This is a genomic window from Desulfobacterales bacterium, from assembly GCA_030066985.1.
Classification (GTDB): Bacteria; Desulfobacterota; Desulfobacteria; order Desulfobacterales; family JAHEIW01; genus JAHEIW01.
The window spans coordinates 1-57,671 of sequence record JASJAN010000032.1 but is presented as its reverse complement, the minus strand read 5'-3'; the positions used below and the strand labels follow the sequence as shown (position 1 = coordinate 57,671).

General features: G+C 50.4%; 46 protein-coding genes (1 of these 46 running past the window's edge). 24 read left to right on the top strand and 22 right to left on the bottom strand.

What is annotated here, in order from left to right; all coding sequences use genetic code 11:
* The 4 genes from QNJ26_16260 to QNJ26_16245 all read right to left on the bottom strand — a co-directional run.
* Positions 1 to 2,094: the 5' portion of an ABC transporter ATP-binding protein gene (locus QNJ26_16260; protein ID MDJ0987096.1), read on the bottom strand. It extends 12 nt beyond the left edge of the window; only the first 2,094 of its 2,106 coding nucleotides appear in the window; it begins with the start codon at positions 2,092 to 2,094; its stop codon lies off the left edge, out of view.
* Positions 2,095 to 2,108: 14 nt separating this feature from the next.
* Positions 2,109 to 3,005, bottom strand: coding sequence for an ABC transporter permease (locus QNJ26_16255; GenBank protein ID MDJ0987095.1), 897 nt, complete (start codon positions 3,003 to 3,005; stop codon positions 2,109 to 2,111).
* Positions 3,006 to 3,135: 130 nt separating this feature from the next.
* Positions 3,136 to 4,071 carry an ABC transporter permease gene (locus tag QNJ26_16250; GenBank protein ID MDJ0987094.1) on the bottom strand — a complete coding sequence of 312 codons (936 nt, stop codon included), beginning with the start codon at positions 4,069 to 4,071 and terminating at the stop codon, positions 3,136 to 3,138.
* A 252-nt stretch (positions 4,072 to 4,323) separates the two neighbouring features.
* The gene (locus QNJ26_16245) at positions 4,324 to 5,991 is read right to left on the bottom strand and encodes an ABC transporter substrate-binding protein (GenBank protein ID MDJ0987093.1); all 1,668 of its coding nucleotides are present in this window, start codon (positions 5,989 to 5,991) and stop codon (positions 4,324 to 4,326) included.
* A 647-nt stretch (positions 5,992 to 6,638) separates the two neighbouring features.
* Between QNJ26_16245 and QNJ26_16240 the strand changes: the two genes are divergently transcribed.
* A complete protein-coding gene (locus tag QNJ26_16240; GenBank protein MDJ0987092.1) occupies positions 6,639 to 7,214 on the top strand; it encodes a hypothetical protein in 576 nt (191 codons plus the stop codon).
* 52 nt (positions 7,215 to 7,266) lie between these two features.
* On the opposite strand, the gene QNJ26_16235 is transcribed toward QNJ26_16240, so the two are convergent.
* Both QNJ26_16235 and QNJ26_16230 read right to left on the bottom strand, forming a co-directional pair.
* Positions 7,267 to 8,718, bottom strand: a complete 1,452-nt coding sequence (locus QNJ26_16235) for a trimethylamine methyltransferase family protein (protein ID MDJ0987091.1) — start codon at positions 8,716 to 8,718, stop codon at positions 7,267 to 7,269.
* Between the two features lie 143 nt (positions 8,719 to 8,861).
* Complete coding sequence (locus QNJ26_16230) at positions 8,862 to 10,205, bottom strand: MmgE/PrpD family protein (protein ID MDJ0987090.1); 1,344 nt, start codon at positions 10,203 to 10,205, stop codon at positions 8,862 to 8,864.
* 453 nt (positions 10,206 to 10,658) lie between these two features.
* Here QNJ26_16230 and QNJ26_16225 point away from each other — a divergent pair, with 453 nt between their 5' ends.
* Positions 10,659 to 11,372 (top strand): SDR family NAD(P)-dependent oxidoreductase, encoded by a 714-nt coding sequence (locus QNJ26_16225; GenBank protein MDJ0987089.1) that lies wholly within the window; start codon positions 10,659 to 10,661, stop codon positions 11,370 to 11,372.
* A gap of 39 nt (positions 11,373 to 11,411) precedes the next feature.
* Here the strand turns inward: QNJ26_16225 and QNJ26_16220 are convergent, their stop codons facing one another.
* On the bottom strand, positions 11,412 to 12,665 hold the full coding sequence (locus QNJ26_16220; protein ID MDJ0987088.1) for an MFS transporter: 1,254 nt from the start codon (positions 12,663 to 12,665) through the stop codon (positions 11,412 to 11,414).
* A 483-nt stretch (positions 12,666 to 13,148) separates the two neighbouring features.
* Between QNJ26_16220 and tdh the strand changes: the two genes are divergently transcribed.
* Positions 13,149 to 14,195, top strand: a complete 1,047-nt coding sequence (tdh, locus tag QNJ26_16215; GenBank protein MDJ0987087.1) for an L-threonine 3-dehydrogenase — start codon at positions 13,149 to 13,151, stop codon at positions 14,193 to 14,195.
* Positions 14,196 to 14,393: 198 nt separating this feature from the next.
* Positions 14,394 to 15,581: a glycine C-acetyltransferase gene (locus tag QNJ26_16210; GenBank protein MDJ0987086.1), complete on the top strand. Its 1,188-nt coding sequence runs from the start codon at positions 14,394 to 14,396 to the stop codon at positions 15,579 to 15,581.
* A 59-nt stretch (positions 15,582 to 15,640) separates the two neighbouring features.
* On the opposite strand, the gene QNJ26_16205 is transcribed toward QNJ26_16210, so the two are convergent.
* Positions 15,641 to 18,061 carry an FAD-dependent oxidoreductase gene (locus tag QNJ26_16205; protein ID MDJ0987085.1) on the bottom strand — a complete coding sequence of 807 codons (2,421 nt, stop codon included), beginning with the start codon at positions 18,059 to 18,061 and terminating at the stop codon, positions 15,641 to 15,643.
* A 615-nt stretch (positions 18,062 to 18,676) separates the two neighbouring features.
* On the opposite strand from QNJ26_16205, the gene QNJ26_16200 reads away from it, so the two are divergent.
* The 12 genes from QNJ26_16200 to QNJ26_16145 all read left to right on the top strand — a co-directional run bounded on the left by QNJ26_16200 (position 18,677) and on the right by QNJ26_16145 (position 32,075).
* Positions 18,677 to 19,489, top strand: a complete 813-nt coding sequence (locus QNJ26_16200; GenBank protein ID MDJ0987084.1) for a hypothetical protein — start codon at positions 18,677 to 18,679, stop codon at positions 19,487 to 19,489.
* Between the two features lie 139 nt (positions 19,490 to 19,628).
* Positions 19,629 to 20,954, top strand: a complete 1,326-nt coding sequence (locus QNJ26_16195; protein ID MDJ0987083.1) for an aspartate aminotransferase family protein — start codon at positions 19,629 to 19,631, stop codon at positions 20,952 to 20,954.
* A 45-nt stretch (positions 20,955 to 20,999) separates the two neighbouring features.
* Positions 21,000 to 22,835 (top strand): aldehyde ferredoxin oxidoreductase family protein, encoded by a 1,836-nt coding sequence (locus tag QNJ26_16190; protein ID MDJ0987082.1) that lies wholly within the window; start codon positions 21,000 to 21,002, stop codon positions 22,833 to 22,835.
* Between the two features lie 11 nt (positions 22,836 to 22,846).
* Entirely contained in the window at positions 22,847 to 23,080 is a 234-nt protein-coding gene (locus QNJ26_16185) for a MoaD/ThiS family protein (protein MDJ0987081.1), read from the top strand.
* A 628-nt stretch (positions 23,081 to 23,708) separates the two neighbouring features.
* Positions 23,709 to 24,020: a (2Fe-2S)-binding protein gene (locus QNJ26_16180; GenBank protein ID MDJ0987080.1), complete on the top strand. Its 312-nt coding sequence runs from the start codon at positions 23,709 to 23,711 to the stop codon at positions 24,018 to 24,020.
* A 3-nt stretch (positions 24,021 to 24,023) separates the two neighbouring features.
* A complete protein-coding gene (locus tag QNJ26_16175; GenBank protein MDJ0987079.1) occupies positions 24,024 to 25,481 on the top strand; it encodes an FAD-dependent oxidoreductase in 1,458 nt (485 codons plus the stop codon).
* On the top strand, positions 25,482 to 26,639 hold the full coding sequence (locus tag QNJ26_16170) for an FAD-binding oxidoreductase (protein ID MDJ0987078.1): 1,158 nt from the start codon (positions 25,482 to 25,484) through the stop codon (positions 26,637 to 26,639). It abuts the gene before it with no gap.
* A 24-nt stretch (positions 26,640 to 26,663) separates the two neighbouring features.
* Positions 26,664 to 27,326 (top strand): cobalamin-dependent protein, encoded by a 663-nt coding sequence (locus QNJ26_16165; GenBank protein ID MDJ0987077.1) that lies wholly within the window; start codon positions 26,664 to 26,666, stop codon positions 27,324 to 27,326.
* A 13-nt stretch (positions 27,327 to 27,339) separates the two neighbouring features.
* On the top strand, positions 27,340 to 28,821 hold the full coding sequence (locus QNJ26_16160) for a trimethylamine methyltransferase family protein (protein MDJ0987076.1): 1,482 nt from the start codon (positions 27,340 to 27,342) through the stop codon (positions 28,819 to 28,821).
* 344 nt (positions 28,822 to 29,165) lie between these two features.
* Positions 29,166 to 29,981 carry a 3-keto-5-aminohexanoate cleavage protein gene (locus QNJ26_16155; GenBank protein MDJ0987075.1) on the top strand — a complete coding sequence of 272 codons (816 nt, stop codon included), beginning with the start codon at positions 29,166 to 29,168 and terminating at the stop codon, positions 29,979 to 29,981.
* A gap of 105 nt (positions 29,982 to 30,086) precedes the next feature.
* Positions 30,087 to 31,328 (top strand): FAD-binding oxidoreductase, encoded by a 1,242-nt coding sequence (locus tag QNJ26_16150; GenBank protein ID MDJ0987074.1) that lies wholly within the window; start codon positions 30,087 to 30,089, stop codon positions 31,326 to 31,328.
* Between the two features lie 159 nt (positions 31,329 to 31,487).
* Positions 31,488 to 32,075, top strand: a complete 588-nt coding sequence (locus QNJ26_16145; GenBank protein MDJ0987073.1) for an SRPBCC domain-containing protein — start codon at positions 31,488 to 31,490, stop codon at positions 32,073 to 32,075.
* Between the two features lie 41 nt (positions 32,076 to 32,116).
* Here QNJ26_16145 and QNJ26_16140 read toward each other — a convergent pair whose 3' ends face one another.
* Positions 32,117 to 32,605: a pyridoxamine 5'-phosphate oxidase family protein gene (locus QNJ26_16140; GenBank protein ID MDJ0987072.1), complete on the bottom strand. Its 489-nt coding sequence runs from the start codon at positions 32,603 to 32,605 to the stop codon at positions 32,117 to 32,119.
* Between the two features lie 635 nt (positions 32,606 to 33,240).
* On the opposite strand from QNJ26_16140, the gene QNJ26_16135 reads away from it, so the two are divergent.
* The 3 genes from QNJ26_16135 (at position 33,241) to QNJ26_16125 (ending at position 36,423) form a co-directional block, all read left to right on the top strand.
* Positions 33,241 to 33,882 (top strand): CBS domain-containing protein, encoded by a 642-nt coding sequence (locus tag QNJ26_16135; GenBank protein ID MDJ0987071.1) that lies wholly within the window; start codon positions 33,241 to 33,243, stop codon positions 33,880 to 33,882.
* 153 nt (positions 33,883 to 34,035) lie between these two features.
* On the top strand, positions 34,036 to 36,138 hold the full coding sequence (locus QNJ26_16130; GenBank protein MDJ0987070.1) for a SpoIIE family protein phosphatase: 2,103 nt from the start codon (positions 34,036 to 34,038) through the stop codon (positions 36,136 to 36,138).
* 36 nt (positions 36,139 to 36,174) lie between these two features.
* Positions 36,175 to 36,423 carry a hypothetical protein gene (locus tag QNJ26_16125; protein MDJ0987069.1) on the top strand — a complete coding sequence of 83 codons (249 nt, stop codon included), beginning with the start codon at positions 36,175 to 36,177 and terminating at the stop codon, positions 36,421 to 36,423.
* 202 nt (positions 36,424 to 36,625) lie between these two features.
* On the opposite strand, the gene QNJ26_16120 is transcribed toward QNJ26_16125, so the two are convergent.
* From QNJ26_16120 to QNJ26_16110, 3 genes are all read right to left on the bottom strand, one after another.
* A complete protein-coding gene (locus QNJ26_16120; GenBank protein ID MDJ0987068.1) occupies positions 36,626 to 37,414 on the bottom strand; it encodes an aspartate/glutamate racemase family protein in 789 nt (262 codons plus the stop codon).
* 281 nt (positions 37,415 to 37,695) lie between these two features.
* A complete protein-coding gene (locus tag QNJ26_16115; protein ID MDJ0987067.1) occupies positions 37,696 to 38,808 on the bottom strand; it encodes a mandelate racemase/muconate lactonizing enzyme family protein in 1,113 nt (370 codons plus the stop codon).
* 14 nt (positions 38,809 to 38,822) lie between these two features.
* Entirely contained in the window at positions 38,823 to 39,995 is a 1,173-nt protein-coding gene (locus tag QNJ26_16110; protein ID MDJ0987066.1) for an iron-containing alcohol dehydrogenase, read from the bottom strand.
* Positions 39,996 to 40,295: 300 nt separating this feature from the next.
* On the opposite strand from QNJ26_16110, the gene QNJ26_16105 reads away from it, so the two are divergent.
* Positions 40,296 to 41,228: a DMT family transporter gene (locus tag QNJ26_16105; protein ID MDJ0987065.1), complete on the top strand. Its 933-nt coding sequence runs from the start codon at positions 40,296 to 40,298 to the stop codon at positions 41,226 to 41,228.
* Positions 41,229 to 41,534: 306 nt separating this feature from the next.
* On the opposite strand, the gene QNJ26_16100 is transcribed toward QNJ26_16105, so the two are convergent.
* Positions 41,535 to 41,777 (bottom strand): hypothetical protein, encoded by a 243-nt coding sequence (locus QNJ26_16100; GenBank protein ID MDJ0987064.1) that lies wholly within the window; start codon positions 41,775 to 41,777, stop codon positions 41,535 to 41,537.
* Between the two features lie 212 nt (positions 41,778 to 41,989).
* Between QNJ26_16100 and QNJ26_16095 the strand changes: the two genes are divergently transcribed.
* Both QNJ26_16095 and QNJ26_16090 read left to right on the top strand, forming a co-directional pair.
* Positions 41,990 to 42,559, top strand: a complete 570-nt coding sequence (locus QNJ26_16095; protein ID MDJ0987063.1) for a hypothetical protein — start codon at positions 41,990 to 41,992, stop codon at positions 42,557 to 42,559.
* 210 nt (positions 42,560 to 42,769) lie between these two features.
* The gene (locus QNJ26_16090) at positions 42,770 to 43,294 is read left to right on the top strand and encodes a hypothetical protein (GenBank protein ID MDJ0987062.1); all 525 of its coding nucleotides are present in this window, start codon (positions 42,770 to 42,772) and stop codon (positions 43,292 to 43,294) included.
* Positions 43,295 to 43,443: 149 nt separating this feature from the next.
* Here QNJ26_16090 and QNJ26_16085 read toward each other — a convergent pair whose 3' ends face one another.
* Positions 43,444 to 45,792: a mechanosensitive ion channel family protein gene (locus QNJ26_16085; GenBank protein MDJ0987061.1), complete on the bottom strand. Its 2,349-nt coding sequence runs from the start codon at positions 45,790 to 45,792 to the stop codon at positions 43,444 to 43,446.
* Between the two features lie 155 nt (positions 45,793 to 45,947).
* Here QNJ26_16085 and QNJ26_16080 point away from each other — a divergent pair, with 155 nt between their 5' ends.
* On the top strand, positions 45,948 to 46,325 hold the full coding sequence (locus QNJ26_16080) for a cyclophilin-like fold protein (protein ID MDJ0987060.1): 378 nt from the start codon (positions 45,948 to 45,950) through the stop codon (positions 46,323 to 46,325).
* A 366-nt stretch (positions 46,326 to 46,691) separates the two neighbouring features.
* Here the strand turns inward: QNJ26_16080 and chrA are convergent, their stop codons facing one another.
* The gene (gene chrA / locus QNJ26_16075; GenBank protein MDJ0987059.1) at positions 46,692 to 48,065 is read right to left on the bottom strand and encodes a chromate efflux transporter; all 1,374 of its coding nucleotides are present in this window, start codon (positions 48,063 to 48,065) and stop codon (positions 46,692 to 46,694) included.
* A gap of 81 nt (positions 48,066 to 48,146) precedes the next feature.
* On the bottom strand, positions 48,147 to 48,599 hold the full coding sequence (locus QNJ26_16070; GenBank protein ID MDJ0987058.1) for a DUF302 domain-containing protein: 453 nt from the start codon (positions 48,597 to 48,599) through the stop codon (positions 48,147 to 48,149).
* Positions 48,600 to 48,850: 251 nt separating this feature from the next.
* Between QNJ26_16070 and QNJ26_16065 the strand changes: the two genes are divergently transcribed.
* Complete coding sequence (locus QNJ26_16065; protein MDJ0987057.1) at positions 48,851 to 49,408, top strand: NlpC/P60 family protein; 558 nt, start codon at positions 48,851 to 48,853, stop codon at positions 49,406 to 49,408.
* A gap of 192 nt (positions 49,409 to 49,600) precedes the next feature.
* Here the strand turns inward: QNJ26_16065 and QNJ26_16060 are convergent, their stop codons facing one another.
* The 6 genes from QNJ26_16060 to QNJ26_16035 all read right to left on the bottom strand — a co-directional run.
* A complete protein-coding gene (locus tag QNJ26_16060) occupies positions 49,601 to 51,502 on the bottom strand; it encodes a M48 family metallopeptidase (protein MDJ0987056.1) in 1,902 nt (633 codons plus the stop codon).
* 243 nt (positions 51,503 to 51,745) lie between these two features.
* Complete coding sequence (locus QNJ26_16055; protein ID MDJ0987055.1) at positions 51,746 to 52,336, bottom strand: LemA family protein; 591 nt, start codon at positions 52,334 to 52,336, stop codon at positions 51,746 to 51,748.
* 255 nt (positions 52,337 to 52,591) lie between these two features.
* On the bottom strand, positions 52,592 to 53,194 hold the full coding sequence (locus tag QNJ26_16050; GenBank protein MDJ0987054.1) for a PilZ domain-containing protein: 603 nt from the start codon (positions 53,192 to 53,194) through the stop codon (positions 52,592 to 52,594).
* A gap of 42 nt (positions 53,195 to 53,236) precedes the next feature.
* Positions 53,237 to 54,004 carry a phenylalanine--tRNA ligase beta subunit-related protein gene (locus tag QNJ26_16045; GenBank protein MDJ0987053.1) on the bottom strand — a complete coding sequence of 256 codons (768 nt, stop codon included), beginning with the start codon at positions 54,002 to 54,004 and terminating at the stop codon, positions 53,237 to 53,239.
* Positions 54,005 to 54,025: 21 nt separating this feature from the next.
* Positions 54,026 to 55,459 carry a sigma-54 dependent transcriptional regulator gene (locus QNJ26_16040; GenBank protein MDJ0987052.1) on the bottom strand — a complete coding sequence of 478 codons (1,434 nt, stop codon included), beginning with the start codon at positions 55,457 to 55,459 and terminating at the stop codon, positions 54,026 to 54,028.
* A 23-nt stretch (positions 55,460 to 55,482) separates the two neighbouring features.
* The coding region (locus QNJ26_16035) for a 7TM diverse intracellular signaling domain-containing protein (protein ID MDJ0987051.1) at positions 55,483 to 57,671 on the bottom strand (2,189 nt) is incomplete at its 5' end.

Genomic DNA, 57,671 nt, shown 5'->3' with positions numbered 1-57,671 from the left:
GTGGATCCGTTCGGAGTCATCCGGCACATGGATGACGGGCTCCACCTTTTTCAACTCTTCAATTGGAATATGACATTTGATGACGTGCCGATCCGTCACAACTTGCTCCGGCGGCGGATCATTATCACAAATATCGCCGATTTTCCGATGGCAGCGGGTGCAAAAAGGGCAGCCCTTGGGCGGATTCATGGCGCTGGGCAGGTTTCCCTCCAGTACGATCTCACGCTTGGTCACTTCAGGATCGGCTATCGGCACCGCCGATAACAGTGCCTCAGTATACGGGGAATAGGGTGGCGCGAAAATCTCCTCCGTAGTGCCTCTTTCAAGTATATGACCAAGATACATAACGACAATGCGATCCGACAGGTAGCGCACGACACTCAGATCATGGCTGATGAAAAGCAGCGTGGTTTTTTGTTCGCGCTGAATTTCCATCAGCAGTTCGGTTACAGCCGCCGCCACTGAAACGTCCAGGGCAGAAACCGGCTCATCGGCGATGACCATACTTGGGTTTCCGGCAAATGCCCGGGCGATACCGATACGCTGCTTCTGACCGCCCGACAGCTGCCGGGGTTTTCGGAAATAAAAATCCCTGGGCAGTTTGACCGTATCCAGCAGGGTCATGACGCGATCAAAAATTTTCTTTTTATCCTTCTCGACGCCAAATTTCTTGATCACCCGTGATATCTGGCCACCAATGCTGTGGCTGGGGTTCAAGGTGTCAAACGGATTTTGAAATACCATCTGCAGCGAACCGATCTGTTTTGCGCTGCGGTCCCGAACGGCTATTTCCGAAAGATCTTTGTCTCTGTGACGCACCTCGCCGTCAGTACCTTTCTCCAAACCCATCAGCACTTTGGCAAATGTTGATTTACCGCAGCCGGATTCGCCGACGATGGCGACGGTTTCACCCTCCCTGGCAGTAAAGTTCAACTCCTCATTTGCCTTGACATAACGAACGCGCTTGCCGCTAATCAGGGCCCGCAGCGAGCTGTCACGAACCTCGTAGTACTTCTTCATGTGATCGACTTCAAGCACCCGTTTACCGAGTTCAAGCGCTTCTTTGGCTTCACCACCCGGCGCCTCTAAGTGATGATCGATTTCCTTATAGCGTAAGCATCGCACGCGGTGGTCGGCGGCGCTATCGACAACATGCTCCATGGAGATATGTTCCTGGTCACACAACCCGGGCTTAAAATGATCACAGCGCGGATGGTAATAACAGCCCTGGGGCCGTTCGAAAGGCAGTGGGAGCTGGCCGCGAATCGGTTTCAACGGAGCAGCATTCTTGTCAGCTGTCGGCAGCGGAATGCATGCAAAAAGCCCATGGGTATATGGATGCCTTGGCCAGGTAAACAGCGAGTCAATGGTTCCTTCTTCGACGACTTCACCGGAATACATCACGAATACCCGATCACAGGTTTCCAGAATGAGCCCCAGGTTATGGGAGATATAGATCTGCGAAGTGCCGAACTTCTTGCTGATATCGGCCACCAGTTTGACGATGCCGGCCTCTACGGTAACATCCAGCGCGGTAGTGGGCTCATCCAGCAGTAACAGCGATGGGTTCGACAGAAGGCCCATGGCGATAACAACGCGTTGCTGCTGGCCACCCGATAGTTGATGCGGATATGAGTCCATAATCCGTTCGGGATCCGGCAGCTTGACATCCGCCAGCATCTGCACCGATCTTTGCCGCGCTTCATCCTTGGAAATATTTTCATGCGCCAGCGGCACCTCCATCAGCTGGGTGCTGATCTTGAGGCTTGGATTCAAAGAGGCAAAGGGCTCCTGATAAATCATCGCAATTTCTGATCCGCGAATACGGCGCAGCTCAGATTCCGACATCTGGTTTAGATCGCGGCCTTTAAAGGTGATACTGCCGCTTTTGATACCGCCGTTACCGCCCATGTACTGCATGACTGCCATGGCGACGGTGGATTTGCCGCAGCCCGATTCGCCGACAATGCCGATGGTTTCACCGGGCAGTACCGTCAGCGAAAAATCCACCACCGCCGGGATTTCTCCTGCCCGGGTATAGTAAGAGATGCTAAGGTCTTTGCAGATCAGTACCGGAGCTTGATCGTCATTCATAAATATTTTACCTCCTAATCACGCAAAGAGATTTCCCGCAGGCCGTCCGCCAGGAGATTAAACCCCAAAATCAAAGAGGAAATGGCGATACAGGGAAACAGCGTCATGTGTGGAAAGGCCATGGCCATCTGTCGGGTTTCATTTACCATGCCGCCCCAATCCGGGTCCGGTGGCGGCAGACCCAGGCCCAGAAAACCGAGCACACCGATGGTGATAATAACGTAACCCAGTCGCAGGCACGCATCGACGATCAGCGGGCCGCGTGCATTCGGTAGAATTTCGACCAGCATCACCTTCCAATCGGATTCGCCTCTGGTTTGCGCTGCTGCGACATAGTCACGATTGCGCAGATCCAGCACCAGGCCGCGCACAATACGCATGATTCCCGGTGAAGATGCAAACGTGATGGCAATAATGATATTAATCCCGGATGCGCCGATGACGGCAATGATGATAATATACAACACCAGCACCGGAAAGGAGAGAATGATATCAGCCAGGCGAGACAAAACATCATCTACCCAGCCGCGGCGATATCCGGCTAATAGCCCCATCAGAATACCCACCGTGTAAGCGGAAAGGGTTGCCAAGGGCGAATAGATTAATACCGTGCGCGAACCCCAGATAATACGGGATAAAATATCGCGACCAATATGATCGGTACCGAGCCAGAATGTGCCGCCTTTGGCCGCCACTACCCCCGGTTTGGCAAACGGCTGAATAGACGAGTTGGGGTCAAAGGGCGCCAGCGCCGGTGCCAGGATCGCCACCACTACCCAGAATAAAACGAGCAATGCTCCCGCCATGCCGACCCAGCTCTCCCGCAAGAGCCTAAAAGATTTCAGTGCTCGCCACAAAGCCGCACCGTATCCGGCAGAAGGCATTTGAGTTGTTGTTGCAGTCGTATTCATCATTTGTCTCCTTAGTGCTTCGACTCGTCATTACATGGACACATAAAAATTAACCCATCTAACACAATCGCTTGCTCAGCACTAAGCCCTGAGTAAGTAAATACGTCACCGTATTTACGCATTGATGGGCTTAGCTAAATCGGATGCGAGGATTGAGGAATGTGTAGCCAATATCGGCCAGGGTTTGGGTGGCCACCGCGACAAAAACCGCCACCATGGCGCACGCTTCCAGAAGGGCAATATCGTTGTTCAGAGAAGCCTCCAGAATCAGCGCACCAAATCCCTTGTAGGCAAAGAAGAATTCAACCACAATAACTCCGGACAGCAGCCAGTTGATTTGCAGCATGATGACCGTAAACGGCGCAATCAGAGCGTTACGCAATGCATGCTTGATAATCACCGATTTGTACGGCAACCCTTTTAGCACCGCTGTCCTTATGTACTGTGAGGTCATGACTTCCGCCATGGATGCCCGGGTCATGCGGGCGACATAGCCAAAATCATAGACCACCAGCACCATGACCGGCAGAACCAGCTGTCGCCAATCGAACCCGCCCGACATACTGCTGGTGCCCGGCAGCCATTTGAGACCGAAGACAAAAAGGGCCGAGAAAAATACCGCACTGGCAAATTCCGGTACGGAAGTGGTTAGAATCCCAAACACCGAAATGGTTCTATCCAGCATTGACCCCTCTCTCATTCCCGATAAAACACCTAACGTCAATGATAGCGGGATCATAATCGCAAACGTCCAGAATCCCAGTATAGCGGTGTTCCATAGCCGCGGCAGCATCACATCAGCGACTGGGCCTTTAAAGCGGATGGACTCCCCCAGGTTGCCGGTCGCAAAGTTGCCCAGCCACTTCACATAACGCAGCATGGCGGGCTGATTGTACCCGTGCTGCTCGCGCCACAGCTCGCGCTGCTCTTCGTTTGAAAATTGGCCCAGCACCCGCGCCGCGGGATCGCCCGTAAGTCCTGTCTCCAGCAGTATAAAAAGAATCAGCGAAACGACAATCATGGTAAAAATCATGAACCCAAAGCGTTTCAACACCAAGGTGACCATTTTTACCCCTCCTGATGCAATCCGGACCCAATTGAAAAAAAATTCAATTGGGAGTTATTCGTTATTTGTTATTGGTTAATGGCTTAAGAGCGATCATACAGCAGTTTAATATCAGGCCATCTTCAAGTCCGAACAACCATTAACCCTTAACGCCGCATTGAGCGATTTGCACTCTGTGCGGATTCTAATTTTCTGGGTGGAAAATAGGCCGGGGAGCGCCGCAGCACTCCCCATGCCCAAACGCACGCTTTTTTAGGCCAGAGAGACCTTATGAAAGCGATAATAGCGGGTCGGATGCATTTCAAAACCGACGACATTATCCCGGACCGCTGTGAATACGGCTCGGAAGAACGGCTGAACCATGATGGCGTCATCCTGCAAAATTTTCTGAACCTTCTCCATTTTGGCCCGCCGTTTTTCAACATCCAAGGTCGATTCCGCTTCGGTCAAAGCGGCATCCCACTTGGGGTTGGCATAGCTGGATTCATTCCAGGGCACACCGGTGCGGTAGGCCAGACCCAGCACCATTACGGCCAGCGGACGGTGGGTCCATGAGGTCAGGCTCAAGGGCGCCTTTGTCCAAATATCCCAGTATTTTGCCGATGGCATCACATTCATTTTAATGTTGATGCCGGCCTTGGCGGCGTCCTCCTTAAGCACGGCCACCGAATCCTGCTCCCAGACGCCGTCGGTATTTCCCACGGCGCATTCTAAATCGATGCCATTGGGGAAGCCCGCCTCGGCCAGCAGTTTTTTGGCGCCGGCGATGTCCTGCTTGAAGGCAGGCAGGGCAAAGTATTCGGGGTGTATCTTGGCAACATGATGGTGCTCGCCAATGATCCCCAAGCCACGGTGGGCGATGTCGAGCTGTCTCTTTGCATCGCAGGTTAACTGGACCGCTCGGCGCACGCGAGGATCGGTAAAGGGTTTCTCGGTGACCTTCATGCGAATGACCCCGGTCTGGGTCGATGGGATCGAGACAACCTTGATTCCCGGGATACTTTTGGCTGCATCCAGGGTTGTCAGATCAATATTGTAAATTCCGTCAACCTGTCTTGAAGCGATAGCCGCCAGATAGGCGCCGGCATCTTCGCCGAGGTCAACAAATCGAATTTCATCCAGAAAGACTTCACCGCCCCAATAGGGTTCTTTGCGTTTTTTCAAGACCGCCAGCTCACCGACCTTGAATGCACTCAGGGTGTAAGGACCTGTGCCAACCGGGTTCTTGGAGAGGTCTCCGCCTTCTTTTTCAAAATTGCGATGCACAATTCCGGTGGGATAGTTGTAAAGGTTTTCAGGAATTGACAGCACCGGCGATTTCAGGTTGATTTGGACCGTATGATTGTCAACTTTCTGAACCGCGTTTTTGATCATACGCTTGACCGGATTGCCTTTTTGATCTACCTCTCCGCTTTCTTCGAGCATGGCATCGAAAAGGCCCAGGTTGGATGATCCGGTTTTGGGGTCAAGCCAGCGGGTAAAATTAAATACGACGTCATCGGCATTGAAGTCATCGCCATTTGACCACTTAACCCCCTTACGTAAATTGAAGGTCCAGGTTTTCAAATCGTCAGATGCCTTCCAGCTTTCAGCCAAATAGGGTCGCGTAATGTTATCCGGCCCGGTCAAAACCATGTACTCGATAATATGGCGCGCAACCACGGATTTCTGGGTCCATGAATAGGTCGCCGGGTCGGCCATTTCCTGGACCTGCATGCCAAATGTTAAAACACCTCCCTTTTTCTGCTTGGCAGCAAACACTTTGCTCGGCCATGTTATTCCGGCCAATTGACTCGCTGCACCCACAGACATCCCCAGCAACGTGGCATATCTCAAAAATTGACGCCGCGTGATTTTGCCCTTGTCCATATCGATCTTAAAATCGTGAATGGCAGGGTGAACTGTTTCAATGTCTTTCATTACATCCTCCTTTCATGACGTGCATAGGTTGGAAAACGATGAGCAAGGTATTCAAATCCAGTCGATACGATTTTTCTTATGATATAAATAGGATAAAGGAACGATTGCGTGCCCAAAGCACTATTGAAGTTCGGATTTTGGCCGTTTTTAAGTTATGGTGAATTATTATTTGCTTTTCAGCTTGATAACAATTCCAACTTTTGGAGGTGCTTTTTAACTCTGGGGAGATGGTAAAATCGAAAATAAATAAATTATATTCAAAAAATAAATATTTTCCACCATAGAGAATCATCTTAGTACTGTCAAGGTCTAATCTGCCGACAGTCATGCTTGGGAATATATTGCTTATAATGGTGGTGCGACAAGCTCTGAGATATTAAATGGATGCCGTTGACATGATTTTCATGAATTTTCAGATGTTTATCGCCGTAAAATTAAAAGCTGGCTCTAAATGCCTGTAGCCTAATTTTTAGATCGTTCATGGGGGATCTGGTGCAGATGCCACGCTGCCAATTGTGTTTTTGGTAATTTAGTATTATGCTGAGACTAAATATAATCAATATCCTATATCTCGCAGAGCTGCTGCAATTTCTGATTCTGCTGAGGCACCAAAATATCTAACATATCTACGATATGAGATCGCCTTCATGCAAAAATCGCCGCTAATGAAAACGATTGCGCTTGCCGCTATCATTTTTTGTCTTGGCGCTTCCCATGCACCTGATCGCCATAGCTGTTTCCCCAATGCCTGCGGGGGCAAGGGCCAGTATTGCCAAGCGCCGTCACTTAAAATCTGGCACCAATTTTGTGAAAGTACCGGCATGACCGTTAGACCGGCTTCCGGTGTTTACAGCGGAACGTGCTTTCATGAAGCGCCGAATAGAGATCCCTATTACCCGCATCATGGTGTCGTTTTGATCGATAACGTAAATGGCAAGCATCATTTTGGCGGCGAGTTTTCATTTTTTGCAAAAGAAAACCCTTATAAAAATGTAGATGTCATGGCCGCAAAAATGATGATGCCTTGGTTTTATGGGGATGATCATGAAATTATGTGGCATGAAAATTATGCGCGGATCTTGCTCAATTCTGAGCGGGATACCTACGGAAACGTAAATTATTTTTTTAAAAACAACTATGAGGATGATGACATCCTGCTGCTGATCGGTTATTGGAAAGGCGCAGGCTACCGTGTTTTTTGTGAGTTAAAGATGAATGAGTAGCGTCCAGCCCATCCAGGCCGCCCTCCCATAGCGGATCTAGGGGTGCAGAGGGCTACAGGAAGATATTAAAATCGCTTCGAATATCCTTCTCGATATCGGGATCGATTTTGGGATCCACAGGCTTATCGAGGATGACGCGCGCCATGGCCCGCGCCCGCTCGCGAGCTGAAAGACGGCCGTTTTCGATCCATGCTTCCCGCCCGGCCTTGTCGCTGACCCCGTTGCCCTGAAAATACTCAGAGCGCAAATGCTGAAAGGTATGGTCGGACAACAGGTAGTTGCCACCCGGGCCCACGTCGCGGATGGCTTCAAAGGCCAGGTGGTCCGCGCCCGTTGAAATACCCTCCAGGATTTTACAGGCCTGGCCAATGATCTCGTCATCGATCACATACTGTTCGTAAGCGATACACTGCATCGATTCCAGCATACCGGCAGCGTGGTGGATCCAGTTATTTCCGCCCATGGCCGCCAAACCGGTAGTGAAGCCTTTTTCCCAGCCGGCCTGGGCGTCAGGGATTTTGGCGTCAGAACAACCTGAGGTGGCGTAATTGGGCACATCGATTCTTTGACTGAGCTGATGGATTGCCGTTTGCATCATACCGCATTCAACCGCACCTCCCTGGTACCCCATGGTGTGCATTTCCGCCAGAGCTGGCAGTCCACCATAAAGCACGGGAGCGCCCGGCCGGGTCAGCTGATGCACGGTAATCCCGGCCATTACCTCGGCGTGGGTTTGCAGTAAGGTGCCAGCCATGGTCATCGGTGCAGTGGAGCCGCTCATGGGTGCACTGGTAACGGTCGTAAGCACATTGAGTTCTGCAGCGGTGCGCACGTTAGCAGTGGACTGGGTGCAAAACTTCAACGGACTGATAATCATGCAGGCGGCGATCGAAAAGAGCGGTCTGGCATCAAGCGCATCTTTTCCGCCGGCGATTCTGGTGACCATACGGTAGGTATCCCGCAGGCCCTGTTCGCAGCTGCACCCGAACATAATATGCTTGCGGGTGCCCATCATAGCGGCAAAAGCGATGTTAATATCATAATCCTCATGAGGTACATCGTTGGGTGCGCAACAGTTCTGAAAAAAATGGATGTGTTTCATTTCCTCCACGATGCGCGCCACATTGTGGATGTCCTGAAGCACGCTCTGTCGCACTTCGCCGGTATCCAGGTCCAGGACTTTCACTGTGGTGCCTCCGGTTCCAGCATAGACGCGGTCCTTGCCCAGATGAAGATCGTTTTTGTCGTCCCGGCTGTATAAAATAATCTCTCCCGGGGCTTGAGCCACCATTTCCTCGACCAGCCGCGGTGGGAAAAAAATCCGCATGGCCGCCGGATCTACCCTGCAGCCGGCGCGCTTTACCAGCTCGAGCATCTCGTCCTGACCGCTTTCATATGCCATGCCGACCTCTTCTATCAGGCGCAAAGCCTCACTGTGAATCAGCTCCACCTGTTCGGAATTAAGCGGTTTATAGATGCCGCCTGTCATGCCGCCACTTTTCATTTGACCTCCTTCAGGCATCTCGGCAAGATCAATTTCAGCTATCAAGTACAAAAGTCAGGCTCATCTTGCCTCTATGCCGTCTTTTATTCGATTTTCATCCAGAAAGATTAATATCACCAGCACCTAAATTGCCCGTGTCATGTTTAGCGGGTTTTAGCTGTGGCCAGATCCACCAGGCGGGCCGCGCTGGGCGCCTGCTCCAGATGCCAAACCAACTCCTGTAGCGCCCGTGCGCTACCGCGGTCCAGAACCGGTTCCGTCACCATTTGGAATTTTTCAATAAGGTCCTGATCGGTGGGCCGATCAGCCGGAACGCCCCAGCGGGCATCCACCACACCGGAGTCGAAAATGCGACCGTCAGTGGTTGTAATTTGTACCCGGGCCTGGCGATTGGCAGGGTATCCCTTTTGGATCTTTGAATCTTCCACCGGATCAATCTTGGCCATGAAAGCCAGGATTTGCGGATCAGCAATCGTCGGAGGCGTCACTTCCTGGGGTCCGACCTTTCCTTTGAGTATCGCGCAAGCCAGGCCGTATGCCAGATTATACTGCGCCTCCTCAGTATCGCGTGGTGCTGCGCAGGAAAGCTGGGTGGCATCCCGGAAAGAGTGTACTTTGATCCGGTCAATCTGCTCCGATGCAAGACCGTGATCTCTAATCAATGCCAAGGCACCGGCAATTGGCGGGTGCACCCAAAAACAACACGCGTAGGGTTTGTGATACAAGTCCATTATGAGCCAGTCTTTGCCAAGCCCAGCCGTCAGCTCGGGTCCAGGCCCGTCGGCAAAGATAGGCTGGACGCCGGAAAATCCCCTGCCGGCCATCAAGATAGAACTCATGGCGACCATGGCCCCCCAGCCGATGCTATCCTTGGTCATCGCGGCCACCTCGATACCCTTCATCATCGGCGCGATGGGCGCGAAATATTCGGCGATTCCCATCGCAGACCGGAGTTGTTCGTGATCCAAGCCCAGCATCTTGCCGCCGGCCGCCGCTCCGCCGATGGCACCCCAGCTGCCGGTAGAATGGTAGGTGGTATAGGTGGCATGGCGAATGATTGCGGCCCGGATGGCCAGCTCGTAGCCGGCTACCAATGCCACCAGAAAGTCCCGACCATCCGCTCCAGTTGCCAGTTCCGACGAAGCCAGGAGCACCGGAAGCAGTGCTGCACCGGGGTGCCCTTTGGCCAGGTTGTAGCCGTCGTCCATATCCAGGCCATTGGCGGCAATCCCGTTGGCCAGGGCCGCACCAACAGCAGACACCTTCTTTCCGGTAGACAGCACCGTACAGGCCTCTTCCGGATTGTGAGCAGCCAATTGATCCTGTACAAATGCATGGGTGATCTGCGAGGCAGGTATTTTGCCGCCTGCAACGAGAACGCCCAGGTTATCCAAAAGTGCCCTTTTGCTTTGATGTTGAATGGCTTCCGGCAGGTCGTGCCATTTTGTGTCCAGCAGAAATTCGATGACGCGCTCGTTGCGGTCCATATAACGCTCCTCCCGGTCCTAAGGTCTCAATAGCGTATGCAGCAGTGATGGTTTTTTATAATATGCGCGCTTTAGCCGGGCAGGATGGGGCTGCAAGCTGTGCACGCGTTGTCCTATGCATTGCATTGGCAATGAGCGGTGGCAACAGGGCAACGGCAGGTTATTACTTCAATAACAATAAAGTTGGAATAGATTATATCGGAGCAAATTTGCCTGTCAATAAAGAGATCGGTCTTGCGAATAAAAAAGTTTTTAACCTATGTCCAAATCTTTAGCCCACCTTAAATTCTTCTTAATCTCTACTGAATGTGCCTTGAACACCATTATAAAGCGCACTATTGTAAAATATTGAAGATATGCATTTGAAGGATGCACATTAGAATATGGCAATTCCCTTAGCAGATAGCAAAAGTTTCACTTCCCCCTTTAACTTTAATAAATGAAAGTATCGATATGAAAACCCGCATTGCATTAATTACCGGTGTGGGCAGAGGGCTGGGCTTCGAGCTGACTCGAGAATATTGCCGATTGGGTTGGCGTGTCTTTGGCGTCTTTCGTAATGAAGCTGACGGTCCACGGCTAGCATCGACATTCGGCGAGGCTTTCGTTCCCATCCTGGCAGATCTTCACGATGATTCGGCTGTAAAAAAGATCCGATCTAGCCTCGAGAAGCAAACCGATTACCTATCTCTTCTGATTAATAACGCTGGAATTGCAGGCACGGGTCATTCCATTGAAGAGGCGTCGTGCAGCGAGATTAAAGAATTATTTGAAGTGCACTGCTGCGGAGCGATTCGATGTCTGCAGGCAGCCCTTCCTTTTCTGACAAAAGCTGAGCTTCCAACGGTCGTCAACGTGAGCAGTCGGGTGGGGTCTATTTACAAAGTGTCATCCGGTGATTTTGATCATCTTCCGCTTTCTTATAGTATTCGGATAGCAAAGGCGGCCCAGAATATGCTAAGTGCTACCATCTATCGGGAACTCAGAGAAAGCGGTATCGCTGTGTTTGCGATCCACCCCGGAAGAATCCAAACACGGATGGGCAGCCCGGATGCCGATTTGACCGCAGAGCAGGCAGCGAAGATATTTGTCGGCTGGTTACCAAAAATCAGGCAGGAACGAGACTTCGGGTATTTCGAGGCTGGCGCAGAAGAGCTGCCGTTTTAGCAAGGTCACATCGGCGATAACCGCAGCTCATGTGTGAGGTTATATACCTTCATCTGCTTCGGCATCTGTCCGGGGATCCAGCACCATCGCCATTGATGACGTGTTTTTCATGGGCGCAAAATTAACCTGCTCCGCCGGCTGAATAATTGTGACCCTTTCCTTGTATTTTAAATAAAGGGAAACCAAGGCAAATGTCCCGGTGACCAGCGACCAGTATACAAACAATCCGTAAGGTGTGTCTAATAGCGTCATGGTGATAGATGCCAGTACAGGGCCGAAAATGGCGCCAATGCTAAAACAGAGCAAAAGTGCCGAACTGATGGACACCGCGTCTTTGCCCTCAAAGACATCATTTGCGCGGGCGACTGCCAGCGGATAGACGGCAAATATCAGGCCGCCGAAAATGGCCATTTTAAAAAGAAGCCAGGCGTAAGAAATTCCGCTGTTCATCACCATGCTTAGACTGAGCAATGCCACAAAGCCTGTGATAATGCTCAAAACGAGTGTGCGGTCGAATCGGTCCGAGATAATGCCGATCATCCATTGCACAGCAAAACCACCGATGACCGTTGTTGACATGAACCATGACAATTGAAAAACTGATAAACCGATTTTCGTTCCGAAAACTGGGGCCATCGAAAAAAATGCGCTGTTGACCAGACCGGCCGCAAAACACCCCAGCATCCCGAGAGGGACTTTATGAAAAAGCGCCCGGAAAGTGTATCGCGTGGGCTGTGGTAATTCAGGGTGCACGGATCGCGTTGTAGACACTGGGATTAGGCTTAAGGAGAAAAGAAGCGCTGCAATCCAAAACAATTGCTGGCCGCTGTCATTCCCCAAGTTGAGCAATTGCTGTCCGATTCCGATTCCCATATAGGCTAAGGTCATATAGATGGAAAAGACACGTCCCCGGGTCTGGCTCTGGCTGCATTCGTTCAACCAGCTCTCAACAACCATAAATAAACCGAAAATGGTAATCCCGTTAATAAATCTAAGCATCGCCCAAAAAATAGCGGACATATAAAGCCCGTGCAGGATAATGATGATGGTGGTGGCAGCCGCAAATACGGCAAAGGATCGGATGTGTCCTACCCGCTGAATGAGGCGATGGCATAAAAAATAACCTGTCATCAAACCCAGAAAGTAACATGCCAGCGTAATGCCAATTGTCAGGGTTGAAAATCCTTCCTGGGTCATGCGCAGGCTAAGCTGGGTGCTCAATACCGCACTGCCCATCAAAAAAAACAGGGCGGATGCAAAGAGGGCCCCGAAGGCAAGAAGTGTTGATACCATGCGGTTTATCTTTCTCTATGATTGCCATAAGACCTTATCGGCAATATTGATAAAGCCGCATGGTATTAATGTGTTTGATCTTAAAAATCAACTAAAAAAGCAACCATTACGAACCCGGCTGGTTCTTCATGGTGTGGTTTTTCCAACACTGCTTGACCCTTGTTTTCTACACCGCAGGAGTGCTATGGTTGATACATCATATAGATTTAAAGGCACCTTAAAATTAGATAGTGTAGACTATATTTTTAATTTGAAACGCTCAATTTAGGGTCCTAATTTGAGCGCTTGTCGAGGTTGCCGCAGCTACACGGCAGATGCCGTTTCGCTATAGTTTTCTATGCGGGACGGCATCTAACACAGTAGATGCGGTAAGATCGGCAAGCCCGCAGGGTTTCAAAATGAAAATATTTAATTTGACAGGATTCCTTTTAGAAAAATAGCTTTATTTTTATTTTGAAACGCTCAATTTAGGCGGAGGTAAATATGGCTGCCCAAATGGACGCTCTGGTAAAGTCAAAGTCCGAACCGGGGCTCTGGCTGGAAAAAGTGCCCGTTCCGGAGATCGGCATCAACGATGTGCTCGTAAAGATCCACAAAACCGCGATCTGCGGCACGGATGTGCACATTTATAACTGGAACGAATGGGCCCAAAAGACCATTCCGGTGCCCATGCCGGTGGGCCATGAATTTGTGGGTTGGGTGGCTGAGGTCGGTGACAACGTTCATGATTTTAAGCCTGGTGATCTGGTTTCCGGTGAGGGGCATCTGGTTTGCGGTCGATGCCGCAACTGTCTGGCGGGCCGACGCCATTTGTGCATGCGCACCAGCGGTGTCGGGGTCAACCGCCCCGGCGCCTATGCCGAATATTTAAGCATCCCGGTCACCAATCTCTGGTATTGCGACACTGTCATTCCAACCGACATCCTCACCTGTTTTGATCCGCTGGGCAATGCCACTCACACCGCGCTTTCTTTTGATGTGCTCGGGGAAGATGTTCTCATTACCGGTGCCGGCCCCATCGGCTGCATGGCAGCTGCTATTGCCAAACATGCCGGCGCCCGCTATGTGGTGGTGACCGATGTGATTCCCTACCGGTTGAAACTGGCCAAACAAATGGGCGCCACCCTGGCACTGGATGTGCGCAAACAAACGATTGAAGATGCCCAGCAGAAACTGGGAATGAAGGAGGGCTTTGATGTCGGTATGGAGATGTCGGGCAATCCGGATGCGCTGCGGTCGATGTTGGCCAATATGTGCCACGGCGCCAAGGTTGCCATACTGGGGCTTTTGCCTGCGGATACTCTCATTGACTGGGACCTGATCATTTTCAACGGTCTGACCCTTAAAGGGATTTACGGCCGCGAGATGTATGAAACCTGGTATAAAATGACCGCCATGATCCAAACGGGCCTGGATATCAGCCAGGTGATCACCCACCGCTTTGATTATACCGAATATGAAAAAGCCTTTAAGGTGATGCGTTCGGGCAAGTCGGGTAAGGTGATCTTAAATTGGTCAAATGAAGAGTGACTAGAGTGAACTAAAGTAGGAAGTGACTAAAGTTATGGTGTCGCTGCACTCCATCATTTTATTAAAACGGATAGAATTCCTTAACTTTAGTCACTTTAGCTCACTTTAGGCATTTTAGGCACTTGCTTACTCAACCCTTGAAGCAAATATGAAATGGTGAACGGTTTAAATCCTTAATAATATATAAGGAGAGGCAGTATGTATGGGAATATGAAGGAGCATTTGATCAACGAGCTGGCGCAGATTCGTGACAGCGGCCTGTACAAAGACGAACGCGTCATTGCCGGGCGTCAGGGCGCCAACGTGCAGCTGGCTGATGGCCGGCAGGTGATCAACCTGTGTGCTAATAATTATCTGGGCTTATCGGGCACCCAGGAACTTGTGGATGCTTCCAAAGCAGGCTTAGAGCAGTGGGGCTATGGTTTGTCCTCAGTGCGTTTTATCTGCGGCACCCAGCAACTGCACAAACAGCTGGAGCAAAAAGTATCTGAATTTCTGGGCACCGATGACACGATCCTGTATTCTTCGTGTTTTGATGCCAATGCCGGTCTTTTTGAAACCCTGCTGGGCCCCGAGGACGCGGTTATTTCCGATGAGCTCAATCATGCCAGCATTATCGACGGCATCCGGTTGTGTAAAGCCGCCCGCTACCGTTATAAAAACAACGATATGACCGATCTGGAGGCCAAGCTCAAAGAAGCACAGGATGCCCGTTTTCGTTTAATTGCCACCGACGGGTCCTTTTCAATGGATGGCATCGTTGCGGATTTGAAAGGGGTCTGCGATCTGGCTGACCGTTACGACGCGCTGGTGATGGTGGACGATTCGCACTCGACCGGTTTTATCGGCAAGACCGGCCGCGGCACCCCCGAATACCACGGCGTCATGGAGCGGGTGGATATCATCACCTCGACATTCGGCAAGGCGCTAGGCGGGGCCTCGGGAGGATTTACTTCCGGACGCCAAGAAATTATCGATATGCTGCGGCAGCGCTCGCGGCCCTATCTTTTTTCCAATACCCTGGCCCCCGGCGTGGCCGCCGCGGTCTTTAAAGCCCTGGAAACGCTGAGCGCTTCAACGGAACTGCGCGATCGGCTGGAGCGTAACACCACCTATTTTCGAGAGGGGATGACCAAAGCCGGGTTCAAGATTAACCCGGGAGGTCATCCGATCGTACCGATTATGCTGGGGGATGCCAAAGTGGCGGTGCAAATGGCCGATGCCATGCTGGCTGAAGGTGTTTACGTAATCGCTTTTTCGTATCCGGTGGTGCCCAAAGGCAAGGCCCGCATCCGGGTTCAGATTTCCGCCGCCCTGACCACCGCCGAATTGGATACGGCCATCGCAGCGTTCACTAAAATAGGGCAACAATTAGGGGTCATCTAAAGCCAAGCTATCCCCCAAAATGTAGTTTCCCGGCGGAGGCGCGAGCAACGAGCCGAGACTTAGCCTTTCAGGCGCTCGTTTTCAGGATCGTAATACGGCTTCTGAACCACTTCGGCCGAATACCGCTCACCAAGGATCAATACCTCAAATCTGGTTCCGGGCTTGGAAAGATTTGATTTCACATAGGCCATCGCCAGACTTTTTTGCACCGTATGCCCGTAACCGCCCGATGTGATCCTGCCGACAATTTCGTTTTCGTGAAAAACCGGCTCATCTCCAATGGCATCCGCATCGTCAGCATCTACGGTCATCAACACCAGCTGTTCGGCAATACCTTTATCTTTTTGCTCAATTAACGCCTGCCTTCCCAGGAAGTTACCCTTATCAAAATTGACAAATCGTTCCAGACCGGCTTCCAAAGGGGTGCGTTCTGAACTCAACTCTCCTCCAAGGGTGCAATACCCTTTTTCAAGTCGAAGAGACATCATGGACCTCAGACCAAAATCCGCGATGCCGTGTGCCTCTCCGGCCCGCATCAGGGCATCATATATTTCGCGCTGATGTTCAACGGGATGGTAAAGCTCCCAGCCTAGCTCTCCGGTAAATCCGATTCGCATCGCCATCACTGGAGAGAAGTTTATAAAGATCTTCTGCATGGTGGCAAAAGGGAACGACTTGGTGCTTAAATCCGCATCGGTGAGTTGCGACAATACCTCTCTTGAGTTAGGACCGGCGATAACAAGTGTTCCGTATCGATATGTCATATTCTCGATGGTCACACTGCCGTCTGTTGGCATGAGCCCCATCATCCAGTCAAGGTCATGCCGTTCGGCTGCAGCGGCGGCAACGACAAAAAACCTTTCTTCGGCTATTTTTGTGACCGTGACATCGCATTTTGTAAAGCCCTTTTTATTGAGCATGCAGGAAACCGCAATCTTTCCGGTTTTAACGGGAACCTTGTTGGCGCAGATGTAATTCAGGAAAGATTCCGCGCCGGGGCCGGATACCTCGAATTTGGCAAAACCACTCAGATCGAGGACACCCACCTGCTCCCGTACCACTCCGCACTCCTTGCCCACAGGATCATGCCAATTGGTTCGTTTGAAACTGTTTTCATCGACCGGGTCCATACCTTCGGGGGCAAACCAGGCCGGCCGTTCCCATCCATAAGTCTGGCTGAAACAGGCACCTTTGTCTTTTAAAGTGTCGTACACCGGTGTGGTTTTGGCCTTTCTGGCGGCAAACCGGATTTCATCCGGATACTCAATGGCGTACATCATCCGGTAGGATTCCATTATTTTTTCATGGGCCCAGTACCGGTTGGCATAATCTCCGTAGCGGCGCCCATCAGCTGCGGAAAGATCTATGCTGGGTTCACCCTCGATAACCCATTCAGCCGTGTGCAGACCATAGGCGGCGCACTGGGTGATGCCGAAGCAATGCCCGCAATTGAGATAAAAGTTCCGCACCCCAAAGGCGGGTCCCAGCAAAGGTCCGCCATCCGGAGTGTAGGTGATGGGCCCATTGACCTCCTCTTTGACGCCGCAGTCGCTCATGGCTGGCACACGTTCTATGGCCCCCTTTATAATCGATGCGATCCGATCGAGATCCGGTGTCAGAGCTTGGGAAGCATAATCCATGGGCACACCATCCGGATACCATGATTTGGGTTCCTCTTCATAGGGTCCGATCAGAAGCCCCATTGCCTCCTGGCGCATATAGTAGGACGTATCGGGGTCACGGAGCAGGGGCAGCTGCCTGCCGGATTCAACCAGCTCCGGAACGTCGTCAAACAGAATATGTTGATGCTCCATTGCAATCACAGGCAGGTAAAGCCCGACCATGGCACCTATGATGGGTGTCCACAAACCGGCTGCATTGACGATGATCTCGCAGGTGATGTCGCCTTTTTCCGTATGAACCACCCATTCCCCGGAGGGTGTCTGAGATATATCCATGACCGGATTGAATGTATATATTTCAGCGCCCCGCTGGCGCGCGCCTTTCGCCAGTGCATGGGTGACACTGGCCGGATCCACGTGGCCGTCATTAGGGTGAAATAGACCGCCGACAATACCGCTCGTCTGGATGAGTGGATAGATTTTTTTCATCTCTTCGGGGCCGACCAGCGCCGATTCGATACCCAGCATTTTATCTTTTCCGGCCACATGTTTGTATTCCGAAAAACGATCTTCACGGAGAGCGATGCGCAAACTGCCGGTGGTATGCCAGTCAACCGGCTGCCCGGTCTCCTCTTCCAGCGTTTGATAGAGCCGTACCGCGTAATCGTTAATTTTAGTTGAATTGAAAGAGCGGTGATAATGTGGCACATTGCCCGCAGCCATCCATGTAGATCCCGATGTCAGTTCATTTTTTTCAACCAGTATCACATCGGACCATCCCAGTTTTGTCAGGTGGTATAAGGTGCTGCAGCCGGCAATGCCTCCCCCAATGACGACGACGCGCGCGTGGTTTTTCATCTCTTTACCTCCTTGTGAAGTTCTTGTTAACCTCGATGGTTGTCTACATTTTTGTTTAGCAGAACTTTTTTCTCAGAATGAGCCCTCCATTGGCAAGCAAGCATCGAACAGTAAACAAGTTTATTTATAGGGGTCGTGAAACCATATGCAGCCATAAAAGTGCCTGAAGGGTAAGAGAGCACTATTGATTTCAATTTTTACGGTCATAACGGGAATGAATCAATATCACAGCATTATTAGCCGCAAATAAATCTTGACAACGGTCTCGGTATCCGCCACCGTGTTGATTTAACAGAGTATATATGAGCGGGCAGCAAAAGTACCGGTATGGTTCATTTGTCAAACCATAAAATCAGAAAACATTCAATATCATTAATATAGAATTGATTCATAAATGGGTTAATATGGTTTCAATCAATACAAACCCTGCAGCTATGATACGGCGGGTCAAGATGGACCATAGAAGCTTTAACAGATACCCGGAAAAAAGTCTATCGGATTCAAACCCTTTATGGCGGAGATAAAAGAGAGATTCGAGCGAGCTGCAATTTTTAGTGGCCTGTTTTCTGATAAGGATCGCCCAAACCTGTAGCAAGGCCAATAAAGGAGAAAATCATGCAAAATGATAGGTCCGGCAAGCCCAAGGGGAACGACCTGGTAATCAATGAACAAAACATTCCCTATGAAATGGATAGCGGCCTGGGAGAACGCGCCCGTATTGGGTTGATCGTGTTGTCGAGTGACCAAACGATCGAATATGAAATGCGTCAGATGCTCGATCTTCCGGGTGTATCATTGTATGGAAATCGACTGTACTGCTCACCAACAATCACCCCGCAGACCCTCAAGGATATGGAGAACGAGATCCCGAAAGCCACTCGCCTCCTGATACCCGGGCTGCCCCTGGACGTGATTGCCTATGGATGTACCTCTGGCTCAATGCTCATCGGTATCGAAAATGTGCATGCCCGAATTCATGAAGTGCGCCCTGAAGTCACCTGTACGGTGCCCCTGCAGGCCGCCATAGCTGCATTCCAGGCCCTATCGTCCAGCAGCATCGCTCTTATCACCCCCTACACGGATGAAATTAATCAACGTATGCGCGGATTTATCCAGGACAGCGGTTTTGCGGTCCCGATTATGGGGTCATGGAATGAGCCTCTGGATGACAATGTGGGCCGCATTACACCTGAATCAATCGAGGCGCTGATTCTAAAACTGGGTCGGCCCGATTATGTTGATACGGTGTTCATCTCCTGCACCAATGTGCGGGCGCTTGGCATTATTAAAACTGTTGAAGAAAAATTGGACAAACCGGTTTTCTCGAGCAATCTGGCCCTGGGCTGGCACTGCTTGCGTCTTGCAGCCGTAAATCAGCATCTACCCCAGTTTGGTCGCTTATTTGAAAAAACCTTAGATCAAGCTTAAAGATGCAGAAAATAATATGCAGGTCAAAAAGCACATTCGGTTGCTGTAAGAAGCATTAAAGCAAATTCGGTAAGATTTTCATCAATAAGACCCTGTCGATTTCGTCAAAAAAAATATTTTGCAGGAGATCAAAGGAAACATGAGCTCATCAAAAAGCTATGTCTTTGGACGCGCCCCGGAAGGTACACTTCCAAAAGTTCACAAAGCAGAAGGTCTGTGGATCGAAGATGACACTGGAAAGCGCTATCTGAATGCCAGCGGCGGTGCTGCTGTAACCAATGTGGGGCACGGCCGCCGTGAAATTGCTGAAGCTCTCCATCAGCAGGTTCTGCAGCATGATTACATCCATCCGACCGCATTTGTATCGCCGGTGGTTGAGGATCTGGCGGCAGCGCTCGCACGCCGCGCACCGACGGGAATCGAACGTTTTTACTTTCTTTCGAGTGGCGGCGAGGCGGTTGAAGCGTCTATCAAGATGGCCCGGCAGATACATCTTGCAAAAGGGCGGCCTCAAAGAATCCGGCTTATTTCTCGCTGGAAATCATATCATGGATTGAGTTTGGGCGCTCTATCTGCCATGGGGCGCACCGCCTTCCGCGAGCCATTTGAACCCCTTCTGAGCGAGGTCGTCCATATACCGCCGCCGTATTGTATGCGTTGTTCTTATGGCCTGGACTATCCCGGCTGCCAGCTGCGATGTGCGCTGGCGCTGGATGAAACCATCCAGAATATTGGATCCAATGTCGTTTCGGCTTTTATCGGCGAAACGATCAGCGGCGCAACACTGGGCGTATATGCGCCCCCCCCGGAGTATTGGAAAATCATCCGCGAGATATGTGATGCATATCAGGTGTTATTGATTCATGATGAAGTCATGTGCGGTTTGGGTCGCACCGGTCGCTGGTTTGCCAGCGAACATTACGACATCTGCCCGGACATCGTCACATTAGGTAAAGGGCTCGGTGGCGGTGCGATTGCCCTATCCGCAGTTGGCGTTCAAGCGGAGCATTTCGATGCCTTACAATCGGCGGACGGATTCGTACACGGTGGCACCTATTCGCATCACCCGGTAGCTGCTGCCGTCGGCCTGGCCACCCTAAATATTTTGGAACAAGAAAACTTGGTCGAGCGCGCCGATCAAATCGGCAATGTGCTTGGTAAAAAACTAAAGGACGCTTTATGCGGTCACGATCATGTTGCTGATGTACGCGGTCTGGGAATGTTCTGGGGGCTAGAGCTGGTTGAAGACAAAGCTACGCTGCAACCGTTTAAGCGTGAAACGCAAACGGCAGAGCGCATCTGGCACAATGTATTTCAAAAGGGCGTCATCGTATACAAGGCCTTCGGCCTGGCCGGCAATGATGGTGATGCCATCGTCATAGCACCGGCTTTTACGATCAGCGAAAAAGACATTGACTTTTTAGTGGAATCGCTTGCCCAGGGCATCGCAGAGACCATCAAGTAATCAAGATGTCTCAGTAATTTTAATGCAAAATAAGGAGGATATGCAATGAACGGGTGGATGGGAAAAATTCTCAGGGTTAACCTAAGCAGCGGTGACATCAATGCAGAAGCACCAGATCCGAAAGTCGCCAGGGATTTTATCGGCGGCAGGGGTTTGGCCATCTATTACATGCTCAAGGAAGTGGATCCCAATTGTGATGCTTTGGGAAAAGAAAACAAATTGATCATGACCACCGGCCCTCTAACGGGTACCAAAGCGCCGACCGGTGGACGCTATATGGTTACCACCAAGTCTCCTTTGACAAACGCCATAACCTGTTCCAATTCCGGCGGCAACTTTCCTGCAGAACTCAAAAAGGCCGGTTTCGATGGTATCATTTTTGAGGGCGCTGCAGCTGAACCCGTTTATCTCTGGATCAATGATGACAAGGCGGAATTAAAACCGGCCGTGCATTTATGGGGCAAAAATACGCACGAGACCGACGATGCCCTGCGGGCTGAAACCGACGGCAAGGCCAAAACTGCGGTCATCGGGCCTGCTGGAGAAAAAGGTGTTCTTTTCGCGTCCATCATGAACGACCGCGATCGTGCGGCCGGACGCGCCGGTGTTGGTGCAGTCATGGGCGCCAAAAAACTTAAGGGAGTAGCCGTTCGCGGAACCCAAAAGATCAAACTGGCCAGTGAAGAACGATTCAAGGAAATGAACCAAAAATATCGCGACCGATTTAAAGAAGTCAAAAAGGCCGGGCCCTATCCGCTGACCACCCATGGCACGGCCATTACAGTCGTGGCCACTCAGACGCATGGCGTCTTTCCCACGCGCAATTTCCAGACCGGGCAGTTCGATGAATGGGAGTCCATTTACGGTGAAGCCCTGACCGAGAAATATCTGGTCAAAGCAAAGCCATGCTTTAGCTGCCCAATTGCCTGCGGGCGGGTAACCAAGGTTCCCGACGGTCCCTATCAAGGCGAAGGCGAGGGACCTGAATATGAGACCGTCTACTCACTCGGGTCTGACGTCGGCGTCGGTGACCTGGCGGCGCTCACAAAGGCGAATTACCTGTGCAATGAGCTGGGTTTGGACACAATCAGTATGGGCTCGGCCATTGCCTGTGCGATGGAGCTTTATGAGAAGGGCCATCTCAGCGCAGGCGATATCGGCTTTCCCTTGGAGTGGGGGGATGGCGAAGCCCTGGTGAAATTAACTCAGCAAACCGGCATGCGTGAGGGTTTTGGAGACATCCTGGCCGAGGGCAGCTTGCGGATGGCGACGCGCTATGGACATCCAGAGCTTGCCATGGTTTCCAAGGGCCTTGATCTACCCGGTTATGATCCGCGCGGCACCCAGGGATTAGGGTTAAATTACGCCACCTCTCCTATCGGGGCTTCACACATGCGAGGCGATCTGCCCTATTGCGAGCTCCTGGGCGTTCCGATCAAAATTGATGGACAGAGCTGGGAAGATAAACCACCGATTGTGGTTAAATGGCAAAATGTTTTTGCGCTGATAGATGCTGCGGGTTTGTGCGTTTTTTTCAGTATCCGCTACCTATGTGACCCGACATTGGAAATTAGGCCCGAAGGCATTCTGGACCTTGTTAATGCCGCCACCGGAGCAGAATACGCTTTAGATGAGCTGGAAAAAATCGGTGACCGTATTCTAAATGCCGAACGGTTGTTCCTGATGCGCGCCGGCTTCGATCGCCGGCAGGACAGCTTACCGGCCCGCTTTACCGAGACACCCATGCCCGATGGGCCTGCCAAGGGCGTGGTTTGCCATCTGGATGAAATGCTTGAACACTATTACCGCATTCGGGGTTGGTCCCAGGATGGCCTTCCAACCGAGGAGAAACTCAATGACTTGGGTCTTGATCGGATGTGAGATATAAAACAATGAAAGTGCATGTGGACCTATACGTCAATTTAAAAAAATATGCGCCCGCAAATGAAAGTTCCTTTGACATCCAACTTGAATCCGGGGCGACGGTAAGAAGTGTTCTGGATATTCTTGAAATCCCGGCTGAAGAGAAGGCGATTGTCTTGCTCAATGGGCGTAACGCGGATGAATCCGATGCATTGAAGGAAAAAGATACGTTATCGTTATATTCGCCGATATCAGGCGGCTAACAAGCTTTGTATGAAAATAGATGAGAAAAATTAATTATGTGATTGCACCAGCTTGCACGGGAACCATGAGTAATGTCTTTCAATTATTACCTAAAGCGGAAACAGATCTATTTTATTTCTCATCTATTTTCACCCTATGGGCGAGCCGGAGGCTCCCATATGCTGCGTTATTAAAGACGAGGCATCCGCCTGAGGCGGATAGCCTCGCCCTTAAGTGCCTTGCCTATGGAAACCTCCGCCGCGTACAAAGTCCTGTCAAATGAATGATAAAGGGAATCGTAAACCTATGCCTGAAATAAGTCCGAAACGATTTATGATCTAGTTGAGGGACCGGTGAGCTTTGTGGATTCGGTCGCTACATGAATCATCAGCGACTGAATCGTGCAAACTCATGCCTAAGGGGGCGTACCGACAGAACAAAGCACGTATTTGAAATAACGGGTAAAATATAAAATCAACATCGTGCCAACAAGCCGCATTTAGGTCTTCTGTTGTTCTTTCGTAACGCTCCCTAAGGCATTCAGACAGTGCACGATTTCGCTGCTGATAATTCATTGCGCTATGATACTAGGTTGCACTAAATAACTCCTCGAGCCCTCAGTTAATTACAGAGGGGAAGCAGGCGTAAATGGGTCAAACAGACAAACGCATATTTAAAGGTGTCAAACGAGGGCAGCCGTTTGAGATAGAGGTAGATGGCGAAAAGATCACTGCCTACGAAGGTGAGACCATTGGGGCAGTATTGCTGGCTGCCGATCGCAGGACCCTGCGCTATACCCATAAGCTCGCACAACCCCGGGGGCTTTATTGCGGTATTGGGCTGTGTCAGGAATGCCGTATGGTCATAAACGGAATACCCAACACCCAGGCCTGCCAAACGCTTGCCGCTCCAGGGTGCCGGGTCGAAACCCAGAGAAGCATACCAAAACGGGAATCATAACACGTGAGAACATCCGATATTGTCATCATCGGCGGCGGGCCCGGTGGGGTGGCGGCTGCCATAAAAGCGACCGGGTCCGGGGTGAACGTCACGCTGTTGGATGAAAATGAATGTTTGGGGGGCCAGTGCTTCCGACAATATCAAAAAGGTTTTAACGTCGCCGATCCTGACGCTCTGGGTCCGGATTATACAGAGGGACAGGATTTGCTGCATCAATTCTATTCTCACGCAGATAAAATCCAATATTTAAATAATACCCTGGTGTGGGGGATATTTGATGATCGCAGCCTTGCCCTGGCGCGTAACGGTACCTCATCCAGTTTGCGCTTTAAGCACCTGGTCGTCGCTACGGGCGCCTATGATCGACCGGTTCCGTTTCCGGGTTGGACACTTCCCGGTGTTTTTGCCGCCGGCGGGGCTCAAAAGCTCGTCAAAACAGAACGCGTACTTCCCGGAGAAAACATCCTGCTTGCCGGCACAGGACCCTTACAATTGGTCCTGGCTGACCAGATTATCAAGGCCGGTGGCAATATATCGGCAATACTGGAAACCGGTAATTATGCCAATCATTGGCTGCAGGCATTAAAGGGCGTCTTGGGCAATTGGAATTTTTTAAAAGAAGGCATGCAGTATTGGCGCAGCATTAAAAAAGCCGGTGTTCCGCTGTTGCAAAGCCATATTCTCCTCGAGGCCCGTGGCGATGGGCGTGTCCAGGAGGCGGTGATTGCGGAAGTCGATAAGGATTGGAGACCCAGTTTAAATACCGCCCGCTTCATAAAAGTGGACACCATCTGTTTGGGTTACGGCCTGGTGTCTTCAGCAGAGCTGACGATGCTGGCTGAATGTGAGCACGAATACGATCTGAGACGGGGAGGCTACATTCCGCTGCGCAAGGCCAACATGGAAACCAGCGTGCCGGGTATCTATGCGGTTGGCGATGGCGCCGGCGTTGCCGGCAGAAAAGCCGCCATTGCGGAAGGCTGTATTGCCGGGATTGCGGCAGCCCGCGCTCTGGGCACCATTTCACCGGCAACCGCCGCTGAACAAATGCGGCCTTACCAAAAAAAACTGAATACCATCAATCGATTCCGCAAAGTCCTCGACAACATCAGTCTGCCGCGTAAAGGCCTTTGCGAGCTGGCAACCGACGACACGGTCATTTGCCGCTGTGAAGAGGTAACGCTTAAACAATTAGAAGCGGCGCTGTCGGATGGCAACCTGCGCATAAAAGATGTCAAACGCATGACCCGCTTGGGCATGGGTGCCTGTGAGGGGCGTATGTGCGGGCCGGCCGTTATTGAATTGCTGCGGCATCGGCTCAATGTGGCAGTTGAAGATGTCGGAACTTTAAACCCCCGACCATCGATTAAACCAGTTGCCCTCGGCGTGCTGGCCGCAGACGAAACAAAGCCTGTGGTGTCAGGTGTCAGCGAACAGATGACGGAAAACAGAGGATATTAAATGCTTCCGCAAGAAGCTGAAATCGTCGTTATCGGCGGTGGCGTGGTGGGTTCAGCGATTACCTATTTTCTGGCGCGCGCGGGCAAAAGTGTTGTCCTGATCGAGAAAGGATGCATGGCCGGCGAAGCCTCCGGCGCCAACGCTGCTTTTGTCTGGTCCATAACGCGTAAGCCCGGAATTGATGTCCGACTGGCGATGCACAGTTTCTACGTTCATCGGCAGCTTAAAGCCGAACTGGAAATGGACTTTGAGTATGTGCAGGGTGGCGGGCTGCTCGTAATTGAAGACGAAAATCAACTTCCTTTTGTCGAAGCCCACCTGCAAAAAAGGGCCGACGATGGATATCCGCTGAAGATGATCGATGCCCAACAGGTACTCGAGCTGGAGCCTCATCTGGCAGAGGAAAGGGTCGTTGGCGCTGTCTACAGTGCGATCGATGGCATTACCAATCCTATTTTTCTGGTGATTGCTTTGAACCTACAAGCGCAAAAGAGCGGGGCACAGCTTTTTCACTATACCGAAGTGCGCGACATCGAGGTTGCCGGCGGGCAGGTGCAAGGCGTTGTCACCGATAAAGGCACCATTAAAACCAACACGGTAGTAAACGCCGCCGGGAGCTGGGGATGTTTGATCGGCGATATGGTTGACATTAAAGTGCCTGTGGCTCCCTTTCAACTGGCGATGCTGGTTACCGAGCAATTACCGCCGACAGTATCGCATGCCATAATGGGTGCTTCATATATGGTCGAAGAAGATAGCGGCAAATCGGAACAATTGGGGTGCGGTCTCATTATGAGCCAGCAGAAGGCCGGCAATCTTTTAATCGGTGCTAGCTGGCGCAACGCGGGCTATGATAAAAGAACCTCTCAAGAAGAAATCGAACTCATGGCCAGGGTTAATGTCAGGGCAATGCCGATGCTCAAAGATGTTCGCATCATCCGATCCTATGCCAACTTTTTCCCCAACACCCCGGATGACCTGCCGATTTTGGGTCCGGTCGAGGGGGTTGAGGGATTTATAATGGCCTGCGGCCATTGCGGTCATGGGATCGGCATGGGGCCCGGCTCGGGCAAGCTCATCCAGGAATTAATTTGTGATGGCAAAACTGAGATACCGCTCGATGAATTGAACCTTTCTCGTTTTGATCTGAATACATAATTGAAGGAGGATTACGCGATGTCTATGGCAGCTCAAGGTCAAAGTCTTCAGAAAAAGGCAAAGGAGGCTATTATTACGCTGAATAAGGCTGCGGCAATCCAGATTGCCGAGCAAGCAGCTGCTGAAATAAGCGCAGCCGAATTGCTCGACTTAATTGAGGGCGGCTTTAAGGCCGGTATCATGGTTGTCGGAGATCGGTTCGGCAAGGGGGATATGTTTTTGCCGGAATTGGTGGCGGCCGCTGAGACAATGAAACGAGCGCTGGCAATCCTGGAGCCCAAGCTGCGTGAAAGCCAGGTCACACAGGAGCTAATGGGAAAGATTGTCATTGCCACCGTTAAAGGCGATCTGCATGATATCGGCAAGACCATGGTATCCAGTTTGCTGATGGCCAACGGCTTTGAAGTCATTGACCTTGGAATCGATGTTGCTACGCCGGTTATCATTGAGGCTGCCAGAGATAATGCGGCTGATATGATATGTCTTTCAGCCCTGTTGACCACCACCATCCTGGCCCAAAAGGAAGTCATCGATGCTTTAGAGGAGATGGGTTATAGAGACGACTTCAAAGTGATGATTGGTGGTGCCGCGTCGTCAGAAAGTTGGGCCCAGGAAATCGGCGCTGACGCATATGGTGCGGATGCCCAGGAAGCAACTGAAATTGCAATCTCTCTTTTAACAAAATAAAGGAGGCGTGATTATGCAAACGGCCGTTCCCAAAGTCGACTTACTCGATACAGCAGCCAAAGAGCGCATCCATGAAGCCTCGCTTTCCATTCTGGAAGAGACCGGTATTCAAATTGATTCGGAAATGGTTGCCAACACCCTGCAAGAGCACGATATCCCATGTGAAGTTACCGGAAAGCAAGGTGACCGGACCCTGTGGCGCGTCAAGTTTGCCAGGGACCTCATCACCAAATCACTGCAGACCGCCCCCAAGACCATTACCCTGGGCGGCCGAGAACGGGGACATGATCTTTACCTGGATGGCAAAGGTTCGCCGCATTCCGTTTATTACGGCACGTTGGGCAGTGCCCCGGTGGTGCATGATATTGAAACCGGACAAAGGCGGCTCGGGACCTTAGAGGATCTAGCCCAGTTTGCACGCCTGACCCAGCACCTGGAGCATCTGGATTTTTTTCACGTGTCCGTCATGCCGTCGGATGTTCCGAATGCCGTGGTGGAACTCTACCGCTGGAAGACCACATTTGAAAACACCGCCAAACATTCCATAACAGCGGCGGCCTATGATGTTAAGAATTTGCCTTTCTTACTGGAGATGGCGGCGGTGGTGCAGGGCGGGGAAGATGAACTGCGTCGCCGGCCGATTTTTTCCGCCACCGAATGTCCGATTGCGCCGCTGTTTTTTGCCGAACGCACGGCTGAAAACATCGTTGAACTGGCGCGCGCCGGCCTGCCGTCTATCATCTATTCAGAACCGTTTGCCGGTGCTTCCTCACCGGTCACTTTGGCCGGCACCCTCCTGGTCACCAATGCCGAACAACTGGCCGGGATTGCGCTGACCCAGATAACCAATCCGGGCGCACCGGTCATTTACGGCGGCGTTTCAACGACCATGGATATTCGAACCGGAAACATTTCTTTCGGGTCACCCGAAACAGGTCTGCTGAATGTGGCCACCACCGAAATGGCTCGCTTTTATGAAATGCCGAAAGAAGGCAGCGGCGGCCGAACCGATTCAAAACAGGTGGATTGTCAGGCCGGGTTCGAAAAACAAGGCAATCTGCTGCTGGCCGCTCTGGCCGGAGCCAATCTGAACAATTGTGCCGGAACGCTTGAAAGCAATTATGCGGTCAGCCTGGCTCAGCTGGTCATCGATGACGATATCGCCAAGCGCACCAAACGAATCCTGGCGGGTATGGCTTTTGATGAAGAAACCCTGGCCGCCGATTTGATTAAAGAGATCGGGCCGGGGGGGCAGTATTTAGGCAACCAGCATACCCTGGCCCACATGCGCCAGGAGCTTTGCCTGTCGGATTTATGCAGTAAGGGAACCTATGAAGACTGGGTTAAAAAAGGCAGTCTCAGCCTTGAGCAAATGGCAAAACAGAAAGCCGAAGAGCTTTTGAACTTTTCAGAACCGGCCCCTTTGGATCCGGCCGTGGTCAAGGAGCTGGAAAAGATATTGCGCAGTGCAGAGAAGGCCCATGGGATTGTGTGATCCCTGATCCTGCACAAAACCGATGCGATCCTTTTGAAATAGCGTGTCGCAGACAACTAAACCAATGAAAATCGGTCATGTCATTTTCTGATAGGCGATATGAATTATAAGGTGACTGTGTCCCGATATTTGGGATTTGATCAATAATTGGGTTAGGCCAAAAGCAATGGTGCCCTTCATCCCAAATATCGGGTCACTGCGTTGCTTGGAGGTAAATCATCTGCATATCGCCTCTCAAAAATTAACATGCCCGTTTGACGATTTTTTCGCAGGTGTCCTCTGGACGGAAACGATTTCGTGATAGCCGATGGAAAAAATATCTTTATTAAAAGGACTATTTTAAGATGGAAAAATTGATCATAACCATAGCGCCCACCGGGTCCAAACCTCAAAAAAAACATACACCCCATGTCCCGGTGACAACAGAGGAAATTGTCACCTGTGCCCTGCGCTGCGAGGATGAGGGGGCGTCGATCATTCATATCCACGCGCGGGACAAAGATGAAAATCCGTCGGATGATCCCCAAATTTTTCATGAAATTGTCTCTCGAATTAAAGAGCGCTGCAATCTCATCATCCAGGTATCAACCGGCGGACGGGCCGGTACCGATGTTGAAAGCCGCATGCAGCGCCTGCAAATGCGCCCCGAGATGGCCAGTTTGACAACAGGCTCGGTCAATTTTCCCAATTCGGCCTATGTCAATCCGCCTGACTTGATCGATGCGCTGGCCACAGAAATGCAGCGTCTTCATATAAAACCGGAAATGGAGATATTTGATTTAAGCATGATTAACAATGCCATTGCATTGGGCGAGCGGGATCTAGCGGATCGACCGCTGCATTTCAATTTTGTCATGGGGCTGCGAGGGGCAATGCCCGCAAATGTCGAGCATTTGGTCCATCTATACAGCAGCCTGCCTTCAGGCAGCACCTGGACGGTCTCGGGTATTGGGGCTGCCCAGCTGACCATGAACCTTCACGCTGTGCTGATGGGGGGACATGTAAGGGTCGGCCTGGAGGATAACATCTATTACAGGAAAGGCGAATTGGCAACCAACGAAAGGCTGGTTCATCGGATCGTCCGTTTGAGTGAGGAGCTGGGAAGAGATGTGGCCACACCGGATGAGGCCCGCAAAATTCTGCGCCTGATACCGCGATAGAAAACAGGGCAAGACAGTGATAATGCGGTGATCATTAAAAATTTTAGGGCATCAGCCCCTCTGTCGATCGGGTGTATCCAAAACACATAAAAGGAGGATGATATTATGGGGCATAATATCGGCTTAGATCATCGGTGCGATGTTGTTGTCGTTGGAGGCGGCATTATCGGGTGCACTGCGGCCTATTATCTGGCAAAAAAGGGGTTTGATGTTATTTTGCTGGAATCAGGAGACCTGGCCTCTGGCGCAACCGGTCATAACATCGGCTATATCTTTATGCATACACGAATTCCAGGTCCCCAATTGGATCTGGCCAGCGCCACCCACCAAATCGCCCGGAATTTACCCGATGAACTCGATTACGACTTTGAACTGCGGCAAAACGGCGGTATGATTTATTTTGATAAAGAAGCGCAGCTACCCATCATGCAGGAATTTGTCGAACAGCGTAATAAAGACGGGGTTACCATGCAGCTGCTCGACAAAAAAGAAGCGCTGGAGATGGCCCCTGTTTTACCGGAAAGCACCATCGGCGCCACCTATTGCCCGCTGGATTGCCTGGTTAATCCGACGCTTTATGTCCGTGCCTTTGCAAGCGCTGCCAGAAGACATGGTGCCCTCATCCGTACCGGCACTGAAGTCTTAGCGGTCAATACGGACAAAGATAAAGTAACCGGCGTCAAAACGGCCAAAGGGGATATTGAATCCAAATATGTGGTGCTGGCCGCCGGGGGCCGGACGACTCAGCTAACGGAAAAACTGGGTCTCGCTCTGGGGATATTCACCATGCGGCTGCAGTTGATGACCACCGCACCTTTAGAAGAAAGACTGCTGGATAAATGCCTGTATGGTCCGGAAAGTGCCAAACAATACAAATTGTTTCAAGATTTGCCAAGTTATGATGATGAGGCCTTCCGCGTGGATTATGAATGGCGTTACGAAACCTTATTTTTGCAAGCTGCCAATCAAATGAAAGCCGGCAACATGCTTTTTGGCATCCCCATGGATTACCCCGCATCGGTTGACATTGCCAATACAGCCGATACGCGAGGTGTGGGGGTCATGGTGGAGTCTATGTACAGTAATTTCCCGGCTCTTAAAAATGCGGTCTTTGACCGGGCCTGGGGCCGGGTGGTGCCCTTTACCTCAGATAGTTTGCCGGTAATTGATTTCGTCCCCGAGTTCGAGGGGCTGCTGATTAATTCAGGGCATACCTTTGGCAATGCCACCGGGCCGATTTCCGGAATATTGACTGCCGAAATGATTGCCGGTGAAAAAACATCGATTGATGTCTCACCCTTTAGCCTGAAACGGCCGGCGTTGGAATCTATGGCTAAAGCATGGTAATCTATATTTTGTTTTGCACAAGCCTGATGCTTCCATATGCTGTGTTATTAAGAGCGAGGCATAGTTCACTATAGCCTCGCCCTTAAGTGCCTTGCATATGAAACCCTCTGGCCCGTGCAAAATACAGATATTAAAATTATTCTACCAGGGTAATTCAATATGGAAATGAAAGTGGGCGGTGAGGGCGCCATGGCGGCGTCTCCGGAAGAAATATGGAAAGTTATTTTTGAACCGGTTTTTATGTCGCGGGTCATTCCGGGCTGTAAAGACATCGTCCAACCGGCAGAGGATGAATACAGGATTAAAATGGTTTTGGGAATACCAGCCGTTCAGGGGCACTACTCCGGAACCCTAAGAATATTGGAAAAAAATCCTTTTGATACCATCAAGGGCTCGATTGTCGGCCAGGGGGGCTTGGGGAAAATTGACGGAACCTGGGAAATGCAATTTGAAAAAAGCAATGATCTGGAAAGCCGGGTGATCTATGCTGTCAATGTCGATATCAGCGGCCCCATGGCCAGCATGGTGGGCGGTTTTATGGAGCAGGTCGCGCACTCGCTAGTCAAACAGGGTCTGGATAGCTTTAATCAGGCCATCATGGGTGCCGAAGAAAAGGGTGCCTCCGAGACGCCCTTACGGACAGACTCAGCATCCGAACCGAACCTCATAAAAATGATATTCAGATCCGTATTGGATGTAGTGATCTCCAAATTTAAAAGCGTATTCAAACCAAAAAGAACCGGTTGATTTTAAAACTCGAGGCCTGGCCTGACTAAATTTTATCCGTGTTATTCCTCCTGGGGAGGCTGCTTGGTTTTGCCGGTCAGATGCTTGATCTCGATGCACCACACCGTACAGGCCGCCACGACCTTATCTGGATATTGCCAGGCATCGTTTTTGGGAAAATACTGCACCATGATGGCCTCCAGAGCGGCCAGCTTTTCAACGGGATCTTCGACGATGCGCACCCGGCCAAAACCCACCACGCTGGAATAGGCCACCGAGCAGTCGCTGGGCTTATCAGCCGGAAGAAGTTGAACATCTGTGATGACGTTGAAAGCAACATTGGGGTTTTTCGCCAACACTTCCAGCTTGAAACCTTTGTTAGCCGAATGAATATAGATCAATCCGTTTAAAAAACCATAGTTAAATGGCAGCACGTAGGGCTGGTCTCCTTTAGACATGGCCACGCTGATGATTTCACCCTCTTTGAGAACGCGCTCTATTTCGATTGGATCGGTAATTTCGCGGTCTTTTTTGCGCATGGGCACTTTCATAAAATCCTCCTTGGTCGAATCGCTACAAATTTAGGATATCATTTCTTAAAATCAAACTCAGATTCCGATCTCATATGAACCCGCGAGCTGGGTTGTACCGGTTAGATATATCCGATCGTTTCAAATAATCGCTGGCAGATAGCGCCCTTTTCCCCAAAGGCTTTGTCCCAGAGCCGGACAACAGGCGTTATTGCCTATAGGGCGAAGCAAAACAACCAACACTTAAAAGCCAAACACTGATATGCGCCACGGTGTTCTTAACTGATGCAATCGTGGCGCACACACACAAAGGGGCCAGACACATCCAATAAACCCACTTGTTAGTCATCGTAGCATAGCTGGATGCACCCCCTCAAATCAAATAAAAGCTGCCAAAAACCAACCTTGACAGCATCACAGAGCGCCATTAGTTTTCGATTGTTTAACTAGAACTATCTCAAAAATAGTAAATCACGCTCAAGAGCAAGGCGAAAACCGATTCAAAAGTGGAGCATACACGATAGTATTCGAGCATTTTGAATCGGTTTTCAACACAACCATTGGGCGCCTGTCCGCCTCTGGCGGATTAGATGCATTTTTGAGATAGGTTCTAACAATCCATGTTGAATTGGTTAGCAAAAAGAAAAGGAGGCGAGATGAGAGTAAAAGATTTTATGAAAAAAGAAGTGATTACAGTAGAGCCGCAAACTCCTATATTAGATGCCCTGGACGTAATGAAAAAAAATAACATAAGGCATTTGCCTGTAACTCAAAATGGGGTACTTGCAGGCTTTGTCACCCGCGGGATGCTGCGCGATGCTTCTCCTTCTGATGCAACCAGTCTTTCCATATATGAACTCAACTACCTTGTATCGAAGATGACCGTCAAACAAATTATGATTAAAGAACCAATGACCGTCTCACCGGATCTTCCTGTAGAGGACGCCATATGGCAGGGACAGCAACATAGCGTTGCTGCGTTTCCTGTCCTGGAAAATAAAAACCTGGTTGGCATTATCACCCAGTCGGATATTACGGGAGTTGTCGCCAATGCTTTAGGAGCCGGTGAAAGCAATAGTAAACGGATCACAATTGATGCATCCAGAAAACGGTTCGGCTATTTGAAGGATCTTGTTCAGCTTATGGATTCACATGAAATTCCCATATTGAGCCTGATCGGAATTGAAAGATCCCAAAAAGGGAACTGGTACATTATTTTGCGGCTTAGAACAGAAGATGCATCATCAGCTGTTGCGGACTTAAAAGAAAATGGTTTTAACGTCACGGATGTGACATAGATCGTCATTATTTTTAGTTGACCCAAACCCCTCTTTTGAATATTCAAGATTAGATTCAATTTGTGAATATTCTTTGATTTCGATCAATATGCTCGACGGCGATACCGGGAATCCCGCTAACTCAGGCCGTCGAGACAAAAGACAGGAGGGGTCATGAAACTGCGCTGGAAACACTTCCTGGTTCTTTTAGCTGCCAGTCTGGTTCCATTACTGGCCGTCACCTGGATTACCCACCACGCCTCCCGGCAATTGGGGAAAACCATTTCCGCGAAAGCCCAAAATACCCTTACGGATACCGTCAGGCAGGAGATGGTGCAGGCAGCTCGCAGTTATGCGGCATTCAGTCTTCTGGGCGGATTCGCTGCCGAGCAGTGCATCCAACGACTGGTTGCCCGGGCTGAGCTTGCTCTGGCCTTACCGCCGCCGCCGGAAAAACGGCTGTACTATGCTGCAGATTTTGACGATTCACGGTCAGCTCCCAATGATATGGCGCTCTCGCAGAATCATCCCATCCAATTCAGAGGCGGCGTGGTCACTTACAAGCATGTCAGCCGTGAACACCCCAATTTCCTGTTGGCCCCGGGCACGAACAAGGCGGATGTCGCCAAGGACATTTCCAGGTTCACGCGTTTGAGCGCTACCCTGAAGCGCCTCGGCCAAGACTACGGCGATGGTCTCATATGGGTATATGCCAGCCTGGAGAGTGGGGTGCACATTTCTTATCCGGGCCACGGCGGCTACCCGACGGGCTACGACCCCCGGGAGCGATCCTGGTATAAGAGCGCAAAAAATTCTATGACCCCTAATTGGATGACAATGGTAGATGCCACCACCCATCAGCTGACCTTAACCATTTCCATGCCCTTCCGGCATCCGGACGGATCGTTTGCCGGCGTCGCGGCCATGGATATCAAGATCGCCCAAGCCCTGGTGGAAAGTGAAACCACCTCCCGTTGGTCCCAAAAGATGACCTCTTTCATGGTCGGCCAGGAAACAAATTCCGGTTCAAAAAAAGGAAAAATCTGGGTTCTTTCCTCGGGGGAAAAAACAGCGCCACCCATTACGAAGTCAGGCGGGCAAATATTTAGCCAGATCCCGAAAATCGAGGCGTTGTATGATCGTATCAAAAAGAGCAAATCAGGATACCTCGATATGCCTTACAAAGGTGTCGACTCTCTGTGGGCCTATGCTGCGATGTTTGCAGACCGGTATTTTGTGATTGTCGTGCCCAAATCGGAAATTATGATCCTGCCAGAGGAAGTGGGGCAGATGTTTGTGGGGTATTCTAAGGATCAGAGGAAGTTTACAGGTATCGCCGTCTTGCTGGCTTTATTCTTAGCAGGTATCGTCGCTTTTTTCACCTCCCGTATGAGCACCGGCAATATACTGACCATCATCGATGGCTGGAAGCGGCTTGCGAAGGGTGACTTTTCGGTAAGACTCAAAGCGACTATGAAAGATGAACGCGTTCAGCTGATCCACGCATTCAACGAGATCGTTCCTAAATTAGAGGACCATCTTAGCATTATTTCTGCTCTTGAAGTCGCTCAGGAGGTTCAACAAAGTCTCCTGCCCAAAAATGATCCTGCACTGCAGGGGTTCGATATATCCGGTTCCAGTGTGTACTGCAACGAAACAGGCGGAGATTATTACGATTTCATAAATATCGATGGGGAACGGCTTGGTGTGATGGTTGGGGATGTGTCTGGACATGGGGTGGAATCGGCCCTGCTAATGGCCACCGCCAGGGCTCTGATTATGATGCGCGCCTCCATGCCGGGATCGGCAGCCAGCATTATTAATGATGTAAATAAGCAACTGAGCCTGGATACGTATGATACCGGCAATTTTATGACCTTTTTTTATTGCGAGTTAGCGGCTTCGGATCCTGAAATACGTTGGGTCAGGGCCGGCCACGATCCGGCTCTAATATATGACCCCGATACCGATAAGTTTGATGAACTCAAAGGTCAGGGTTTGGCGTTTGGTTTGGACTTCACTTATCAATACGATGCTTTTAAACGTCGCGTAGAACCCGGACAGGTGATGGTGATCGGAACCGACGGCATCTGGGAAATGCACAATAAAGCCGGCGAGATGTTCGGAAAAGAAGCGTTAATGGAAATAATTCGGTGTAACCATACGGCCTCTGCCAGTCAGATCGTGGACATCATCACTGAAACCCTTGAACACTTCAGGGAAGATAAGGCCCAGGAAGATGATGTCACTCTGGTCGTCATTAAAGTGGACCGCTGATTTCCGGCACCTGACCACTTAACAGATTATTGGATAATGGCGGAAACCAACAACAAGCTGAGGCGTTTAATTGGTCTGGCGGTCAAAGCATTCATCCTGGCGTCCGTTGTGGCTGTTATCCTGCCAATGCCGCAGTACGCGCGTAGCCTCAGAGCTGAGGAATATATTGTCTGGTTGGCGCGGTTGATATGGGTGCTAATGCTGACAGTTGGTGTCGGAGTCGTGCTGCAGCTGGTTGGCTTCCTGACCAGAAAACTGCAAAACAAAACGTCTAAACCCGGGTGATGTTACCCTTTTGTGAAACCTGAACTGTCTGGAAAAGTGGCTTTAAAGTCCCAGATTAGGCTCAAAGGCAATCTGGGCCTGCAGCGAGCTCCATTCGGCCCGCCTTCGACTTGAGCTCAGGCCGAAAGTAGCTCATGGCAGAGGGCAGCCGAGCCGGAATAACGCAGCATTTGGGTCTTAGATGAGGCTTTAAAACCACTTTTTAGACATGGCCATAATAATCCCGATGCGCCACCACCGAATAGGCGTAGTCCAGCAGGGTGCCCCAGCTAAACACCGGCAGATCGACCTCGCGCTGTATGGCCCGCGCAAACGGCTGCATACCGGTGCATTCCAACATGAGCGCGCTGACACCCGGATGAGCCTTGCACACCTCTTTGCACACCCGGATCATATCTTTTTCGGCTTTGTCGTAATTGGCTTTTGGTCGCTCGGGACGTTGCTCAGGATCCCACAGGTTGGTAAACTCCGGGCAGCCGTATTCGTCTAAAGCGCCGGCGATGATAAAATTGCTGCTCAGATCGATCCCCACATTTTGCAAATGGGTCTCGGTCAAAAATCGCTTTTGCGCGCAGACGATACCCACTGTTTTTTGCGGTCCGATCACCTGCTGGATAAACGGCACCTGCAGCAAGCTGGACATAAATACCGGAATATCGACATAACCGGCGACATCTTTTTGAAAATAGGCAAAATAGCCGCATTCGGCCGCAATGGCCCGGCAGCCCAGATTTTCAAGCCGTTTGGCCGATTGCTTGATCGGCTCCCGGCAGGGGCTTTTGTCCTGTTCCCAGACCAGGGTATAATTGTCCACGCCCTTGGCAATATCGTACTGAATCGGATACGGAAAGGCGCTGGCATTGCGCACATCCCCTGGAAAGCCCGGGTAGGCATCATCGAGCACGATAATCCCCAGTCCCATGCCATAGCAGGTATGCTGCTTGCGGGTCTTGATGGTGTTAATGCCAAAATCGCGATTGCCCTGATGCATTTGATCCCCTCCTTTCCTGCTTGCTATCTGATTTTAGTCTTTACGACTCACTCAGTTGTTGCCAGGCGGGCATGTTTTTTTCTGAAAGGTGATATGCTGGTTATTAACCACGCACAACAGCGTGACCCGATATTTGGGATGGTGGCACCCAAAAACATATTTTGACCACTCACGTGCGTTGAATCCCAAATATCGGATCACAGGCACCCTGATATTCATAGCGCCTTTCAGAAAATGACATGCCCGGCTATCATTTTGTAAATTCTTTTGTAAACGGCGTATTATATCGAATAACGTGCCAAAGCCTCTTCGTCCAGATCACAGCCCAGTCCGGGTTTATCGGGGACGTTTAGATATCCATCCTTATCGATCATCAGGCGATCTTGCGGGCGCAGCATGTAATCGCGTCTTTCAATGGTCCATACCGGCGGATCGAACGGATATTCTAAAAAAGGGCACTTGCTGACAGCACAGGCCAGATGTAAATTGGCCAGCAGCCCGAGACCATTGCCCCAGGTGTGCGGGCTGAACCAGGCATCGTTGTTCTGAACCCGGGCGGCGATTTTTTTAACACCGGTAATGCCGCCAGCCAGCACCACATCGGGCTGATACACATCCAGGGACCCGAGCGTGTCCATCTCCTTGAAATCATGCCAGCGCCGGTTCATCTCACCCCCGGCAATACGCATGTTGGTTTCCTGACGCAGCCGGGCCAGACCCCGAAAATCATGATGCGGCAAGGGCTCTTCCAGCCAGTAGATATTTAAATCTTCCAGCGCTTTGGCCACCTGGCAGGCGCGATCAAAATCCCACGGGGTGCTCGTATCCCAGGGCATGCGCCAGCCCTGGTTGGCATCCACCATGATGGCGATAGTATCACCAACAGCTTTGCGAACCGATTCCACCACTTTGATATCTTTCCGCGGATCGTCATGGTGGAACCTGATCTTAAGGGCCTTGAACCCCTGGTCCAGCAGTTTTTGTGCCCTGTCGGTTCGCTCTTCCGGTGTTAAGATCTCACCGGTGGAGGCATAGGCCAGGATTTTAAAGGTGGGCGCGTCCAGAAGCTGAGCGATGGACTGTTGTTTGGCCTTGCCCATGATGTCCCACAGCGCCACATCCAGCGGCCAGCAGCGGCCGTAATGAAAATCAAGGTTGTCCAGGACCTGCCAGTTTCGCTCGATGTCGAACGGGTCTTGTCCGATAAACAGGTCAATATGCTCGGCTAAACCTAGCATGGCATCGCCGGACCCGACGCCGCTGATACCGGTGTCGGTATCTACCCGGACGATGGTTGCTATGAATTTGTTGCGCGGTGACGGATCCCAGGCGGCTTTAAAGGGCGGATCCAGTGGTCGCATATAATTTCTGATATCGATGGCGGTGATTTTCAAACGACCTCCTCTTTTCAGCGAGATAGCAACTCTTGGGCAAAATCACGAATGTCGGCTTTACTGGCCGCATAACAATTATTCGCGTGCATCGGCAGGTTCTCCTCAGAAAAGATGACATCCACCAGACGGCTGCTATCGCTAAGTTTCAATCCGTCCGATTTAAGAGAAAGATCGATGCCGACCTGCCGGATATAATCACTAAACACCTGTGCACCTATTTTGGCAGTTTCTTTGACTGATGCTTTGTTGCGCTGAACTCCCAGGGCTGCGGCGATTTCAGCATGGATATTGACGGCGGCGGTTGCATTTTTCGGAAAAATGACATCCAGCGCCAAGGCGACGGCTCGACCGTGATGAATACCGGCAATCGTTCCCAGTGCATGCCCGATACCGTGCGCCAGACCTGCGCCGGCTCCATCGAGCGCCAGTCCTGCCAGGGTGGCTGCCAGCAGGAGATTGCCGCGCGCACTTTGGTCTTGGGGTTGGTCAATTGCCTTGGCAAGATTTTGAGATATGAGCCGTATGGCTTGCAGACCGTTGGCCTGTGCAAACGGATGGCTGCTTTTGACGGTGCAGGCTTCTATGGCGTGTACCATGGCATCCAAGCCGGTTGCTGCCGTGAACGAAGCCGGCAAGGTTAATGTTAGTTCCGGGTCCAGTATCACCAGGTCGGCAGCGAGCTCGTCACCCCACGCCCAGACTTTGTGGTTTTGTGAATTGGTGAATACCGCTGTGCGGGTGACTTCAGACCCGGTGCCGGCAGTGGTTGGCAGCATGACGAGTTTTACCGATCTTTGTGGCAGGGGATGGTGCATCAGAGTGTAGGAATCGACGCCAAGCCCTGATGCTGATGCGGCGGTTGCCAATTTGGCAACATCCAAAGCAGAACCGCCGCCCAGGCCAATCACCACTGAAGGCTGGCGGGCTCGAATCCTTTGTGTGGCCGAATCTATTGACGCGGCAGATGTCTCACCTATTACTTCATTAAAAAGGTCGACGGCAAACCCATGTTTTTTCAATGAGGCTGTGACGGGGTCGGCCAGGCCGGCGGCAATGACGCCCGGATCGCTGATGATGGTCACCCGTTTTTTAGTGCTGATGGAAATCAGCTCTTCTCCGATGTTTGATGCCAGGCCATGGCCGAATTTTATCAAAGGCCTGACACGATAATCAAAGGTCAGCGCCATTCGCATGTTCCATTATGGTTTGGTCTAATGCAGCGTCATATCTTGGTTAGTTGAATGTCATCCGTTTAGGGGATCAAAGATTTTTAATTCTGACATATCAGATTTCAATAGGCAATTGAATTTATGGTTAACGCTTAAACGGTTATCTTCAATGGTTGTTAATTCGATTTTTATTCCATTGCCATAAGGCTTTCATTGATATAAGCTCAGCGCCTTGATTGTCTTCGTCCAAATGCGGCATCAAGTCGTTAATGCTGTGTTAAAAGCAGAAATAAAATCCATTTTCAATTCTTTTGATAAATGAATACACAGAACTTCGATAACCCGAATTTTACCTTATTTGCCGGCACCCTTTCTGCATTTTTATGTGTTATTTTCGGCTCAAATGCGGTGGCCATCAAAATGACGTTTACCGGTTTGGGGGTTTTTACAACGGCTGCTATCCGATTCAGTATTGCTGCCCTGGCGATTTTTATCTGGGCCAAAGTCACCGGTCAAACCATCGGGCTCAAAAAAGGTCAGCTTCACCAGGTTTTGATACTGGCGGTCCTTTTTGCAATTCAGCTGTCCATGTTTTATTTCGGGCTCAGCAAATCCAATGCTTCACGCGGCACGCTCCTCGCCAATTTGGTGCCGTTCTGGATTCTATTCTTGGCCCATTTTTTAATACCCGGTGACCGCATTACCGGTCGAAAATTTCTGGGAATTCTTCTGGGTTTCAGCGGAGTTGCTTTTATGTTTGCCGAAACCAAGGGGGTATCTGCCGGATTCAGGATTGCGGAACTGATTATACTTTTGGCCACCTTCATCTGGGCCTGCAGCGTGATATACCTGAAACGGATTATCGCTGACTTCAGCCCATTCCAAATCACCCTTTATTCCATGATTTTTTCGGTACCTATCTTTTTTCTGGAAGCCTTTATATGGGACGCACCGATGGTGTCGCAGCTGGATTCAAAAATCATCGGCGCACTTTTATACCAGAGTCTGATTACCGCCGCTTTTGGGTTTGTGGCCTGGAACACCTTACTTCAAAAATATGGGGCGGTGGCCCTGCATTCTTTCATTTTCATTATGCCAATCTCGGGTGTAGCGCTGGGAGGTGTGGTATTGGGAGAACCGATTACGCTTAAAATTCTGACAGCCCTGGCTTTGATCGTAGCAGGCATTTTAGTAGTGCACCTGAAACCGCGCAAAGCCGAACCTGTCTATCCTCTCGGGAAGGGAATTTAATTTGGTTTCAGGTTTCAGTGTTCAGGTGTCAGGTGTCAGAAAACAGAAGACAGGTGCCAGAGTACAGAGGGCAGAACACAGAGAAAAGAATTCAAGGAACAAGCAGCCAGCAGCCTCCCGGACGATTTGTTTACCGTAAAGTCTAAAGGCGCGCAGCACGAAAAATACAGAAAAAATTAACTCAAACCTTAGATTTTGTTCGAGGGCAAGGCGTGCAACGCTGAAAAAGCGGAGCGTACACGGTAGTACGTGAGCATTTTGAAGCGGTTCACAACACAGCCATCGGACAAAATATAAGGTTTGGACCTACTTGATGTCTTGGATCGTGCGGGGCAGCCCGTTCAACGCTTCCGAAGCTTTCAACAGGCTCTGATTGAGGGCATCATATTCGGATTGATCGAACCGTTCTTCATGCAGCAGGCGGTTTAACTTGCCCAGATATCGCAAAATGGTGCGATTATAATCATTACAGATAATTTCAAGATCCTCAATATACTCGATCACTTGTCGATCCCATGATTTATGGGCTTTGATTTCGATCGTTTCCATCGTTTTTCCTTTGAAATAGGATTTTGGTATTTACCTAAATCCTATATCGGCTTTCCCAGATAAAACTTAAAACCTGTCTGCCACCACACTTTGCCATCTGACATGTGAAAACGCCGTGCAATGTCCTGTTGCGGTTGGTTGCTTTACTGAAAAATATTCCTAAAGTATTGGTCAAAATGGGTCGAAAGCAGATCTAGCAGCAGTCGCAACGGATGCAGCTCTATATTTTCGATTTGCTGCTGGAAGGTAACCCGATTATGAAACAATTTAATGTTGTTTTTGGCGGTGCTGTTTCAGATGATCGTAATGTTGAGGACGTCAAAAAGAATCTGGCCGCCCTATTTAAAGCCGATCCCAACAAAATTGATAAACTTTTTGAAGCGCCCCAGGTGGTTCTAAAGCGTAACGTTGATTACGAACAAGCCATGAAATATCAATCAGCACTGCGGCGCGCCGGAGCCGTATGTGACGTTCAAGAAATCATCCAGGATATTGGCCAGCAAGCAGCCACGCCATCCACACCACCACCGATTCCACAGCAATCGCGTGCTCATATGGTCGGCGGGCGAAAACAATCTGTCCACAAACCGGGACTGCAAAAACAAACATCAAAAAAGTCAAATCGAGGGCCGTTTCTTATTATTCTGGGTGTTTTGATGATCCTCATCAGAGTGGTAAGGATAATCCTTTTCGGTCATCCCGGATTCATGGATTTATTTATGGGCGGTCTGGGGGTATGCTGGTTAATTACCGGTATTCGCATGGTAGTAAAAAAATCTTAATCCGCTTCTTTGATATCCATTCTTGCTGTTGTCCATTCTAATACACAACATAAGGTCGCCTGAATTTAAGTCTGTTTTTAACCGTTAATTGATATTAATCCAGCTGGAATTGCTAAAGTTTTTAACCCACATGGTCGAAATTGTATCCAGCAGCTGTCACACCAAGTGTGTTGGTAAATTTCGGATTTGCTGCTGGAAGGTAACCCGATTATGAAACAATTTAATGTTATTTTTGGCGGTACCGTCTCAGGCGGCCGCAATGTTGAGGAAGTCAAAAAGAATCTGGCCACCCTTTTTAAGGCCGACGGAAAAAAGATTGAACAACTTTTCGAGACACCCCAGGTGGTTTTAAAGCGCAACGTCGACTATGAGCAAGCCATGAAATATCAGGCGGCACTCCAGCGTGCCGGTGCCATTTGTGATGTTGAAGAAGTGATCCAGGATATCGACCAGCAGGCTGCAGCGCCCGCCAGCCCGCCGCCGCTTCCGCAGCAGTCCGGGGTGCATATGGTCGGCGGTCAAATACAGACTGCCCATGAATCCGAGACTGAAGTGTCGCCCAAGGTCAAAGACGGCTCCGGTATTGGGGATATCATTGCCGGAGTGGTGTTGATCGGTATCGGCTTTTTATTTGGGGGCTCCATATTTTTGGGGAATCCGACTCCGCTGGATTATATTTTTGACGGTCTGGGATTGTTCTGGATCGGCAAGGGTATCTATCGGCTGGTGCGCTGACGCCACTCCGGGGCAGAGCGTTTGATCACCATCTACGTTAGCAATATCTTTCCTAAAACATTCTTATCGAGGACGAGAACGAGGACGATTACGAGGGTGAGTAATTTAGCTCAGCCGTGTTCGTCCTCGTTCTTGTAATCAAACATCACTTATTTAGGTTTTTCCCTGGCAGCTGCCTCCTCCGCTTCTTGAGCTGCCGCGGCTGCAGCTGCGGCAGCGCCGGCCTGGGCGGCATTGGTAGCATCGCTATCTTTATCTTCACCCGGCGGCATGTATACGGTTACATTGCGATGCGCAAATTCAATGCCGTGCTGCGCAAACATTTCCTGGATCATGCGGAAAACCTCTCGCCGGATGACAAACTGCTCGCCGGGGATGGTCTTAAACTTAACGCGCATGATCATGGCCGAGTCGTCCAACTCTCTAACCCCCTGGGATTTGACCTTATCCAGTAGGTTGGGCCCCATTTCCGGGTGTTCTTGAATGGCCACATTGATGCGTTTGATAATTTTACGGACCTTGTCCACATCGGTGTCATAGCGCACCCGGAAATCCAGTTTGGTAATGATATAATCGCGGCTGTTATTGGTGACCGTGCCCATACTGCCGAAGGGAATGGTGTGAACCGGGCCCCGGGGGCTGCGCAGTCTCAGCGAGCGCAAAGAGATGTGTTCCACCATGCCCTTGGTGCCGCTGGTTTCAATAAAATCGCCTACGCGAAACGAATCATCGATTAAAAAGAAGATACCCGCGATAATATCTTTTACCAGGGTCTGGGCCCCAAACCCGATGGCCAGACCGATCACACCGGCACCGGCTATCAGCGGTCCGATGTTGATCCCCAGTGAGGACAGCACGATCAGGGTCACAATCACAAATAAAACCGAGATGACAAATTTGCGCAGCAATATCAGCAGGGTCCCGATGCGTGAGCCGCCGGCGCCGCCTTCTTCCATATCTTCATCAGATTCCGGCATTTCTTCTTTGAGCTTGCGATCGATGCGGGCTTTGATGATCTGCCAGGTGATCAGGCCCAGCACAACGGTGATCAAGATACTGAGGATCGAGCGCGTAAACAGGCGGCCAAAGGACAGATCGATGCCCCATAAGCGCAGCATGATGAAAAATAAAAATAAGACCAGAAATATGCGCAGGCAGCGGCTGATCAGCGGAATATAATGTTGAATATCCATCTTGCTGTCAACCGGTTGCAGTTCATCAACCGGCTTTTCAACCGCGTCCCCGCTCAAATCCACAATCTCCGGCAGCTCGCCGGAAGCCATCTTTAACAGGCGCTGGCCCCATTGATCCAGCCCAATAAATATCGGTATGATAAAAATGCTGGCAATCAGCCCAACAATGTCCGCATCATGCTCAAGATAAACCTCATTGATCCAGAAAGCCCCCATGACCAGCACGTATAGGATGGCCAGGTAATGCCAGTTGCGCGCCAGCCGCTGCCCGAAGGTGACCTTTTCATCCTTTTCATCCCTGTCGCCCAACAACCCTTCGGCCACCCGCTTCCGGCTTTGCCAGATCATGATCACCAGTGCCAGAATAACAAGTGCACCGGCGCAGCTGTATATCAGCATATACAGCTGATTGCTGATCCCGGCCCGCAACAGGATAATGGCCGTCCCGGTGACCGTCCCGGCAACGATGGTGATACCGCAAATCCAGCGATGCAGGAAACTGGCATCCCTTTCCTGCAGTGGAAATAGGCGCAGCCCGCCGGCAGCCGGCGCAAAAATGGTTGTGGCTGCAAAGGCGAAAAGCATAATGTAGTAGCTGACGACAATATAGACTGAGGCGATTAAATAACCCGGTTGACCTTTCCTGAAGAACAATACAAATAAGATAAACGTCGCCAAAATGTAAATGACCACGCCAGCAGCATTGAGCAGCATGCGCGATAAAACCCGTCCGAAGAATTCCAGGCGGCCCAGATTCATGGTTTGCAGGAGTTGTTTTCGAATGGCCCATGTCGCCCGTCCGAACAACCATTTGAGAATCAGGCCGGCGGCAATGATCAGGGCTGTTGCGAACAGAATACCCACCAAATGGGAAGCCCCCCTGTCGCCGGTAAGCTTTTTAACGGCTGCATCCCATTGGTCGGAGCGTTCATGCGCGCCGGTAAACACCGAACCGATTTTATTGAGAATCGCACTAGCCTTATCAGCAAAACGATAAAACAGGTCCATCGGTGTGCTTCGTGCGGTGGGCAGTGTATTTGCAGCAGTCTCCTGTTTCAGCTTTTGGGCCAGCTGTTGCCTGACCTGGACATCATCCATGGTGGCCAGCTGCGCATCGACTTCTTCCGGAGATAGGTCCGCTGGAACCTGGGTTTCCGGATTATTGCCGCTTGAGGATTTTTTTGTCATCTGGGTGACAGCTGCCGGGTTGGCCTGTGCCGTTGGATGGGCCACAACCATCACCATAAAAATTAATGCCCAAAACAGGATATGACGCTTGGCGAAGTTCACGCTTTGAAAAAGCATTGCTATCCTCCTTTAGATCAGATGCTCGAAGATGGAGCTAATATGACATTGCAAATGGTGTCGTGCAAGCAAAATGTGTTTGGAAGAAGCCCAGCTTTACTTTGGAGGGCTGATAATGTAGATTCTATTGGTTTCAACAGAAAGGAGAAGAACAGATGCCCACACCCATTGTTGTGAAGATCGGAGACTTAGAGCTCACAGGTGAATTTAACGATACCCCTGCCGGCAAGGCGGCAGCGGCTGCCTTGCCGTTTGAATGGAGTGGCAGTCGCTGGGGTGATGAGTATTACGGTCCGCCAACAGCGGATATCGGTGATCATCCCGGGGAAAAAGGCGCCCTCATGAATGTCGGCGATCTGGGCTGGCATGCCCCCAACCAGTGGTTTTGCCTGTTTTTTGGGCCCACCCCGGCCAGCAGTGGCGATGCGCCCGAGGCAGCGGTTCCGATTTTAACCATCGGAAATGTCGACGGAGACTGGATAGCGCTTGGTGAGATGGGCGGTTCCATCACTGCCCGGATCGAAAAAGCGTAGAATGTCAGTCTTACTGCCACTTGTGAGTGCAGCGTATAAAGCTTTTTAGACAGGATTTACAGGATTGTCAGGATTATTTTTGGCCGTTCCCCGGAAGAGAACGGCCAAACCCTATCGCCTGCGGCGAGCATTAGTTGCTTTCATCAACTGTGTTGGTGTTTTAAATGTTTAGCAGCCATTTCCGAGTTTGAATTGTTTAGCCGAATAATTTTTCCGCTGAAAGCGGATTGAGTTTAGTCGCTCTCATCCGGAGAGCGACTAAGAGAAATATCCTCAAAATCCTGTAAATCCTGTCAAATAATAAGAATCAATCTGTTCAATAAAACAAATTCTTGGGTATCGGTCCGCCTGGGGCAGATTGAGGTTCTAAAGAATTAACTGATGCCAGATGAATCCGATCGCGCCGGCAGCAAAAATAACCGTCATGATGCCGACTTTAAACCATTGAATCGCAACAAAGGCGGCCAACCCGATCACAGCGGCAAACCCGTTGAAACTACCATCGAAAGGCATAAGCACCTGTAGCCCAAACCAGACGGCCAGGTTCAATACGACACCTACTATTGCAGCGGTAATGCTGGACAGGGCCGCCGAAAGGGTGGGATTATCACGGAATTTTTCGATATACGGTCCCCCTAGGAAAATAAACAGAAAACACGGCAGAAACGTAAAATAAGTGGCCACCAGCGAGCCCATCAGCCCACCGAGAATCGGACTCCAGCCGGCGGCGTAATTCCAGCCGGCCATAAAACCGACAAATTGCACCACCATGATCAGGGGGCCGGGGGTGGTTTCGGCCAGGCCCAGGCCGTCGATCATCTGCGGACCCGTCAGCCAGGCATACTGCTCGACACCGGCCTGGGCGATATAGGCTAAAACGGCGTAGGCGCCACCAAACGTCAAAAAAGCCGCCTTGGTAAAAAACAGCGCCTCGGTGTAAAATACCCGTTGGGGCAGCAATGCGTACAGCGCTACCACCGGTATCAGCCACAGCAGAAAAAAGACAGCTACCAGCACTACATTTCTGCCGGTGGACGGATTGATGTGACATACCTCCGGATCCTCACAAATTTGCACATATCCCGCATCAAAATCGCGGGCATCCTTGCCTTTGATGACCTCAAATTTTGCCGGCAGGGCATAGTGACCGGCCAGCCCGATCAGTCCGGCGCCAAGAACGATCAGTGGAAAAGGGATTTTAAAAATAAAGATCGCAATAAAGGACAGAGCTGCAACGGTGACCATGATGCCATTTTTGAGCGCTTTTTTGCCGATCTTGATCACCGCCGCTACGACAATGGCCATGATGGCCGCCTTCAGGCCGCTGAACACAGACGCCACCCAGGGAAAGGCGCCATAAGCGGCATAAATGTAGCTTAAGGCAAACAGGATAAAAATGGAGGGAATGACAAAAAGGGCCCCCGCAACAATTCCGCCGGGAAGCCGGTGCAGCAGCCAGCCGATATAAATGGCCAACTGTTGGGCCTCGGGCCCGGGCAGCAGCATGCAATAATTCAACGCATTTAAAAAGCGCTTGTTGCTGACCCACTTTTTCTGATCCACCAGCTCGTGATGCATGATCGATATCTGCCCGGCCGGCCCGCCAAAGCTTATGAAGCCGAGCTTTAGCCAGAATTTGAAAGCCTTGCCAAAGGATGGATGCGCGATGACCAGCTTTTCGCCCTCTTTGCTCTCGGTTTTCAAATTTTCTTCAAGTGTTTCCACATTTACTGTTGCCATTGATGAAAGGTTCCGGTGACATGCCGTTTTTCCGTATTAATCCGCTTCAACAAGCATTTATTTGCGTTTTAAAAGAATAATTTAAGGTTGCGTGGCAGCCTTTGCAAAATTTTTAAGCGCATTTTGCACCTTATCCAGCACCGGCTGGCAGCCATCGATCCCATGACGCTTTGCCAGGTACCGGGGGTCGTTGTAAGTCAGCCACACTTGCCCGTTTTCATCCTGCCAGATGAGCGCTTTTTGCGGCAGATCAATGCCAATTGTCTGGCCGCACTGCATCAGCGGCGCTCCGACTTTGGGGTTGCCGAAGATCACCAGCTCGGTGGGCCGCAATTGTTTTCCCACATTACGGGCGCCTTCACTGTGGTTGACCCGCAAAAAAACGGTCATTCCTTTTTCTTTTAAAACCGCCTCCAAACGATCAGCGGTAGTTTTGACATCGTGCGAACTTTTAACATTTGTTAAGCCGGTATCAGCGAATACCGGCAGGGTAAAGGCGACAATCAAAATGAGAGCAATACATACGGTGCGCATGTTTCATCCTTTCTTGGCTTTAAGTTAAGATCTACCTAAATGGTAAAACAGGGTTATGCATAAGCAACTGTTTTGCCCATTTTCCCGTCGACTTTGTCAATCGAACGGTCATCTATACTCAGAGAGGGCTCAAACTGAACGTATCGGGTTGTTGCGAATTCAAGAAATTGAGATTTTGACCGATGGTTTAACATAGAACACCTTTTTGAATAAATGTGACGGAACTAAGGTTTTTGAAGCGGACCTCAAATATGAAACAACTGCTTAACATTCTGTGTTGGTTCAAATCGACAGGGTTTCCTGTGCTATCCGCACTGACGGCCCTTTCTCTGATGGGTGGGTGTGCCGCCAACCCCAAACCGGCTGCCGTGTCACCTCCTGTGGTGACACACACGCAAATCAACAAAAGGTATGCCGTTGACGCTGAAATCGAAAACCGCTTGCGTCAGGAATACCGGCGCTGGGAGGGGACTCAGCATCGACTGGGCGGCAGCAGCCGCCGTGGAATTGACTGCTCCGGTTTTGTCAGAGCGGTCTATAAAGATGTCTTTAACATTTATTTACCGCGCACCACCCAGGCGCAAATCCGGCAGGGAAGAGCGGTAAGCTATGAGAATCTTCGCGCCGGCGACCTGGTGTTCTTCAGGCCGCCGACTTATCCGCGGCATGTGGGTATTTATCTGGGCGGATCAGAATTTGTGCATGCTTCCAAAAACAAAGGCGTGACGGTGTCGAAGATCGATAAGGTTTACTGGGGAAAATATTACTGGACCGCAAGACGCATCCTGCCAAAATCTTACCAACCCTAAATTAGCACAGTCGCAATAATTTTTAGTGTGCTGTCCCGCAATACACATATTTTATAGGTGTCAGGTGTCAGGTTTCAGGTGTCAGCCCTTCTATTTGTCCCTGAAAACTGACACCTGACACTTGAACCACCAACGGCGGAACTACAGAGTCTGACACCTGACACCCGAAACCTGTATACTTGAACATAGGGATCAATCGCTGAAGGGGTCCAGAAAAGGGGGCAGGGGGATGTCTAAGGCATAGGCCACCGCGCGCACCAATTCGGCTTCTTCTATGGTAACGCGTTCGTCATGAAGCACGCAATGGGCGCAGGCATCCAGGAATATTTTTTTAACGCCCGGGCTGGCCAGTGCAAACCGCTTCAGGGCAACCCGCAGCGCTCCGAACGACACTTTGCCGGCCGGCTGCATCTTCCAGCGCGAATCTGTGATATTCAATCTTTTCCATCCGTAGTTAAAAGCGGCCTGGGCGGCTGTTTGTTGGGGATGGCCGACATGGGCAAGCTGCGAGAGAATGGTGGCGGCATCTGCAGCCAGCGCAGAGATGTTTTTATAAACAATGTCTTTTTTATGGCGCTGATAATTTGCACCCAGCCGATGCGTGATGATTTGTTGAAGCGCAAATTCAAAAAAAGAAAGCCGCGCGTCGGCCTCCACCATAATCTGAATAAAGGCCTTAAATTTAGCATACTGGCCGGCAGACATCTGGCGTAAAACCGGCAGCGCCAAATCCAGGATGGGCAGCCGCAATTGCAGATCCAGGGTCTTGAAATGCGATTCGAGACTTGTCAGGTGCCAGATCAGCTTGCCGGGAGCGTGCTTTTGCAAACGCTTCAGCTGGCGTTTTCTGATCTGGGGATCTTCATCGAGCAACAGCATACAGGTGACGGCCATTGCGCCTAAAATATCGTTGAGCTCGGTTTTGATCTGGTGGGGGATGGTGGCTATTAGTTTTCGACCTTTGCGGATGTTCTGCTCGGTTATATTGCCCGGTTTCTGAATGACTGCACCAGCGCCGGCGGCCAGTGCTGTGATCGGGGCTGATGCAGCAGAAACCGCCTCCTTTGCGGGTTTGGGAGCAATCACCGCCGGCTTTTTTTCCAGAACCTGCTGAATTCGGCTTCTATATTCCGGCTCGAGGCGCTGAATTCTGTCTCTTAAGGGTGGATGGGTGGCAAATGCGGAGCGAAATGCTGACCCAATGAACATATGACAGATTTCCTGGGCATGGGGTGAATGTATACGGGAGCCGTGCAAAAGGGAGCCTATTTTGATTAATGCACCTGAAAGGCCCCTTGGGTTGCGGGTGAATTGGACTGCCGAGGCATCGGCAAAATATTCTCTTTGTCGCGAGACAGCAGCCTGGATCATGCGGCCGAACAGGAAGCCCAAAGACCCAACCAGCATTAAAAGCAGGGCAATCACGACCACGACGCCGGCGTGTTTGTTGTTGCCGGATCTTCTTTGCAGCATCAGACGTCCGACATAGGCAATGACCATGATACCGCTGAGCAACCCAATCAGGCGGATATTCAAACGCATATCCCCGCTTAGAATATGGCTAAATTCGTGGGCAATAACTCCTTGGAGCTCATCACGGCGCAGCTCGCTTAAACAGCCGCGGGTAACTGCTACGGCGGCATCATTGGGTGTGTAACCGGCGGCAAAGGCGTTGATGCCTTTTTCCTCGTCAAGAATATATACCTGCGGCACCGGTATGCCTGAGGCAATGGCCATCTCCTCAACTACATTGATCAGTCTGCGCTCGGCGGCATCTGTTGTAGCGGTATTAATGAGTCTGCCGCCCTGCTTTTCAGCAATGGCCCTGCCGCCTTTTGCCAGTTCGATGATTTTAGCAATGGTGCCGAAAAGGATGACCAGCAGCGTGGCGCTTATCACCCAAAACCCCAGTTCGGGCTGGATCATCTCAAAGCTGTACAGGTTAGCGCCAGGTTGGCGGGAGTAATGATAAAACATGATGATCAACGCAATCCCGTAAACTGCAAACGCAATCGCCAAAATCGCCAAAATAAATAAAGCGATCAAGCGGCTGGTTTTGGCTCGGGCGATATCCTGGTGTTTGAAAAAATCCATTGGGTGTTATTTATACTTCTTAAAAGCTATGTGTTTAATACCTTTCAACTTTCTTTATCGGGTGTCAGGTTCTCCAGTTCCGCCGTAGGCGGTTCAGGTGTCAGGTGTCAGGTTTCAGGGACGAATCGAAGGGCTGACACCTGACACCTGAACACTGTAATCATTGGCATGCCGTTACATGAACCACAAAGCAGTACCGAGATATGGCGCACGACATTTGTAACTCCTTTGTGATATTTGAAACTAGAATGAAACCTTGGGTGCCTGCTTTTCTTCGGGTGTCTCGGTTGACTCCAGCCATTGGGCCGTTGAAAAATTAAACATGCCTGCAATGATGGTGTGGGGAAATTTTTCGCAGGTGATGTTATAGGTTGTAATGGCGTCGTTAAATGCCTGACGCGCGAAGGCTATCCGGTTCTCAGTTGAGGTCAGCTCCTCTTGCAGCTCCAGCATGTTTTCATTGGCTTTTAAATCCGGGTAATTTTCAACCAGAGCAAATAGGCGACCTAAGGTTCCGGCCAGCAAACCTTCGGCGCTGGCCAGATCTTTCATCGCCTTCGGATCTCCGGGATTGCCCGCAGCCTTCTGACTGGCATCCAACGCACCCGCTCTGGCCTTGATAACGGCCTCCAGCGTTTCGCGCTCATGCTTCAAATAGCCCTTGGCTGTTTCAATTAGATTCGGGATCAGGTCATAGCGGCGTTTGAGCTGGACGTCGATTTGGGCAAACGAATTTTTATACCGGTTTCGAAGCGTCACCAGACGGTTGTATATGGCAGCCACTGCAATGATGGCCAGCAAAATCAGAACGCCGATAAGTATTGCTGCAGTCATTTTGTCCTCCTCGTTTAATGTGGATAGCGCAAAACCGCAAACGGCTTTTATAAAATTATACCCTACATTCCTTAAATGTCGAAGTAAATCTTATTAGATCGCATCAAGGGTTGTCTTCGCAAAAACGTGTTATAAGCCCAAAGACAGTTTACACGGACCTGTAGAGAGGCGGGAATTTGTGCAATCGAATGGACGCGGCCAACTCGCTAAAAGGCCTGTTGGCGCTATTGACTGCGGCATCCATCGAAACGGAGTTTAGCTTTTGATGCTGATAAACTTGACGCCGAAACCATTCGGTCCGTCCCAGATGACCTCCCCTTTTATTTTGGCGGTTTTAGCACCTTTTAAGGGGACAACCAGCGTGACGATTTGACCCACTTGCAAACGATGATAGGTTTCGATAAATACGCCGGAAGGACTGATATTTTTGGCCAATCCTTTGAGGATCTTGTTTTTGGCGGAGAATAAAAGGTTCTGGGAATAGCGTTTGCGGGGGTGTTTTCTCTGATCATTTAGAATCTTAAGATTGCCGTTGCGCGCTTTTTGTTTATCGTAATCAATACTGTATTGAACACCATACCCATAGGTAAAGTGGGATGTCGGCAGCTTTTTGCGCCACATTATTTTAGCCCGCAGGCATTCATACGTATCATGTGTATTGCTGTATGGCGAATATTCGACCCCGATAAAGACCTCATCGCCCAGATCCAACCAGTTGTCGGTCTCAAAATACAACCCATGTTTGCTGTAATTGAGCATTCTGGCCTTATATATGATGCCCGCATTTAAATTTTCAATGGTCACCGGTGACTTATAGTTAATGCGGGCGTTATCTCTATTTTCCGGGTTTTTGTTCATTTCACATCCAGTTTAGACCCTATGATTTAATCGTGCCTGTGATCAAACGTCCAACGGATAAGTCGGCTGTTCGGCGGACAGCAACGTTGTCGTCACTTCTGCCTGGCCGTATTTTTCGAGCATGCGCGCAACCCTGTCGCGGGTCGCAACCGCCCGGGCTTCACTGTCTGCTCCCAGGCCGTCGATATTCATTACCATAACGCGAGTATCTTCAGCAATACGGGTGGTATGCCCATTGCGCCAATTCCAGCGCCGGCACATGACTTCTTTTGATTCGGGAACCACATAAATCACTTCCCCGGCTTTCGGATGTTCGCTGTGATCCGGTTTGCCCAGAGGGGTGAACCTCTCGCTGCCGTCGGCGTAGCGCAATTCCAGACTGCCGGCTGCCCGGATGACATCATCACCGCCGACCGGCATATGCGCCTCGATGGAGCTGATGTTCATAATAGCGACCACTTTGCTGATGAACGGTATGCGGGCGCCGGGCTTTTGAACCCGTTTCAAAAGAGCGCAGTGCGCCGGGGGGAATTTATTCGGATTCGAACCGAATTGCCGATGGGCCTCGGTCCAGGCGGCGGCCAATGGGTCTGTTTTTAGATCGATCGGCTGCCGGGCGGCCTGTTCGATGGCACGGCCGAGTTGGTCTTCAAGTTCACTCGACTGGCCCTGGTTGTCTAAATGTCGGGCAATCACTATGCCGCGTCGAAACGTCGGATAGGTTTCAAATATTTCTGGTTGGATTCGGATTTCGGCCATGATGCTTATTTTTACCATCCGAATTTTGGCAGACGCAAGCACAAAATCCATTTTTGGATGGGCTACACAATTTCATTGCGACTTAGCCTGCTGCTCGGCCTTTTTAAGCCGCTTATTCAACGCCTGGCGTGAAATCCCCAGGCTCAGAGCTGCAATCGATTGATTCCCGTTGGATCTTTTCATGGCTTCATCAACCAGCATCTGCTCGATTTGTTTGAGCGTGGGCAATTGTTCCGAAAACTTGACCGGGGAGTCTTGTGGGGAGATGGGCGTTGTTGAATCCAGATCGGAGTGCGGCTGTTTTTTGATAATATGGGCTTTAAAAGTATCCATTGACAGTTTGCCGGATATATGACTGCTGACGGCATTAAATACCATGGATTCAAGTTCTCTGATGTTGCCCGGAAAATGATAGGTCGAAAGCAGCGTGATCAGCTCCTGCGGTGGCGTAGGTTTTTTCTTGTTTAACGCTTTGGCGGCCTTTTCCAAAAAATGAACCACCAGGGCCGTTAAATCTTCAAGGCGCTGGCGCAGGGGCGGAATGTGGATTTGATGATCGCACAACCGATAATAAAGATCTTTGCGAAACTGGCCGGCTGATTGCAAGGCATCAAGATCCTGGTTTGTGGCCACCACGATTCTGGCATTCGACCGTTTGGCCACATCGGATCCGATGGGAAAAAATTCGCCTTCCTGTAACAGACGCAACAGCTTTACCTGCGAAGTCAGACTCAGATCGCCGATTTCATCCAGAAAGAAGGTGCCGCCGGTAGCCTGCTCGATCAATCCTTTGCGGGCCTCACGCGCATCGGTAAAAGCGCCTTTTTTGTGACCGAACAGCGTGTCGGCAAACACCTGGTCATCCAGGCCGGCCACATTGACCGGCACAAACGGGCCGGAACGATTGCTGAGGGTATGGACCGCCCTGGCCACCAGTTCTTTTCCCACACCGGTTTCACCGGTGATCAAAACCGGACGCGGACTGCCGGAGATGGCTTCGATATATTGAAATATGGCGCGCATAGCCGCAGCGGTGGTAATAATTTCTGAGAAAGCTTCGGGCTTTTCAAGTTTGTCCGATAGCACCTGGGCTTTGAGCAGTTGGTTTTCACGCTGCAGTTCTCGCAGCTCAATGGCTCGCTTGACACCGCCGATCAGGCGGCTTTTCTCCACCGGTTTTAAAATATAGTCAAAGGCACCGTGCTGCATGCAGGTTACGGCTGTATCCACATCGTTTGAGCCGGTGACGACCACAACCGGAATTTCCGGATATTCGGCGGTTATCTGTGGCAGCAATTCCTCGCCGGAAATATGCGGCATTCTGAGGTCCAACAGCATCACTTCAATTTCCTGACTGGCAAGCAACGGCATGACATCGCGACTATCGTGACAGGGGATAAAATTGTTCATATTGGCAGAGCGCAATGTCATCTCAAAGCTGGTAATTGCCTGAGCTTCATCATCCACCATCATGACCGGAAACTGCGGATAGTTTGACTGAGTCATTTTGAGTTGCCTTTCACGGTTTATTACTCTTGTTTAATCGGCAGGGTGATCGTTGCCGTGGTGCCCACGCCGGCTTCAGAGATGAAATGTAAGTTGCCCCCGTGCTCCTCTACGATTCGTGATGAAATTGATAACCCCAGTCCGACCCCACCAGCATCGTGTTTGGTGGTAAAAAACGGGTCCATGATATGCTCTAGTGTCTCTGGTGGAATTCCCACGCCCTCATCTCGAATGATGATCATAATATTCGAGGGGTCTTTTTTATTTGTGGTTGATATAAAAATACCCTTGTTGGTGTCTGAAAGGGCCTGGCAGGAATTTTGGATTAAATTGATCATGACCTGTTCGAGTCGCTGGAAATTTCCCTTTAAAAACGGTAAATTCTTTCCGTAGATAATTGAAAATTTGTGGGTGGCGGTTTTGATCATATTGGCAAGAAGCGAAACGGCTGATTCTAAAACCGCATTGATATCGATCGATTGGGTGAGGTCGGCAGTGTCGTCTCTGACATAATTTTTGAGATCGTCAACAATTCGTTTAATCCGTTTGGAACCATCGGATATACCGGAAAACAGAGCCGGAATATTTTTGCGCATTACGCTGAATTCCATGCCGCCGACGATAAAATCACCGTTTTCCTTATAATACTTTTCCAAAATCGGCATTGAATTTTCCCAGGCCTCCCTTAAAATAGGGGAGTTTAACATAATAAAGTTGTTGGGGTTGTTGATCTCATGGGCGACACCGGAAACCAGCGTGCCCAGCGCCACCATTTTGCTGGCCTGCATGAGCTGCTGCTGATGAATTTTGGCCTGTTCCTCGGCATTTTTGCGTTCGGAAATGTCCCGGGCAACCCCCCGAAAGCCAATCGGCCGGCCTTCTGAATCCTGCATTAACGATACGGAGAGCTCGACAAATTTCGTGCTGCCGTCTTTTGCAATCATCTCCCAATCAATTGCTTTGGCAGGTTGGCCGGTTTTATAAACAGTGTTAAAGGTATCATATACCTTCTTGGCTGACTGTGCGCTCATAAATTGCTGGTTGTTCTTCCCGATGAGTTCCTCTTTTGTATATCCTAAAGCTCGGCGCAAGGATTCATTGAAGAAGGTCAGATTGCCGGCCAGATCGACCTCGTAATACCCTTCCTCCATATTTTGCAGGATGGTTCGGTATTTTTCTTCAGATTCGCGCAATGCTTCCTCAGCCTGAACCCGATCGATGATCTCCGTCCTGTAGGATCCGAGGGCATCTCTTAAGTCTTTGCGTTGGGATTCAACTGTGCTCATAGCTGTTGAGTATCGATAGGAGAGTAAAAATGCTTGGGACAGAATGAAGAAAAGGAATCCGAACGGCGCAAAGAAACCGGTTTGGATGATTTCGTCAACGTGCAGCATGTCATTTATGACCGTAATCGCCAATATCAAAAATCCGGCCAGAAAAACAAGGGCCTCAATATTGTGCTGCCGTAGAGAAACCATAATCACATAAAAACTGTACAGAAGCGTTCCGATGGTGATCACTTCATATGGATTGACCGTATAGGAAGTCAGGCGTGCAGGCGCAAAAACCACAATACCGGAAACAACAATGGCAAGTATTTCAATCAGGCGCAAAATGGTTTTTGAAAAATTAGGAAAAAGTGAGCGCATAAATATGGCAAAGGCCGGGACAGCCAGATAAAACGAAAGATACTCCAACTTTATCAGCAATTCCCAGCTCATTTGCGGGAATAATTGCGCCAGATATCGTCCACCGGTGGTCAGCAGTCTTGAAGCAATTAAGAAACAAAAAATACTGAAATATAGCGGTGAACGGTCTTTTTGCCTGAAAAGATAAAGGCCCAGATGATACAGGGCCATAATGAAAAGGCAGCCGAAAAGGAAAAGATCCAGACTGAGGCGCCGTTCATGGATATCGCGGATATCCTTTTCGGTACCCAACTTGATGACTTCCCAGGGCCCGCCGCCGCGTCTGTGATGAAAATTGGATACCTGCAAGATCATATCCACGCGGCTGTTTTGTGCTTCAAAATCAACCACCTGATGGTATTGCTGCGGAACAGTTGATTCACGGTCTTTGCCGGCAACACCCATAGCAACGATTTGTTTTCCATTGATGTAAAGCGTATAGGCGACTGACACTTCCAGCATCCTAAGCGCCAGTGAAGGCGACGCTTCATTTAGCAGGATATTGAGGCGGTAGGTTGCATACC

Excerpts from the sequence above, each read along its gene's own strand:
- QNJ26_16195 (MDJ0987083.1), top strand. The coding sequence starts at position 19,629 with ATGAGCTCATCAAAAAGCTATGTCTTTGGACGCGCCCCGGAAGGTACA.
- QNJ26_16040 (MDJ0987052.1), bottom strand. The coding sequence starts at position 55,459 with ATGACTCAGTCAAACTATCCGCAGTTTCCGGTCATGATGGTGGATGAT.
- QNJ26_16110 (MDJ0987066.1), bottom strand. The coding sequence starts at position 39,995 with ATGGCGCTGACCTTTGATTATCGTGTCAGGCCTTTGATAAAATTCGGC.
- QNJ26_16200 (MDJ0987084.1), top strand. The coding sequence starts at position 18,677 with ATGCAAAATGATAGGTCCGGCAAGCCCAAGGGGAACGACCTGGTAATC.
- QNJ26_16250 (MDJ0987094.1), bottom strand. The coding sequence starts at position 4,071 with ATGGTCACCTTGGTGTTGAAACGCTTTGGGTTCATGATTTTTACCATG.
- QNJ26_16145 (MDJ0987073.1), top strand. The coding sequence starts at position 31,488 with ATGGAAATGAAAGTGGGCGGTGAGGGCGCCATGGCGGCGTCTCCGGAA.
- QNJ26_16060 (MDJ0987056.1), bottom strand. The coding sequence starts at position 51,502 with ATGGATTTTTTCAAACACCAGGATATCGCCCGAGCCAAAACCAGCCGC.
- QNJ26_16095 (MDJ0987063.1), top strand. The coding sequence starts at position 41,990 with ATGCAGCTCTATATTTTCGATTTGCTGCTGGAAGGTAACCCGATTATG.
- QNJ26_16135 (MDJ0987071.1), top strand. The coding sequence starts at position 33,241 with ATGAGAGTAAAAGATTTTATGAAAAAAGAAGTGATTACAGTAGAGCCG.
- QNJ26_16245 (MDJ0987093.1), bottom strand. The coding sequence starts at position 5,991 with ATGAAAGACATTGAAACAGTTCACCCTGCCATTCACGATTTTAAGATC.
- QNJ26_16065 (MDJ0987057.1), top strand. The coding sequence starts at position 48,851 with ATGAAACAACTGCTTAACATTCTGTGTTGGTTCAAATCGACAGGGTTT.
- QNJ26_16155 (MDJ0987075.1), top strand. The coding sequence starts at position 29,166 with ATGGAAAAATTGATCATAACCATAGCGCCCACCGGGTCCAAACCTCAA.
- QNJ26_16185 (MDJ0987081.1), top strand. The coding sequence starts at position 22,847 with ATGAAAGTGCATGTGGACCTATACGTCAATTTAAAAAAATATGCGCCC.
- QNJ26_16130 (MDJ0987070.1), top strand. The coding sequence starts at position 34,036 with ATGAAACTGCGCTGGAAACACTTCCTGGTTCTTTTAGCTGCCAGTCTG.
- chrA (MDJ0987059.1), bottom strand. The coding sequence starts at position 48,065 with ATGGCAACAGTAAATGTGGAAACACTTGAAGAAAATTTGAAAACCGAG.
- QNJ26_16080 (MDJ0987060.1), top strand. The coding sequence starts at position 45,948 with ATGCCCACACCCATTGTTGTGAAGATCGGAGACTTAGAGCTCACAGGT.
- QNJ26_16120 (MDJ0987068.1), bottom strand. The coding sequence starts at position 37,414 with ATGCATCAGGGCAATCGCGATTTTGGCATTAACACCATCAAGACCCGC.
- QNJ26_16085 (MDJ0987061.1), bottom strand. The coding sequence starts at position 45,792 with ATGCTTTTTCAAAGCGTGAACTTCGCCAAGCGTCATATCCTGTTTTGG.
- QNJ26_16190 (MDJ0987082.1), top strand. The coding sequence starts at position 21,000 with ATGAACGGGTGGATGGGAAAAATTCTCAGGGTTAACCTAAGCAGCGGT.
- QNJ26_16070 (MDJ0987058.1), bottom strand. The coding sequence starts at position 48,599 with ATGCGCACCGTATGTATTGCTCTCATTTTGATTGTCGCCTTTACCCTG.
- tdh (MDJ0987087.1), top strand. The coding sequence starts at position 13,149 with ATGGCTGCCCAAATGGACGCTCTGGTAAAGTCAAAGTCCGAACCGGGG.
- QNJ26_16055 (MDJ0987055.1), bottom strand. The coding sequence starts at position 52,336 with ATGACTGCAGCAATACTTATCGGCGTTCTGATTTTGCTGGCCATCATT.
- QNJ26_16170 (MDJ0987078.1), top strand. The coding sequence starts at position 25,482 with ATGCTTCCGCAAGAAGCTGAAATCGTCGTTATCGGCGGTGGCGTGGTG.
- QNJ26_16160 (MDJ0987076.1), top strand. The coding sequence starts at position 27,340 with ATGCAAACGGCCGTTCCCAAAGTCGACTTACTCGATACAGCAGCCAAA.
- QNJ26_16240 (MDJ0987092.1), top strand. The coding sequence starts at position 6,639 with ATGCAAAAATCGCCGCTAATGAAAACGATTGCGCTTGCCGCTATCATT.
- QNJ26_16050 (MDJ0987054.1), bottom strand. The coding sequence starts at position 53,194 with ATGAACAAAAACCCGGAAAATAGAGATAACGCCCGCATTAACTATAAG.
- QNJ26_16045 (MDJ0987053.1), bottom strand. The coding sequence starts at position 54,004 with ATGGATTTTGTGCTTGCGTCTGCCAAAATTCGGATGGTAAAAATAAGC.
- QNJ26_16105 (MDJ0987065.1), top strand. The coding sequence starts at position 40,296 with ATGAATACACAGAACTTCGATAACCCGAATTTTACCTTATTTGCCGGC.
- QNJ26_16225 (MDJ0987089.1), top strand. The coding sequence starts at position 10,659 with ATGAAAACCCGCATTGCATTAATTACCGGTGTGGGCAGAGGGCTGGGC.
- QNJ26_16150 (MDJ0987074.1), top strand. The coding sequence starts at position 30,087 with ATGGGGCATAATATCGGCTTAGATCATCGGTGCGATGTTGTTGTCGTT.
- QNJ26_16205 (MDJ0987085.1), bottom strand. The coding sequence starts at position 18,061 with ATGAAAAACCACGCGCGCGTCGTCGTCATTGGGGGAGGCATTGCCGGC.
- QNJ26_16140 (MDJ0987072.1), bottom strand. The coding sequence starts at position 32,605 with ATGAAAGTGCCCATGCGCAAAAAAGACCGCGAAATTACCGATCCAATC.
- QNJ26_16165 (MDJ0987077.1), top strand. The coding sequence starts at position 26,664 with ATGGCAGCTCAAGGTCAAAGTCTTCAGAAAAAGGCAAAGGAGGCTATT.
- QNJ26_16230 (MDJ0987090.1), bottom strand. The coding sequence starts at position 10,205 with ATGGACCGCAACGAGCGCGTCATCGAATTTCTGCTGGACACAAAATGG.
- QNJ26_16210 (MDJ0987086.1), top strand. The coding sequence starts at position 14,394 with ATGTATGGGAATATGAAGGAGCATTTGATCAACGAGCTGGCGCAGATT.
- QNJ26_16255 (MDJ0987095.1), bottom strand. The coding sequence starts at position 3,005 with ATGAATACGACTGCAACAACAACTCAAATGCCTTCTGCCGGATACGGT.
- QNJ26_16125 (MDJ0987069.1), top strand. The coding sequence starts at position 36,175 with ATGGCGGAAACCAACAACAAGCTGAGGCGTTTAATTGGTCTGGCGGTC.
- QNJ26_16235 (MDJ0987091.1), bottom strand. The coding sequence starts at position 8,718 with ATGAAAAGTGGCGGCATGACAGGCGGCATCTATAAACCGCTTAATTCC.
- QNJ26_16180 (MDJ0987080.1), top strand. The coding sequence starts at position 23,709 with ATGGGTCAAACAGACAAACGCATATTTAAAGGTGTCAAACGAGGGCAG.
- QNJ26_16220 (MDJ0987088.1), bottom strand. The coding sequence starts at position 12,665 with ATGGTATCAACACTTCTTGCCTTCGGGGCCCTCTTTGCATCCGCCCTG.
- QNJ26_16100 (MDJ0987064.1), bottom strand. The coding sequence starts at position 41,777 with ATGGAAACGATCGAAATCAAAGCCCATAAATCATGGGATCGACAAGTG.
- QNJ26_16090 (MDJ0987062.1), top strand. The coding sequence starts at position 42,770 with ATGAAACAATTTAATGTTATTTTTGGCGGTACCGTCTCAGGCGGCCGC.